Here is a 57,671-nt window from a genome sequence, read left to right as displayed (position 1 = left end):
ACCAAGTATTTTCTGTTGATAAATTATTGGTATATAAGTTATTGATATCTTCAGCTAAAAAAGATTGAATATTAGTAACTTTATTAGTTTCTAGATTTAATTGTTGTAGCCAATTCAGTAATCTTTCGTCTCTAGCGATTAATACATCTTTAGCTAACTGGATTTGTTGAGTTTTCAGTTCTTTTTCTCCCTGTCTTTGGACTTGAGATAATAAAGGACTAATTAAAGCCAATGGTAAAACATCAGCAGCTATTTCACATAACGATTCACGGACGTTATTAGCAACTTTGATTTTATCTTCTTTTTCTCTTTCTAATTGGCTACGTTCAGCGGCGATTTTACCACCTTCATTCACAAATCTATCTAAAGCTTCTTCATGAATTTTTTCTAATTCTGTAACTTCAATATTCAGATTTGCTAGTTTTATCTGATTATTTTCGTATTCTGACTGTTTTTCATGGAGTCGGGTTTCAATTTCTTCTAATTTAGCTAAATCTTTACTATCTGCAAATTCTCGTTTTTTGCGATTTACTAAAATCTCTAAATCAATTGCTAATTTATCTGCTAATTCTAAACCCAAAAGTCCGTTAATAGCATCAACAACTATGGGTGGTGGTATTTCTTGTTCTGCAAGTTCTTTAACTTGTTCACCGTCAAAGAGAAATAAATTAGAAATTCCTAAAGGTAAAATATTTTCTATATATTCATCCCAGATATTTGCTAATGAGTCAATCGGCCATGTTTCATCATCTCCTAAAATTCCTAAATGGTCTTTACCATCTTTTGGATTTTTTTCCCAAGTCCGAACAATACGATATCTGACAGGTTTATCATCTTCGATATGTTCAAAAACTAATTCAATTCTAGTTTTTTCTGTAGGGGTACTTTTACTATTCACACATTGGGTTAAAAAATCACTATAACTAAGATTTACTCTTGTTGAACATTGGGCGCGTTGTCCATATAATGCGAGGCGAATGGCATCCATAAGGGTGGTTTTTCCGCCGCCATTCATTCCCCCGAAAAGGATAATTGGGCGAGCGTTATCTTCATCAATTTTGGGATTGAGGTTAATGACTTGTTTACCAGCATAAGGACCGAAGTTTTGCAGGACTAATTCTAGGAATATCATGGTTTTTTGGGTTATTTTATTTGTATTTTTTTAACGAACCACAGAGACACAGAGGACACAGAGGACACAGAGAACGAGAGAAAGGAGATATTTATCTCGTTCCCTGTCTCTGACAGGGAATGCTTTCAAGAGGCTCTGCCTCTGTTATAATGATTTGAGGTAGAACCTCAAGACTGGCATTCCCAGCCAGAGGCTAGGAACGAGAATAAGGAGGATATTCTATTGGTCTTGACTATCATCTGGGTTCTTTTGTGCATATTTGAAGTTAGCCCAAGTTTGTGGTTTACTCTCTTCTTTTTCCGGGGCATCTCCTAAACTTAATTGCTTGAATTTTTCCCGAATTGTGGCGACATCACCATCTAAAGCTGCTTGTCGTAAATCCCGTTTTAAATGGGCATTTTTAATGGCTACTTCTGGAGAACGGGAACTTGTATCAAAGCATTTTTCTAGGCTTTCGTAGATACCCACACGGCGAGTTTTTTTCTTAAATTGCCGTTCTGTATCTAATAGTCTGGCCATTAATTCTAGGTGCATTCCGTCACCTTCACAGATTTCTTCTAATATTTCCCATTCATCGCTACCAAGTATGCTATGGTCAGCACCAGGACGAGGATCTTTAAATACTTCTCCTGTGACTTCTTCATATATTCGGGGTAAGCTATCATCAAATTCGTGTCTTTCTTCTAACCATATTCGGCGAATTTCACTCAATTCTTCTATAGTAAGTAGGGTGATGTCGCGCATATTTTCTGGTGCTGTTTGACGAATTTGTTTTTCAACTGTCAGCAGTTTTCTTAGCCAATCTTCCCGCGCTTCTTTAAGATATGGACCAGGAATAGGTTCAATAGATACTTCACCGTCTAAATTACGCTCATACAGTTGGATACCTCCACGTCTACGGCGAAAATCTCTCCGGTCACGATTTTCTTCTAAATCTAATTCTTTGCGAAAATCTAATAATGGTTGCATCCATTCTTTTTCTTCATCATTTTGAATCATTGCTGTTAATGATTTATCTTGACTAACAAGAGTACAAACCCAGCAACCAAAACGAGAACTTCCACAACTAGGAGTAGTTGTATCAACAACTAAAGGACATTCATTGTCAGCGGATGCACCTCGATAAATAGCAAATAATTCTTTATTACTGTATTTCCAAGGATTTTCCCATTGCATTAAATAAATCCATACATCATCATTTTGCCAATCTTCAATAGGACTATAAACCAAAGAGTTGGGTAAATTCATGTTAGGACTGAGGTGATCTCTTACTCTCTGGGATTCTAATTTTTTCATTCTATTGGCACGTTTTATGCTTTCTGCTTTGCGAGTTCCTAATACAACAATTGCTTCTCCATTGTTGCGAATAACATCACGAATAAAGCGATTAGAAGGATTAATTTTCAGACGTTCTGTACACCAACGGAATTTTCCTCTTGGGGCTGGATAACCTTTACCAATTAAACCTACCCAGAATGTTTCTTTAAAATCTGGTCTTAATAGATGGGGTTCAAATGGTAATCCTTGCGCTTGCGACTCAGATTTCATTTGTTCTAGAGAATTACGTACCCAAGCCGCAACAATGGGATTTTCTACCAGTGTGTCTGTAGTAATGACATATATTGTTTTCGTTCGCTTTTCAGGTGGGAGTTCAGCGATCGCATTCCATACAAGTTGTAAAGTAGCCGTGCTGTCTTTTCCACCCGAATAGCCTACAACCCAAGGTATTTGATCTAAACAATACAATTCTTGAATTTCTGTAGTCAGAGCTTGAATATCTTCAATTAACTCTGCTACAGTATGGTTTTGCTGATTTTTATTTTCTGGCTGTTGTGCTGTATTCATTAGTTTTTATTCCTTACTTAAACACACATTTTTATCAATTCATTTGTTACTCTATTTAATTAACAAGCGCCTTTGAGAACAAAATTCATCGGCACACAAACAGAGTCCGCATGGGCGGACTCTAATAGTTTTATTTGTATAATATATAACTATATACATAACCACGACCTACAGTTGGTTTTGGTTAGGTGATCAGTTTTTAAATATAACATTTTTTAAGACTTTTTAAAAAATGAATTAGTATACCGAATGTTTTAAACAAGATAAGCTATTTTATATACTTTAGTTTTCAAAAAATCACATGAATGATAGTACAAACACACTAAATGATCAACTCGCTAACGAGTATCTAGAACGGGAAAATAAGGATAAACAGGTATTAGCTTTACTGCTAGAGAGGTTTTTAGAGAAGAAAGACCAAATTCTTGTCCAAAAGACAGAAATGGGTGGTACTGAGGCTTATGTAGGTTCTGTAACATTGGAATGGTTCGCGGGACGGGTACATTTTGCGTCTGGTTTACCCCTGCTGCAAAAAAAGTACAACCCAGAAACAGAGAATATTGAAATTGATGCTGATAGTATTGATGAAATTCAACAACGTCCTGTTGATTGGTCGCGTCAAGCACCGTTAGTACAGTATTTAGCAGCGAGAAAAAATCATAAATTTCCGGCTGTGTTGGTGGTAATTAATCAACCTTGGGTGGATAACCCCAAAGCAGCGGAGTGGGATAGTCAAGGAAGGGCTAAAAAAGCGACTACTGATTTTATACCTTTAGATAAAGATGGTAAAGTTGGGTTACTGAATATTTCTGAAGAAAATGTGACAATTTATGCTTTAGATGGTCAGCATAGATTAATGGGTGTCCAAGGCTTAATGGAGTTAATTAAATCTGGTAAACTCCAACGTTATAAAAAAGATAAAACTGCTGATGAAAGTTTTATTACTTTGTCTGATTTGATAGATAAATATCAAGTAGAACCTGCTTATTTACAAAATTTACGTCAAGAAAAGATTGGGATTGAATTTATTTGTGCGGTGAATACTGGGGAAACTCACACAGAAGCAAAAAGACGTGTAAGATCAATTTTTGTTCATGTTAATTTGATGGCTGCACCTTTAACTAAAGGTCAGTTAGCACAATTAAATGAAGATGATGGTTTTGCTATTGTAGCGCGAAAAATTGCGGTTACACATCCACTTTTAGAACAAAAACCAAATCGAAATCCGCGTGTTAATTGGAATAGTGCCACAGTAGCTGCTAATTCTACGGTTTTGACGACGCTGCAAGCTTTACAAGATATGTCGGAAAGGTATTTGGGGCAAAAGTTCCCCCACTGGAAACCTTTAGAAAAAGGGTTAATTCCTATGCGTCCCGAAAATGAAGAAATTCAGGAAGGAATTGCCGATTTTAAGCTACTTTTTGATAATTTAGCTAATCTTCCCAGTTATAAAATATTGGAACACGAAGAGACAACTGTTTTGCGTCGCTTCTATTTTGAAAAAGATGGTGGTGAGGGAAATATGTTATTTCGTCCGGTTTCTCAAGTTGCTTTAGCGCAAGCTTTGGGAACTTTGGTATTTAAAAAAGGTTTTGCTTTGATGGATGTTTTTAAGAAGTTGGAGAAATTTGACCGTCAAGGGGGTTTTAGTGGTATGGAATATCCTCAATCTTTATGGTATGGGGTTCTCTATGACCCAAATAAAAAGCGGGTACAAGTAGCAGGAAAAGATTTAGCAGTGAAGTTATTAATTTACATTTTGGGGGGAATGAATGAAAAAATGGAAGTTACTGCTTTACGTAAAGCTTTAGCTAATGCTAGGACTATTGAAGAACAAACGATAGGTTTTGATGGAAAGTTAGTAAAACCGCAGGATGTGGGACTTCCATCTATACTGAGTTAGCAGATTTAGTGAGTAATATCACCTCGTGGTTTATACTGATGCTTAATACCACCATTGTTGTTTACTATGTTTATTGACATAGCTAAGTGTATCAGCATTTATATGACTGAATTTAACGAAGACAACAACGATATTACTCCTGAAGTAAAAGCTCAGTTTAGCTCATTTATAGAGCCATTCTTTTCTAAATACCATCGTGAACGCTGTTATCCAGGTTTGATTTTTCGACACGGTAAGCGAAAAATGCTACAAATTAATATACCACCTGGAGATTTTCCTGCGCTTTTAGTAATAAAACCTGCTACTGAGAATGATCCTGATTCAGGTAGACAACGCCCAGAAGTACCAGGCCATGCTGATGAGATTAAAAATTATATTATCGAACAAGCGCAAAAAGGAAAACCTTGGATTTTGGGGACATTGACAGCAAATGTAGCTCTGGGAAAAATAAATATTCTCGAATTTGGTAGAGGTATTTGTTTAGTTGTAATTCCTCGTGGAGTAAAGTTAGAGATTACAGATGGTCAACATCGTAAGAGTGCTATTCAAAAATTGATTGAAGGTGATACAAGTGACTTAATTAGTGATGATGATTTTCCAATTACGCTGGTTTTGGAAGAAGACCTTGAACAGTGTAAAAAAGATTTTCTAGATATGGCTCAAACGAAACAACTAGATAAAGCTTTGCTATTGTCATTTGGTGTATCTGAAGGTCGTATTGGTATTACTAAAAAATTGGTAGAACAAGTAGACATATTTCATAATAAAACAGATAAAGTTCATGATAATCCGCGTGTTACAAAGGGATTTATTTACACAAATAACTACATAGCCAGGGCTGTGAGTTGTGCTTTTACTAATAATCCTGAAGCTGAACTCAGCGACTATGATGTAGCTATATCGTCTAACTCCCTGGCTAATTGTCTCAATGAGTTTTTCTACGAATGTAGTAATACTAGATATATTTCTGTAAAAAAAGCAGAAGATTTGACTGTTGCTGAGATCAGGAAATTTAAGGATGAATGTTTATTAGGTGTGAGTGTTGGTCTGGAAGTTTTGGCTAGATTACTACATTTAACTTACAATAAAGACAGCAATTATTTTGATGAAACGAAAGTTTCCCAACTCGCAAAGATAGGTTGGACAAGAGATAATGAGATTTGGGAAAATACTTTAATTAGAATAGATCCTAATCCAAAAAATCCGAATAAGCGATATAAACTATCTACAGGTGCAAATGCAGTAACGGATGCAGTTAAAAAGATTAAATATGAATTAGGATGGACAGATAACTCTTCTTATTAAAGATACCCTAACTCAACTGAGGAATTTAGTTAAATCAAATTCCTCTTCTTCTTTTGGATTATTTGTTCTTTCATAACTGAGAAATAGTAAAATTCGTTCAGAATAATCTACCGCACCTCTTAACTCATTTTGTAATATTTCTAGTCCACCATTAGCGTATTCTTCAAAAATTCCATTGCGTTGTTTTTCATATTCTTCCTCATAAGGAGATAAAATTATAATATCCTGACTTTCTGTAATTCCCAATAATTTAATTAATATATCATGTCCCATTGTAGCAAAATATTCTAACCGAATTGGTGATGGTTCACGTTTAGAAATTTCCTCCAAAGGAACACGCTTTTTATACTTAGCACCTAAAGCAGCAGCAAAAACAATCACATCAGCGAAAGTCTGAAAAGGACCCGTTCCCCCATCAGAAGAAGTTAAACTTTTGACCAATTCAGCTTTATCCTTAGCAACCCTGATTCTACCAGTTTCCGCCATAATATAAATATCTACACCCTTAATATATCAAAACAAACCTCATTTACTAATACTACACTCTTGCACTCCTCTCTGTGCCTCTGCGTCTCTGCGTGAGAAAAAATTCTAAATTTATCCCTCAGTTTTCACAGTCAAAACCTGCGGAGGAGTAGAATCAGGAGGATATAAAAAATCAACCTGAACCTGTCTTTTTTCACCCCCCGCTAACCGCAACCTTACCAAAGTTTCCCCAGGTTGTCCCCGTCGCTGTACCAAATGCAGATAGCGCGTTTTTTCCCCACCATTATCATCTGTATAACGCACCCGCACAGTACCCCGGAAAAATATTTGTTCCACTTGTGGCTTCAAAAACAACAATCTATCAGTACCACCTTCATCCTTAACAGGCGTTTGAATTGATACAGCTACAGTTCGGGCTTGACTACTAGAATTATATAGAGGTAAAGTCAGATTATATTCTACACCGTAGTTACTATGGGCAAAATACGCCGTATCAGGATAGCGTTTGAGCATTGACGCACTCTGTATTTGTCCTGTGCTAAGTGTAATTAAATGAACTGTCCCCAAAGGATAAGAAACCGCTTTTCCCTGTTGAGGTAAAGTTAAATTAGCGACATTGGCATTATCTGTAATATTTGCTTCCCATTTTGTCCCTTGAGAAACACCAGCAACGCGACTAAATACCGTTGGTTCTCTGGGAGGGTCTAAAGGCGTAGGAATGGGGTCACGCTTTCCTGCTAAACTGCCTGTATCTAATAGCTGTAGCCATTCTGCTAGACTTGGAGAGCGATCGCTCCTCTTTGCTAAGTTTGCCATAAAAATCGGTTTATTGCTACTCAACCGCATCATCACCGTGCGACCATTAGAAGAAGGTGCTTGGACAGAAATAGGTAAACTAGCTAAAATTTGACTTTCACCCGGCTTTATCACCAGTTTTACAGGAAATATCTCTTGCTTAACCCCTCGCAGTACATCACTCATAGTCCGACTACCAGGGCCAGCATAAACCGTACCTTGGGCATTATCTACTATATCCGGCAGATTAATAAAAGGTGCTTCCCGTGAAAGATAACTAGCACCTTGTAAAACTTCCAAATTCACCGCTTCATTACCTGGATTATAAACAATAATTCCCTGATAAACAGTCCGGTTTTGAGAAGTAGTTTCTGCTCGAACAATGTGATGAGAAAACACATCAAATCTACCTTGAAAAGGATAATTTAAATGTGCTTCCTGGCTTTTTTTCCCTACAGGAGAAAAAGTAGAAAGTAAAATTCCATCCGTATCCACAAGTTCAGGACTATTACTATTAAAAGTAGGAATAGAATCAAGCTTTCCTGGTAAAGCGCGTACCTCTTGGGGTTGTACTTCCACACCAGCAATATATTGAGGAGGGACAGCGTAAATATTTAACGCTCGACACATTAACGCAGCGACTTCACCCCTCGTAGCAGTTTCTTGAGGTTTTAACTTTTTAACATCAGGATAATTAACAACAATACTATTAATAGTTCCCGCAGCTATAGCACTTTGAGCATAATTAGGAATTAAATTAGCATCTTCAAAATAACGTTGTAATATTTGCGCTGAATTAGAGACAGAACTATAATTTTTTCCCCCAGCGACAACACCAATAATTTGCGCTCTAGGAATTGCTTGATTAGGTTGAAAAATATTTCCTGGATAACCAGAGAAAAAGCCTTTTTGATAAGCAGTATTAATTGCTTTATATCCCCAATAATTAGGAGATACATCGTTAAATATAACCGAATCCCTTTTTATTGGTGCATTAGGAAAAGCATTCAACATTAAAACCGCTGCTTCTGCGCGGGTAACAATTGCATTAGGACGAAAACTACCATCAGGATAACCAGTAAGTAACTTCCTTTCTCCTAATTGTTGAATACAATCTTTCCCCCAATAGTTTTGAGTATCAGAAAAAGCCAAAACACGAGCAGGTAAAAAACTTAAAGCCAAAGTAATTATAAATAAATAATTTCTAACTAACATTCTTTGCACCCTATAATTGATAATTAACCGCTGATAAACATAGATAATATTATCACATACAAATTAACAAACATTGCTCCTTTTTGCCTCTCTGCGACTCTGCGTGAGACATATCAACTAAAAATTCCCAACAACCAACGATTTACCTCATCATCATCTTGAGTTAGACTACGTTGAATAGCTTCTTTAACAGTAGCTATTTGTAAACCCAGTAAAACCTTCGACTCCTCAATTCTCCTACTTCCACCATCAGATATTTCAAAAGCAATAATATCATTATTATTAGCATCCATCACCCAATATTCCTTTACACCCAATCTTTCATAAAGTAACCGCTTAAACCCTAAATCATCATTTACAGAAGAAGCAGCAATTTCTACTACTAAAGTCGGTGCTGCTAACTCATTAATATTGACAGGAGAATTATTTAAAGGTGGAAATGTTACCTTGTCCCCAATATAAAAAGCTAAATCAGGTTGACATTCTCCTTCACTTGTTCTGCGAAAACTGGTATTTACCCATCCTTTAATTTTAATGTTTTTCAATGTCGCATAAAAATTCACAACATTTGCAACAACATTATTATTGTTTCCATGAATTGAACCAACTGGTGAAATTTCTATCCTCATGTAATTTTGATAATAATAAAATCTTCCTTGCTGATAATCAGGATGTTCAGCAATTTCCAGAAATTCATCCCAATTTACGTTGAACCAGGTATCTGTAACGATATTTGGTAAATTAGCAATAACCATGAAACCTACCTCTCTCTTTCCACTTCAAGAATTTCAGTATATTCAAAACCATTTAAACTCTGTCTTACCAAAGAATACCTTTCTCTACCTAATTCAATGAAATCCTGTTCACAATTAGGCTTAGAAGAATAATAAACTAATACATATTCCCTACCAATCTTATCAGCAATTTCCTCCTCAACCTCCACCCTCCATTGCGTCTTAGTCACCAACACAACTAACTGATTTGCTAACTTAGGAATAGTTCTCGCAATGTGACGACGGGAATTAGCATCTAAACTCCCAAAAGGAGAATCCATGACAATGGGAAAAGTGCTACTATCAGGAACCATCATCATTTTCCGCTTCTCACTCCAGTCGCGCACCTTATCAATAATACTAGCGATAAAAGATAAACTGAGAATTTGATTTTCCCCAGTAGAAGCTGCAACTGGTGCTTCAATTCCCGTCGTATTTTCCACCAAACTCAATTCATACTTTTCACTAATTTTGGGAACGTAGGGAGTAAAAGAAATCTCTGAGAAAATTTCCTGTACGCGCTGTTCCAATTGCAGACGAAACTGGTGTTCTTGACGGTTTTTAACTTCCAATAACCGTTCAATAGCATCTTGAGTAGCATTAATTCGACGCTGTGCTAAAGATTGCTTTTCTTCATTTTGTTTTTGCTTAGATATTTGTTTTATCAAAGCATCGATATCTGTTTTTAGATGTAAAACTTCCTGTTGATTTGCACCCTGTTCTCGATTTAATTCATCAATTTTGGCTTCAATTTCATCAAGACGTTTTTGTAAACTGCTAATTTCCTCATTCGGATCTTTTCGCAGTTGTTCTTGAATACCAGCTAATTCCAGTTCAACTTGATTGAGATTTTCTCTTAGCTGTTTAATTCGTGCTTGTTCCCTATCCGCTTCTTCCCAAAAAGAAACTGCTTGTTTATCAATTTCATCAACTTGTGCGCTCATTCTAATTGCGGTTTCTTCCACTGTCGAAGAACCTGCTTTTTTCATCAAGTTCTTAACATGAAAATGAGTATGAGTTCCTTCCCTTAAATCTGCACCACAAATACAACGTCCAGAATTGAGTAAATCATTGACAAATTCCCGCGAAATTCCCGCAGTTAATTCACCTCTTTGTTTTAAATCTGTAAATATTTCCCGAAACTTAGCCGTAGTTTCTGATAACAGAACTGTATAACCCCGTGCGGAAATAACTTTTTTTAAATTTTCCCGTGTTTTCTTCAATTCTTCCCGTAAGCTATCCCTTTGCGATTCTAAATTTTGCTTTCTTTCCTGTAATTCCTTAACAGCACTCAATTCTCGTAATTTATTACTGACTTCTTTTTTAAATGTCTGTTGATGTTCTAATTCTTGATTTATTTCCGTTTGACGTTTATTGATGGTTTCAATTTCCAATTCTTGCTTTTCTTGCAGATTTAATAACTGTTTAGTTTCAGCGTCACCAATATTTTTTAAATCAGTTTCTAAACTCTTTTTAGCATCTTTCAGGTGTTTAATAGAAAGTTCAATTACTTCCACACCTAAAAACGTTCTAATTGCTTCTGCAATTTCTGCTTTATTATCAGAACGCACAATTTCTTCAATGCGTTCACCGTCAAAGAAAAAATATTGATGTAAACTTGCTGGTAAAATCTGAGTAATGATTTCCTCAGCTTGCTGAAGGGGAAAATACCATTTTCCGTCATCTCCAGCAACTTGAATTTTTAACTGAGTTTTACCAGCTTCAATAAAATCACTTTCATTTTTATAAACCCGACAACCACGAGTAGCGCGGTAACGGTTGCTTTCATGTTCCCAACCAACTTCTACCCAACATTCTACAGGTTCTCGTGGTTGAGATTCCGCAATTGCGCGTTTATTTACTAACTGTTCTGTTGACGCAAATGCAGCACTAAATTTTTCATATAATACCCAGGTAAAGGCATTCAAAATACTGGTTTTTCCTGCTCCATTACTACCATAAATCATCGTAGTATTGCGAACATCTCCACCAGCTAAAGTTATCTCTGGGGTTTTTCCATAAAAGGAACGAAAATTACATAATTTAATTGAAGTTAGCTTCATTGCACTGCTTCCTTCACTATTGTGAGAATATCATCATTAATATGACCTTTGCTCTTTCTATCTAATCTACTTTTTTCTAATTTACATACCTTATCAATAATTTGCTTGACTTCTGGTGGTGCGCTGGTAATTGGTTCTTGTACATCTTCAATGTTTGAGTGTTCTGGCATTTTTTTGTTTGTGTTTATAATTTATAAGAGTAATTGAACCGCGAAGGCGCGAAGAGCGCGTTCGTCGAAGACGTTCCGAAGGAAAGGAAGAAGGAAGAAGGAAGAAAAGAATTTAGGAAGAGAAAATGACTCGTTTTATTCCTTCTTTGAGGATGGGGACGTTAAAGTTGATGAGGAGTCCGAGACGGTTATTTGTCATTTTTAGATATGAAATAACTTGAGCTTCGTGAATAGGAGCTAATTTTTCTACAGCTTTCAATTCAACCACTAAAATATCACCAACTAAAAAATCTAATTCACCCTCACCAATAAGATTACCTTTATAATTTATAGCTACTAAATATTTAGGTTTACAAGGTATCCCCCGCAAACGCAATTCACAACACAAAGCTTCCTGATAAACCCTCTCCAAAAACCCTGCTCCCAACACCCGATGTACCTCAATAGCCGCACCAATCACCGCATACGCTAAACCCTCCACATCATCACCCAACTCCCTCATTCTTCCCTCTTCCTTCTTCATTCCCTCTTCCTTTCCTTCGGAACGTCTTCGACGAACGCGCCCTTCGCGCCTTCGCGGTTCATTTACTCTTACTCCCCTTCAAATATCCAACAAACCATACCTTTTTTGCAAAGCCAATAACTTCATCCTAGCTTCCCCAGCGTTATCTGCTAAATCAGCAAATTCCACAAAACGCCGTAATTCCTTCTTTAACAAATTCCGTTCCACCTCAATAGTTTCTCGATCTAAATCTGGCGGTAACACAATCATATCAAAAATCGTCGCCCTCTCCTTACCAGGGTGAGGACGCAAAACTCGTCCACGACGTTGGATAAATTGACGAGGATTTCCTGAACTTGATAAAATTACCGCAGTTTGAATAGCCGGAATATCCACACCTTCATCTAAACAGCGAATAGCAACTAAACCTTGTAATTCACCACTTTCAAATTGACAACGTAAAGTTTCCCGTTCTTCTAAAGAAGTTTGTGCGGTGTAAGTGCTGACTTTATAACCTAATTCTACCCCCAAAATTTTAGAAACAGCTTTGAGTTGACGCAAAGATGAACGTTGTCCGATGTCTTGAGAACCATCACTACAATAAAATAGAGTATGGTTTGTTTCTTTGCGAGTTTCCATTAATTCCCGTAAAGCTGTTAACTTATTTTCTGCTGTACCAATTAACCTAGCGCGTTGTATTAATAAGGATTTTATATCTTCGTTGTCTTCAAAATCGCCAACATCACCATTATCTCGTTCTCGATATAATAATGAGCGCCCGATTTTTTTTGTTAACTTAAGATAGGCAATACTTTCAGCCTCTGTCAATTCTACCAAAACGGGATAATAAAGATAATGTACCAAAGCTCCTTGGGCGATCGCATCCTGTAAACTAAACTCAGGCTGGAGAACAGAACCGAAATAATCTAATAAAGATTCTGTACCCCCATCATCAAAATACCTTTCTGGAGTCGCAGATAAAGCCAGTCGCAACCCCACATTCCGAGGTAAACTTTCCTCTAACCTAGGTGCGCCCAAATTATGGGCTTCATCACCAATAATTAAAGTTTTAGCTGGAAAATATTTAAGTTGCGACTGAAAACCATCACCAATTAAAGTCGAGTTAGTGGTAATTACCGTCACGAAACCTTGAGAACCAGAACGCAGATTATAAATTTGCGTTGATAGCTGACCTTGCCAAGTACGTAAATTCTCGAAAGCCAAAATCGGCTCCAAGTTAAATTTCTCACATTCTCTAGCCCATTGGCTAACAAGATGACGATAGGGACACACCACCAACAAGACTTGTAACCCAATCTGCTGATACAATTCACAAGCAATAGACAGTGCCGTAATAGTTTTTCCACTACCAGTAGCCATTTTTAAAGTCCCCCTGCCATTATTAGCAAACCAGCTAGTAATAGCTTGACGCTGATATCCCCGCAATTGCAGAGATAAAGGCATTTTTGGACATCCCGGTAATGGCTGCTTAACGTGATAACTGCCCTTTTTCTCCCCCACATAAGGTAACTTGAGAGAGAAAGAAGGCAATTTCTGCACTGGTTTTTGCGTCAGGTACATAAAGATTGGTAATTGGTGATTGGTGATTGGTCATAGGGAACAAGCAGGAGTACTTTTGAATTTAGAATTGATTTGTCCCCATCTCCCCAATCTTTAGTTATAATCCCGCCAAACACCAATTAAAGAACCTTGTACCTGTACTTGCATTGCTGGTACTTCAATGGGATTGTACTTAGGATTTGCCGGTTTGAGAGTCACAAGATCATCGTGACGATAAAAACGTTTTAATGTTGTACCGTGTCCGTCCACCCTCGCAGCTACAATAGTCCCATTTTTCAACTGATTCGGTTCTGCTACCGGACGCAAAAATACCACATCACCATCAGCAATCAAATCTTCAATCATGCTATCACCAGCAACCCGCAAAGCATAACTATGGGCAGGTAATGATAAATTAGCCAAGTCTAAATGTTCAACAGCATCCGTAAAAGGTTCAATTAATCCCCCAGCAGCAATAGTACCTAAAATCGGCACACCGAGCTTAACAGAACGCAGAACCCGAATCGTTCGCGCCTTACCTTCCTTCCATTCAATATATCCCTTATTGCGTAAATGCTCCAAACGGCTTTGAATCGGTGCTGGTGACTTCAGGTTCATACCTTGCATCATTTGGCGAATAGAAGGCGAATGCTGATTCATTCGGATATATTCTGTCAACCATTCGTATAATTCTTGTTGAGCTTCTGTTAGTCTTTCCATAATTTTTTCGGGAAGTAATTACAAATGTCTCTAGAACATTAGTACTACAAAAATCTTCCCTTAACAAGATAGAAGCAAAGATTAATCATAATTGGGGAGGAGGTAATTGGTAATAAATAATTGGTAATTGTTATTTCTCTTACCCATTACCTATTACCCATTACTGAGAAGGCTATTTAGCCCCTAAAATACTAGCCAGTAAAGCTTTTTGAGCGTGTAATCGGTTTTCTGCCTGATCCCAAACCTTTGATTGAGAACCTTCGATTACTTCCTCAGTAATTTCTTCACCGCGATGGGCTGGTAAACAGTGTAAAACAATTGCCGCAGGATCTGCAAGACTTAATAACTGCTCAGAAATTTGATAAGGTTGGAAAATAGGGAAACGGTTATCAGCTTCCGCCTCTTGTCCCATACTTGCCCAAACATCAGTGTAAAGTACAGATGCACCTTTAGCAGCTGCTTCTGGGTCATGAGTGAGAACAACTTCAGTTTTATTATTAGCTATTGTCCTCGCTTTTTCCACAATTTCTGCATCTGGTGCATATCCCGAAGGAAAAGCCACCCGCACATTCATTCCCACCAAAGCACAACCCAACATCAGAGAATTAGCGACATTATTTCCATCACCCACATAAGTCAAAGTTAAACCAGCCAAAGTCCCAAAACATTCTTGAATTGTCAATAAATCGGCTAAAATCTGGCAAGGATGTTCTAAATCTGTAAGTGCATTAATTACAGGACTTTCGGCATAGTTGGCAAAAGTTTCCAAATCCTGTTGGGCAAAAGTACGAATTGCAAAAATATCCAGATAACGATCTAACACCCTTGCAGTATCCTGAAGAGGCTCCCCACGACTCACCTGAGTCACATTAGGATTGAGATCGATTACCTGTCCACCCAGTTGGTACATCGCCACTGTAAAGCTCACTCTCGTGCGAGTTGAAGCTTTAGAGAATAACAAACCCAACACTTTATTACACTGCAACTTTAGCTGTTGCGACTTCAGCAGAGTTGCCAATTCCAGAAGTTCTTGCAGTTCTGTGGAACTAAGATCCGCCAGACCTAATAAATCTCGTCCGATCAATGCTGCCATGCTGATGATGTTTAAATAATAATGATCTGTGTCTGTGCCTTCACTCAGCCGCCTCAAAAGGGATACAGTCTTAAAACTGTACCAAATATTGTTACTTTGAGCTACAGAATTGGAGTCAGCTTTGGTGATGAATAATATTAGGACTCATAGCAAATTCCCCCTGTCTGCTTATGCGTTCCCGCATCCTTGTGCTTTTGCTCAGGAAGTAGCTAAAGTTGGGGGGAGAAATTTTTTATTTTAGACTCTAGACAAATTTAAAATTTATGATATGATTGTTAATCAGTGAGTGCTTAAAGCTTACTTCCCAAAACGCCAGCATAGCACAGTGGTAGTGCATCCGACTTGTAATCGGAAGGTCGCGAGTTCAAATCCCGCTGCTGGCTTTATGTATATTCGCAAATTAAACTGTCAATTGCCAGATTATTTGACCGTGTTGACAAACTTTATTGAGTAGAATTTGACAGCAAGAAAGCGATGTCTAACGCGTCTAAGCATCCCTGGATGAAGGTAATGCTGTGATTCCCGTGTGGTTAGATGTTATTTATCATATGCAACGCTTTCTTTTGCAAGAAAACACGAAAATTGCCAGAATATATAGTGATTTAACTCATAAGTTGCCTTCAATTCAATACAAAGTCTTTATAGGTTAACTTTAAATATGAGAGTAACAATTAACTAGGCTCATCTTTGGACGGATAAATTTCTACCTCACAGTTAGTAGCGAAAAATTTAGCAATTGATTTAGTCTTCTTTCCTAAAATTACAGCATGAGCATCATTACCATCAACAGGATCATGTTTTACCTCTAGACCTTTCTCTATAACTAATTCCGCAGGTATAGAAACTACTGCATTTTTACCTATTTTTTTGGCTCTATCAAAACTTTCTTCTATCGTTGTTAAACACAATATATCAACAGACATTTCATCATCTTTAAAAGCTGCTGATGTTGGTCTTTTTTCATCCCAATCAAATTGACCGGGGTGAAGCCATCTCAACAGCTTGTCAGAAGAGTTAACTTGATGAAGTTTAGCCATTTATCAGTATTCAAAATTAAATAGCCAATCTAGTATAGGATACAACTCATCTAAATTGAACTCTCCTTCAACTTCTGAATCACCTTCAGTCTTCAAAAATTCAAAAGGATGCTCTGCTGAAATAGGAACATAAAGTTCTAATTGCTTGTTTGGGAAGCGTTTACCTGACCATTCAAATAAAATCATACCATCCGAGCAAGGAGCAACAAATGGCTCAATCTTCGCAAAATCAATGTTTCTATCAATACAATAGCTGCGAAGGTGGGAGTACAGAGTCAGTGCTAAATGAACCTGCTCTTTAGAAAATTTAGGAGCATTATAACCATCCCATTTATCTTCTAAATCTGATAAATGAATAATTCTTTGATAGGCATTTCTATTCTGTTGCCAATCAAATTCTTCTTGTTTGCGTGAATCAATAAATAATGAAGCATCATTTATTGCATAAACGCCACTAAAGGATAAATATTTTAAAGCCGCTTTTACCAAAGGCGAACTCTGAGGAATTGCAGCATTTTTAGATGTAATGGAAATCTGTCTGCCAATGCTGCGGATGGAAGCAGTATCAGGCTGCTGTGTGTTTTTAATGTAGGTGTTGTCCCAAGTGCTTGTGTTCATAATTTTTCCTGGAAGTCAACTAAAAAATTTTCTTCAATGAAACAAATAAAATTATTTAAATCAGACTGATATAATTGTATAATTTTTTTGAGATGAGTAGTTTTTTCTTGAAGATTAATACCTATTAATTGTCGATGGAAATTAGCCGCGAAAGTCATAATTGGTATTTGCTCATTATCAGGTGGATTTTGCATTAAAGCTTCCTGAATAGCAATAGTTAAATTACTATCTTCAAATTGATAAACAAACTGAACAACTGTATTAGGCGATTTTCCTCGAAAGTTTTTCCATTTACCAGCAGCTATCAATTTAGTTAAAACAATATCTTGTTCTTTATCTTTTTGTTCGACCAAAATATGAGCATTAACATTAATGCCTATTGCTTGATAATTAAGATTAGGAACTACATCCACAAATTGACTACTAATTTCTGGTATTTTATAAATTTTTTCAGTATCAATAAACTCCCCAAATGAAATTTTATCTGGTTGAGCTACAATATTGACTCCATTTTTATAAACAACTTGAGACACAGGAGGAGTACAGATTGGCGGCATTGCTAACTCCCAGTCATCAGGTACAATATGGTTGTATTTCAAAAAGTCAGGATTTAAAATAGATGGGTTAGCGTTTTCTGCCACCAACACCATTGAAAAGTCTCGAACCTCCACATTTTTACTGAGCATTAGATAACCCAACCTCACTATAAGCCAAGAACGCTAAAGCAGAGCTAGAAAATACCATCATATTAAGCAGTTGCGCTAACACTACTCAACCAGAGGAACAAATCTCGGCTACTGCCTCAATGCTATATCTATATCATCCTAAGAATGCACCAATTTGCGGAAAAATTGCAACGAATTTTAAATACATATTAAACAAGGGCTTTATGCTCTGACAATTCCCCATAAGTTTGAAATGGCTGTAAGAATAGCCTTATAGACCTAATATTGCTAGTTTTTAATCTTAATCTAGCATATCAAAATTTCCATTTCTACAGGAGAGGGCAAGCGATATCGACGATGAGCTACGCTAACGCTTTCAATATCCTACATTTTCTTCTGAGGTTCTACCATCTCCCCAAATGGCGTAAAACACCGCTGACACCAACCATCAACCCACAACGCCGGAATCTTAAACCCAGCCCCACAACCTTAGCCAAAGCCTCCAAGCGTTGCTGAGTGTTGGCTGAGTGCGATCGCTCTGAAAACACTCACCTAAACAAACCTGGTCAACTCCCACAGTATTTTTCTTCTCAGGAAGTTGTGATATTGTACAGTCTCAGCTTAATTTAAGTTTTCTATCACCCTCTCTTAATCAGCGCAGCCGAGTATAGGATTCATAATTAAAAGTATTTTCCTTACAGTGGTGTTATTGTGACCAGACAGAGAAGATATCCTTTTATCCCCAAAATTCCAGGTCAAATCTATCTCTGGCTGGCAATTCTGATTTTTGGAGCCTCTAGTGCAGTTACCCGCAAACTAACGCAAATCGGCGCTCAACACTTCATCGATGGTCGAAATCCGATTTCTCTGTGTAATGTTTTATTCGTAGGTAATCTCTGCGCTTTAATAGTTTTTTTACTCATTTATGGACGACAGTGGAATAAAGCGACTTTGCAGCAGCTGTCAAAAAAAGATTGGTACTTACTAACAACGGTAGCTATTTTATCTGGAGCCATTATTCCCGGCTTAGTTTTTCAGGCATTAGCAATAACAAGAGTCAACAATATCATTTTGATTGGCCGCTTGGAACCACCGTTAACTATGGCTTTATCAGTGTGGTTACTGCGGGAACGGGTAAATCGTTGGGACGTTATGGGAGCCTTGGCTGCATTTGTTGGTGTCACCCTCACTATTCTCCTTCAACCACCAGGAGCAGCGATGATGAATATGGGAGGTTTAGGAGTGGGTATTGGCGAAATATTAGTAACATTCGCTGCCTTGATTTCTGTAGTTTCCACAATTATTGTCAAAGGATGGCTTGCCCATATCCCACTAGGAATCTTCAGTATCTTTCGTACTGCTCTAGGAACTGTAGTATTTTTCTTTATTGCTTTAATTCTCTATGGTAGCGACCATTTTAAAGATGTATTCTCACCTTTTCTGTGGCAGTGGATGCTTTTTTATGGTGCGGTAATTGTCGTGCTAGGTCAATCATTTTGGCTCAAAGGCTTGAGAGCTTCTACGGTGTCAGAGGCTTCCTTAGCAGGCTCTTTTACCCCCATTGTCGGTATTCTAGCAGCTTACTTGGTATTGGGAGAAGCCCCTACCGTAGCTCAATATATCGGTGGTAGCTTGATTTTGGTTGGCATATTTTTGAGCCAGATTGGTATCAGACTTCAGAGCGATCTGCTTGCAGCAGCGCTGAGTCCCAAGGGGACACGCTTACGCGAACGCTATCGCAAAACTGCACCTAAAAAGGTAAATTCTCTTCCAGCAGAACAAGAAGTAGAAACTGGGATGGGATTTAAAGGAATATAAAATTTATCTGGAAAGAAAACTTGTTCTCTACCGCTATTGTCGGATATATTGCCTTTAGTTATACGTTAGTTATATTGTGATAGATAACAACAACCTTTTATTACGTAATCTTTGGTACTATGCACTACCTAGTCATCTCCTGAAACCAGGTAAAATGGTTGCCCGGATTTTCTTAGGAGAACCAGTGCTACTAATTAGAAGCCTAGATGGTCAGGTTTCTGCTGTGCGAGATATTTGTCCTCATCGGGCTGTACCCTTAAGTTGTGGTCGATTCGATGGGCAAGAAGTAGAATGCTGTTACCACGGTTGGCGTTTTGACCCGGCTGGACATTGTGTCACAATTCCATCTTTATTGCCTGAACAAGATACGGATTTGAGTCGCTTCGATGTGCAATCATATCCTATCCATGAAACTCAAGGCAATATTTGGATATATATGTCCGATGGGGATAAATCTCAACCCCATGCTTCAGAAATGGAAGTTCCCATAGTTCCAGGTTTTCCTGAACAACAACCCCAACTAGTTGAGGTAATGCGGTTTCCTTGCTTTATTGATCATGCGGTGACAGGTTTAATGGACCCTGCTCATTCTCCCTATGTACATCGGGTATGGTGGTGGAGAAGCGGGAAATTACATGAAGAAGTCAAACAATTTGATCCTTCACCTTATGGGTTTACAGTCCGACGACATAAGTTATCAGAGAATATGGAGAATATGAGCCGATTATATTGGTTAGTCGGTGGTGGTATTCCAGAAGTAGAAATTTCTTTTCGTTTACCAGGTGTGAGAATAGAAGAAATTACCTTTGGTAAACATCGACTTTGTAATTTGACAGCGGTTACACCGATTTCTGATACAGAAACTGAGGTAACTTTTGTTCTTTATGGGATGCCTACTTGGTTAACTGTATTCAAACCTTTGATTCATGTATTAGCGCGGAAATTTCTAGATCAAGACCGAACAGTGGTAGAAAAGCAGCAAATTGGACTTAAATATGAGCCAGTGCTGCGATTAATTAAAGATTCGGATATGCAAGCCCAATGGTATTACCAGTTAAAACGTGAGTTTGCTCGCGCAACATCTGAAAAACGGGAATTTATCAATCCTGTTAAGAGTGTTTTACTACGATGGCTTGCTTGAAGAACTAGTTAACAACAGACAGAGTGTTGGTGATGGATCACCCAGAAAAACTGGGTGAAAACAATTAAATTATTTCTTGGTGCTGAAAATGGTAGTGAACATCATCAACATTCCACCTACCAAAATAGCGATCGCTAATCCCCCAGTCACCAAATCCAAAGTATTGCTATTATCCATAATTGCTCCTATTAGTTAAGTTAACTGCTAATTGTCAACGGACTAAGTAATAGTACCCTATTCACAAATTAAAACGAACCTCCAAATGAGGAGATTCGCTAATGCTTTGGGTCAGATATAGCGGTGGACAGGGTGGTTAGGACATCAATTGATAATGAAACTCCCACTACAAGAGGGTTTTACTCCTGACTCCTGACTCCTGACTCCTGACTCCTGCTATAGTATCAAAAACCTATTTTAGTTTTAAATTCATCAATCTTGAATCCACACCGAAACTGAGCCACCTTCACAAGGGAACTCTGCCCAACCCTCTTCATTCGTATAAACAGGTTCTTTAATCTGTTCAGTCAGATCGTAAAACTTACTATTAGGTTTACCAACTTCCATCCATTTACTACCACCAGATCCATTACTCATAACTACAGCCAGCCCTTTGGGGTGTTCTGTATCTCCTAGTCTTGTCCAGCCAATTACATTTTGGTCATCAAAATAGTCATATTGGGGACCATAGGCAAGATTCTGACGAGCATAGAGAAATTTGTCAATTAACCAACGATGAGAAGGAATAACAATCTTATAATCGTTACCATCTCTGCCCTTATCTTCATATTCTGCACCATAATAGTCAGCATAGAATACGCAAGGATAACCTTCGCCACGGAGGAGAATCAAAGCATAAGCCAAAGGTTTAAACCAAGGTTCAACAGGTGATTCTAAAGCTTGTAATGGTTGGGAGTCGTGGTTTTCAACAAAAGTGACAGCTTGGGTAGGTCGTTCCTGCATTAATGTCCCATCAAGAATGCGCCGCATATCATAGTCACCGCCTGATTTACTAGCACGGTGGAAATTGAAGTGGAGGGGAACATCAATTAAGGACATTTTGTTCTCAACAGTATCGAGATACCAGTGCAATGAGGTGATATCGTCATCCCAATATTCACCCACTGCAAATAAATCTTTACCCACATATTCCTTGAGTTGATCCAACCATTGAGGAAAGAACCAAGCGGAAATATGTTTAACGGCATCAATACGGAAACCATCGACTCCCGTAGTGTCAAGATACCATTCACCCCAACGAGTTATTTCTTCTCTGACTTCCTGGGATTGAAAGTCCACATCACATCCCATCAAATAGGCAAAGTTACCTTTTTCTAAAGCGACATAATCATCAAATTTTTTACCATCAAATAAATAGATAGTATTTTGTTCTTTGGAATAATCATCATAATCTACAGCATCAAAGTGCCACCAATGCCACTCAAAGTCAGAATGTTTCCCCTGACGAGCAGAAAAGTTGAAATGGGTATAAGCATTTATCTCTCGTTGCTCACCTTGAGGATGAAGCCGATTATGATTGGAGAATGGTGTCGCTTTGGCGACTTCGCTCTCGTCCCCTCCCAGTCTGTGATTGAGGACAGTATCTGCGTAGACTTGTAAACCCTGTTTTTGAAGTGCTTGAATAGCATCCAAATACTGTTGGCGATCGCCATATTTAGTGCGAATTGTGCCTTTTTGATCAAATTCGCCCAAGTCGTACATATCATATACGCCATATCCCACATCATAACCACCTGCCGTTCCTTTATACGCTGGTGGTAGCCACAAAGCCGTAAAACCTGCATCAGCTAATTCTTGAGCTTTGTTTTTTACATCATTCCACAGGATTAAATCGGGATCGATATACCAGTGGAAATACTGCATCATTGTGCTGTTGATTTGGGGCATTTAGCTGATTTCCTAAAATAGTTCACAACATAAGGGCGAAATATGAAAAGCTCATCCATGAATTTTTTGGATAGCCAGAGCTTTTTAATTACTCCAATAGTTACTTGGTGTTTTACGGGAAATCACTGTGTTTTTTAGAAAATTTCCTGATTGTACCAATTCCATAAAACAATCTAAAATATGCGTAGCGATCGCTACAGCTAACTAGCTTTTGTAATATCTTGTAGTACAATTGGTATCGGTTACATATTCTTGTTGCTGTTGACTTATGATTCGACTGACCATACCCGATGACACCAACGCCCTAATTACCATAGCCCAAGCTATCGGCTTTGAGCCAAAAGAACTTGAGTATTTGAGTAAAACGTTAGAGGATTACTTTAGTAGCAACAGCAAAACTGATAATTTCTGGATTACCGACGACGACAATGGTCCGGTTGGGGTTGGCTACTGTGAACCGGAACGGATGACTAATCAAACGTGGAACTTGCTATTAATCGCCATCCGACCTGAACTTCAGGGACAAGGACGTGGTGGGAAACTGCTGCGCTATGTTGAACAAACTTTGACGACACGCGGTGGCCATATGCTATTGGTGGAAACTTCAGGACTCCCAGAATTTGAGCGCACAAGGGCATTTTACAGCAAATATGGCTACCAGGAGGAAGCACGCATTCGTGACTTCTACGCAGCAGGCGATGATAAGATCGTGTTCCGCAAACTACTGTAAATGCAGAATAGGGCGATCGCTAATCTGGAATTTATGCACATTACGGAATAACTAACCACAGAGGCACAGAGAACACGGGTTGATTCCTGAATTATTAAATTAATTCATTCCTGTTTATGTCTTGTTTGCCAAGAGACATAGAAAAACAAAATAGCCAGTAAAATATAACCCACAGCCCAACTACTTCCTGTTCCCCAACCCAAATTAACAACCGTATCTGCGATCGTCCATTGATAACTGTGCATTAAACCGACCCAAGATAATACAGCACCTCCTAAAGACCAATAAGCAGCTTGACGAAAATCTCGTTCAATAATAAAAACAGTGATAGCGGCTAATATCATCGCTGAAAAAATAAACCCCTGCTCTAAAGCAAAAGCCCCATCAATATAGGTATCACTTAATTTAAATTGCTCAATTAAAGCAGGTGTAAATGGGTTATCAGGTGTACCCAAACCCGCCGCCCGCAAGGCATTTTTAGCCATTAACGCTCCCCACCCCGCAATTCCAGGTAACAAGCCCACAACCACCGCCGGCGCATGGTGAGAGGGGGTAGCAGTGAAGCTTTGGGCAACTATCACAATCCCAATCCAGAGGACAATAGCCATACCTGCTTCAATCGGGACAAAATAGGCAAACATGGCGACAGTGCCACTTAAACACAGGATGCCCATAATGATACCGTTAGCGATAGAATAACCCACTCTTGCACCTAAAGCCTTCCATCCAGGATGACCGATATAGATAGTGGTGGGGAAACAAGAACCGAAAACCGCAGCCACAATAGTACCAATCCCATTAGCAGCTAAGGATGGTACAGCCGGAAAAACATCTCCAGCAGCTTCAGCACTTTCTAAGTTTTGAATACTACCAACGAGGTTAAATAATCCCATTGGTAAGATGATGCTGAGGTATTCTACTAAAACTGTACGACTTTCCCAAAGTTGTCCTAAATATAAACTGGGGAAATAAAAACCGATAGGTGCAACAGCAGCAGTAAATTTAGCATTATCCCAACTCACTAAACCTGTTCCCCATGCGAGGGTAATTCCTAACAACACAGCTAATAATCCCCCTGGTATGGGAAAACGCACTTTACCAAAATAGGTAACAAGGATGACACCCAGGGGAACTAAACCGACGACTGGGTTAGCAAAGGTGCGAAATAAAAAGCCAATAGCAATAAAGGTGATAGCGATACCACTGAGGGTAGAAAGCATAGCTGCACGGGGCGCAATGCGTCGCAGTGGGTTAACGATAAAAGCCCCTAAAAGTTCAATTAAACCTGAGCCTAAACAAGCTACAATACCTGCTTGCCATGCTAGTTCGGATGCTTGTTCAGGAGATACACCTTTAGCTAGTGCTGCTAATTTTACGGGTAACATGACTAAGAAAATATAGGCAAACAGACTCACGGTGTTGATACCATAGGGAAGGGCGGTAATATCATCACGCTGTTCTTTTGTACCTTGTTCTTTTGCTAACCAAGCATAATAAAAGTTACCAACAATTAAACTAAAAGCTACACCGGGTAAAATGCGTCCATAGACTAGGGAAGGTGGGAAACCTAATACACCTTGACATAAACTGACAATTAATAATATTTGAATAAAGTTATCAAGTACGAGTCCAAATAAACCATCTATATCTCTGCGAACAAACCAACGTGGGGTTTTCGGTGTTGCGGTTTCCATGTTTTGTGAATTTTGCAATTTCTGGGTTTAAGGATATCAGGAAATGGTTAGTAGTAGTTTTCAACTCTAGAAATTTTGCAAGAAGTCTAATTGTTTACAGTACATATACTAGATAAAACAATGGAATTAGAGTTTTTGCTAATTTATTTATCGGTGAAGGATGTATGATGGCATTCGTCAGGGTTTGTGTTCAGTGCAAGGGAGTTTGTACATACATTAATAAATAATAATTAATCTACAAAAATGTATAGATGCAATTTTATAAAATTAAGTTGCGTCGCTAACGCTCAAATAATCGAGAATGATAGTTTTATAGATTCCAGAAGTGATACCGGATTTCTCAGGGGACGCTTTGCGACTTAGCTAACTGTATTCCTTGTAGGACAGCAGTAAATGTATCGCAGTTTTGGCAATTAATTTTATAACTTCTCTCTGCTAAATTTACTTACAGCAAATCTGATATTAATAATGTAAAATAAATACTATTAATTCCTAACCAGAATCATGACCACTATTAAAGAAAAACTCCTAGCCGCAATTGAAGCTGTTCCTGAATCAATACTAGAAGAAACCCTGGACTATCTCGAATATCTCAAAACCAGAAAAATTAAACCAGTAGATATTTCTCAAAAAGACGAAGAACCAATATTACGCGGTTCTAAAGCTAAAGATTTGCTACAATTTGCTGGTACTTGGCAAGGTGATGATTTTGAAGAATGTCTTCAACTTGTTTATGACACTCGTTCTCAGGCTGAATTTTAATGTATCTCCTAGACACTAATCATTGTAGTCGGATTATCTTTGGTGAACCTCATCTTATTCAACAACTACAATTTCATGGCGACAAAGGCGTTGCTACTAGCGTTATTGTCCGTGGAGAACTGCTTTATATGGCAGTCAAATCTGAACAAAGAGATGCAAATTTGCAAAGGGTTCAATCTTTTCTAAATACGATAGACCTTTATCCTATTAATTTATCAATCTCAAATATTTACGGTGATCTTAAAGGTAAACTTGTTAATACATTTGGATTTAAAGAAAAAAGTGAACGGCGGAAATTTAACATTCAAACTCTCGGCTTTGGGGATAATGATCTTTGGATAGCGGCTACAGCAATTCACTACAGCCTTACTGTAGTCTCAACAGACAATGATTTCCAACGTATCCAGCAAGTCTATAACTTTGCTTTAGAATCTTGGGTTTGAATTAATAGTTTATGTAGGTTGAGTTGAGGTGATCGATACCGAGGCAGAAGTTTTACCAATAATCTGTATTTTTGAGGGATACCCAGATGAGTGAAGCAACACTTTCTATATCAATCACTGAATTAATTCCCATGCTGACTGCTATAGCGGAACGCAATTGGGAAAAATTTAAAGAAATTGAGAAACAATTTGTCTCACGACACGGTATAGAGGCATGGGAAGAATTTTTCGCTTTCCGTCTCAAGCCTGCACTAGATAAAGATTCTGACCGATGGCTATTAGTTCAGTGGTGCAGCGCAGGAATTATTTCAGTCAAGAATGTGGCTTGATTTTGTATAATTAGCGCGATCGCTTTAAGTTCAATGATGAACGGCGTGATAAGCCTTGTATTCAAGTTGCTCGTCGTTTTTGGGTGGAAGCAGGTTGGCATCCATCCACCACTATCAGATCCACGTCAAGAATAAAAATCTATATCCTAATTAATTTTGGCACAATAGAAATACCGTGAACAGACAATAAATTAAATTTTCCAGGAATAGTAAAATGTATCAAACAGATCCGCCTCGTTCACCACAAGAAGTATTACCAACGATGTATGATCTCAAAAGTGAAGATCCAGAGGAAAAAGGTTTGCCTGATCAATTTCATTTATTGCAACCACGTTTATTAGACGAAACTTTTAATTCTCCCACCTATCCTAGCAACAAAATATTTACCGCTAGTGATATGAATTTATATTATGACCCCAATCATCCAACATGGTATAAAAGACCAGATTGGTTTGTATCTGTGGGAGTTTCTCCTCTATATAAAAATGGTGATTTACGTTTAAGTTATGTAATTTGGCAAGAGGGAATTACTCCTTTTATTATAGTTGAATTACTATCACCAGGAACAGAAAAGGAAGATTTAGGACAGACTTTACGAGATGTGGAAAAACCGCCAACGAAATGGGAAGTTTACGAGCAGATTTTAAGGATTCCCTATTATGCTATTTTTGACCGTTATACATATACATTTAGAATGTTTAAATTAGATGGAGGTCGTTATGCGGAAATCAATTTATCAGATTCTCGTTTTTGGATACCGGAAATAGAATTAGGTTTGGGTGTTTGGGAAGGAACATATAATAATATTCAGCAGCCTTGGTTACGATGGTATGATGTTTCTGGTAATTGGGTTTTAACTCCGACGGAACAAAAGGAAAGATTGATAGAACAGTTAAGAAAGCTGGGTGTTGAACCTGATATTTAATTTGTCAGAATCAGGATGTCCAGGATTTAAGGATTTTCAGGATTTTTGTTTTATTTAGACAATTGGTAGCATTTCAGCTACTACAATTTCTAAATCAGGAAAATCTAAAGGAGATATTTTTTGCTGTTCTGTGATAATTTCTTGATTTTGATAACCTTCTGTTGTGGGATTTCTAAATACAATTAATTCGCGTTTCACTACATCTAACACCCAATAATCTTTAATTCCTGCTTGAGAATAAGCCTTGGCTTTGATTTCTGTATCTAGTTTTAAACTACTATCTGCAATTTCGATAATTAAATAAATTTCTGCTGGTGTAGGATGATGATCTGCATAGTCTAGTGGATCTATTTTCACTACAGCAATATCTGGTTCTGGTTCAGACCTTTCATTTAATTTTACAGGGTCTTGAACAGCTATCCAAGCCTGATTTCCTAAACGATTTTGTAATAATTTATTTGTTCTTCCTACTGCTGAACTGTGGGCTGTTCCTTTCGCAACCATCCAAATTATTTTCCCCTCTAATAATTCTACCCGTTCACTTGGCTCAAATATTCCTGCTTCAGCTATTCTGTGGTATTCATCAACAGTCCACAGCCGCAATTGTAAGGGTGATTCTGTGGTTTGCATAGTTAATTAAGCTAGAATAATTCAGATACTATTTTATCATATTTGTAGTTGGATTTATATCAAATTTTGAACCCTTTTTCAGAAATTGAACTGGATTCTGATACCTATTTAATCTATCTTTACTAGTTGAGCGATAGTTGGATCAATTATCTTTTGACATGCTTTATTGAACTTAATTGCTAAAGATACTTTATTTTGTGATCCAAAAACATGAGTTATTTCACCAGTACCAAATCTTTTGTGAATTACATGATCACCTACATTCCAGAGTTGCTGTAATTGTTTCTGCGATTTATTATCCTCTTGCAGTTCAAGTTCTCTAATTCTATCCAGTGCTTCTTGGTAAAACTCTTGATCTCCTTGTTTATAAAATAAATCAGCAGCTTGTTTAAAATCTGCGTTTGCACTTTGGTTATCTCCTAAAACACAGTGAAAAATTCCTCGTCTATAGTAGGCTATGGCAAGGTTCGGATTAATTTTGATAGCTTTGGTGTAATCATCAATAGCACTTTGTTTGTCTCCTAAAAAATACCGAGCTAGTCCCCGTTTTTTGTAAATAAGAGAATCATTAGGTCTTAGTTGTAAGGCTTGATTATAATGGAAAGCAGCACCTTCATAATCTTTTTTATCAAGACATTCATCACCTAAACTGATATATTTGTCAGCATCATAAGATGTTAAACTCTCTAAGTACCCACGTAAACTACCAGGATAAAGTAATTCATCTATTCTGACTAAAGTTTTATCACCACTTGATTTAATTATATTGGTTGGTAAAAACCCAGCTATAATCAGACGATACTCTTTTTCATTTTCACTAAATTCTTCTTGACATAAAATACATACTAAAACAGAATTTTTTTCAATTTCTTCTCTATAAATTGTCCATTGAACTTGATCACAATTCCCATAACGGGTTTTCACCTGAATACCAATTGATGAATCAGAAGTTAAAGTAAAATCAACCTTCCCATCTCCACCAATGCGTTTTTCATAATCAACCTCAGTTACCAAATCACCCAAACGACTTTTAAAAACTTCCTCACCCAGCTTTCCCTTCATATTATTGAAGAAGATGTTCTTAACGTCGTTTTGTTGCTTAAATTTATTAGCCATCTCCCAGCAAAAATCCCGTAATTGCTTTAACCTCTCTTCAGAGATAACCGTCAACTCACTATGTCGGCCTTCCTTCTCACAATGGAATAAGTCACCAGATTTCAGTCTTTCAATAAAATCAGTCTGCTGTGCTTTAAGTATTGTTGTCCAGTCCATTCGTCAAAATTCGCCTTTATCTGACAAGGAGTATTTATTCTAGTATTCCCTATCAAGCAGCAAAAAGCATTAATCTAGATCACATTGTAGTGTTTTGAGCCTAACCGAAAAGTATTGAATCCTTAAGCCCTAAAAACACAACTCAAACAAACATCCTGTAAATCCTTAAATCCTGGATATCCTGATTCAGACAATTAAATTACTGAATTTAATTTTATAATCCTAATATTGTGCATAGTCAGTTGTCAGTTGTTAATTGACTACTGACTACCAACTATTGACTAATGACCAATTTAAAAATCAACCCCCCGCTTCAGTTCCACACCTTGATTAGCATAATGTTTATGACAATAAACCTCCGAATGAATACTGGCTAAATCAAAATATGCAGGCTGATTTTGACAACGACCAGTAATGATAACCTCGGTGTCTCTTGGTTTACGCAATAAAGCTTGCACAATGGGATCAACAGGAAGTAATTCTAAATCAACAGTAGGATTGAGTTCATCAAGAATGATGGTTTTATAGATTCCAGATGCGATCGCAGTTTTGGCAATTTCCCAACCTCTCTCAGCTTCTATATAGTCTAATTCTTGCCGAGAATTGCGCCAAACAATCGCATCTCTACCACAGCGTAAATGATCCACCACTTCTGGATAGGACTGCTGCAAAGCTGCGATCGCTGCATCTTCAGTATAACCACTACCACCCTTCAACCACTGCATAATTAATACACGAGTAGAACCAGGGTGATTAATTCCCCTCCCAATCGCTTGTAAAGCCTTACCTAAAGCACTTGTAGATTTACCCTTACCCGCACCTGTATAAATTTCAATTCCCTCAATTAACAGCGCTGCTGCTGTTGGGTGGTGGTGAGGTTTCATTTCCGAATGCAAATCCGCAATATCTAGTAACTGTTGCGGTGCTGCGCGTCCGGTGGCGATGATTTCCAATTCTTGGGGTTTAGATTTTAAAGTGTTTACCACTTCATCCACCGATAGCAAACCCAAATCTAAAACCGGGTTAATTTCATCTAAAACCACAACCGAGTATAACCCTGATGCGATCGCACCCTTGGCCACATCCCAACCCCGTGCAGCTTCTGTTCTGTCAAAGGGAGTAATCTCATCATGTCCAAAAAACTCGGCTCTCCCCGTGCGAACCTGATCAATCAAATGGGGAAAACCACGCTGTAAAGCTGCGATCGCTCCATCCTCATCATAATCCCGTTCTGGGCCTTTGAGAAACCGCAGCAGTAGAACGCGATTTGAATCACTCGGTGCATTGATTCCCAAACCAATCGAGCGCAAAACCACCCCTAAAGCCGCTTGGGACTTACCTTTGCCAATACCATCATAGACGTGAATTTGGCCAATGAGCCGTTCAGAACGCACTTGTGCTGTGCGAATACCGATGCCATTTCTTGTCATTTCTGGAAAAGCTGTAACGTCGCAGTCTCCTATTTTACCTAAACTAGCACTGCTTCGCGGAATTACAGCAGAATTCAGGAGTCAGGAGTCAGGAGTCAGGAGTAAAACTGGCTTGGTGTATAGGTTTCAATTTTGATTCTGTACCTCATTGATCTGCCATCTGCTGTAAAGATTAAAAATTAAAAATTAAAAAAGCTTATTGGGAATACTTTTCAGAAATTTTGTAGCTGGCTTCTCCGTAAGTGCTTAGTCGCTTTGTTGACAGTATTTTGTCCTAGTGTGTAGATAAAACTATTGCCTGTTCCCTATTCCCTTCTTTGATGAGATAATTGCCACCAACATCCGTATCATCTCAGTTATACTCTACATTTAACCCAGACTCTTGACAAATGCTACATTTTAGATTTACGTTGCTCAGTTAATCCTTTAAGCCTGATCAGCGAAACAAATCTTTAATTCAACATCTCTAAATTCTCATCCTTTCGTGGGTGGCTTCAATCCCAAATCCCAAATTTATTGAACTTATTGAACTTTATGCCTGAAGAATTATCACTTCCCCGAATTTTACCCATTGGTGCAATTGTATTTGAAACTTTGTTCTTATTAATGGCCATTCCCATAGAAGGGTACATTCTCCATCTCTGGCTAAAATTTGACAAAAAAACTAGCATCTTTTATGCCATTGCCATGAATGTTTTTTCCAGTGTCATTGGCTGGAATATATTTTTTCTGGTAGAGCCAATATTACCTGTACCAATTAAGTCAGAATTAATTAGTTATGTGTTTTTTAATAATTTCAAAAATCTCAGCACTCAAAGCTATCTAGTCATCGCTGGTTTTATTATATTTTTTAGTACTTTTTTAATTAAGTTTTTTTTATTAAAAACCTTAATTGTTTCTTTGGGTGAATTTACCAATACCAAAAATGAAGACAATACACTACTCTCTCAACGCCAAAGATTAAAATTAACTAACAAAGCCAAATTACGAAACACCAATTTAATTACTACTACTTTAATAGCAAATTCTCTTAGCTATAGTGCGATCACTATAGTTATATTGATTCGCACCTACTCTGGAGGATTTAAGTAATTAAAAAGTTACAAAAAACATTAAAAATTTTAGATTTAGAAATTAGAGGTAAAACATGAATTCATCATTGTTTAAAGAAGTAATTATTCTCTTTAAATTTGTTCAAGACTTATTCTTAGGAATTCAAAAACTTTTAATGCCTCCCAAGGCTTTTTCTTGGCAAACACTAATCTATTTAAGTGTTTTTTCTTGGGTAATGTCATATTTTTCTCTAGGCTATATAAGAGATCTCATTGCATTTTCAGGTTGGGTCTTCTTAATGGCAGGTACAGCCTGGTATACCACCGACGACCCCTTAAGAGTTCCCGGAACTTTTATGCCAGTGGGAGCATTGATAACTGGATTCTTAGTCAGTGTATTTGCTTTTAGACAAGATCTGAATTTAGTTACTCCTAAAACCATCGTTTTTTGGCCAACAATTTCTGCAATCATTACCGCAATACCAGAATTTTTTGTAGGCACAGGTACAAAATCAAAAGCTACCCTTCCTAAACAGCAAGACCGCCAAAAAATAATCATTTTGATTGCTTGGTCAATGCTAATAAGTTGTTGGCTTCAGTTTTACTTTGTCATAGATAAATGGTTAAAAGAATATCCCACTTTACTAGTAGATAATTTTCAACGTAGCACCTTTGTAATTAAACTAGAGCCAAAAGCCAAAACGCCCCAGAATGGAGCTATGATTTTGAATAAAATTCAGCCTTTAATAGAAGAACAAATAGTGACGCGACCTTGGTCAGAAGTAGAGAGATGGCTATTAGAAGCAAACCAGCAAGTAGGAAACTTGGGTAAAAGAATGATCGACAAAAACCTGGTAAAATATGAAGAACAAGAACTATGGCGGGTTGAACCCCGTGTAGTCAATGTCGATTCGGGATATAGATTAGATATCCTCAGTATTTGGACAGGGCCTAGTGCAAATGCACGGGGTTTTTATCTCCAAAAATCCTGTCGTATCCAACCAATTGCAGCCGTCAAGCAACCAGAGAATAAAAACGCAGTTGCAGGAATTGAATGCGATCGCACCAGCAAATTTTTCCTCGGCGCACCACCACCACAGCAGTAGGAAGATAGACGCGGTGATGGGGAGATGGGGAGACGCGGTGATGGGGAGACGCGGTGATGGGGGGACACGGGGACACGGGGACACGGAGAAAATGAAGAATAACTTAATGACCAATGACCAATGACCAATGACCAATGACCAATGACCATGAATATAACTAGAACCTTTGTGATGTCAAAAAATGTGTTTCAGGAAGTGATACGCGATCGCATCCTGTACATCATTGGTTTTTATGCACTCATCCTCGCTGTCGCTAATCGGGCAATTTTTGAATTTGCAGCCGCAACCAAAGACAAAATATTTTTAGACTTTGGTTTAGCAACAATGAACGTAATCGGTTTAATTGTTGTTGTTTTTATAGGTACAGGACTAGTTAATAAAGAAATTGAAAAGCGCACTATTTTAATGTTAATTGCCAAACCCATAAGTCGTAGTGAATTTATCACTAGTAAATACTTAGGTTTATCCGCAGTTCTAGCTGTAATAGTTGCCGCTATGACAGCTATTTATCTGGGATTTTTACAATTTGGTAAAATGTCTTATCCAATTTCCAGTATTCTGATTGCTGCATTTTTCTTGTTTTTGCAGTTAACCTTAATTACCGCAGTAGCTATCACATTAGGAGTTTTTACCAGTTCTCTCATAGCCACAGCTTTAACATTTGCTGTCTATTTAATGGGCAATATTACCCAAGATTTGGTCGCACTTGGTCGTCTGAGTCAAAACCCTGGTGTAGAACGCTTCACACAAGGTTTATATCTTATACTCCCAGATTTATCTCGTTTAGATTTGAAAAATGATGCTGTCTATGGATTGCAAGCAATACCTGACACAATGACATTAATTGGTAATGCAGGCTATGGCTTGATGTACAGTTTTATGCTATTAGCAATTGCCATCTTAATCTTCTTACGACGAGAGTTTTAACTAATTCGTAATCCGTAATTCGTAATCCGTAATTCGTAATTCGTAATTCGTAATTCGTAATTCGTAATTCGTAATTCCTCCCCATCTCCCCATCTCCGCGTCTCCCCATCTCCCCATCCCCGCGTCTCCGTTTCCCCGCATCTCCCCATCCCCGCGTCAGCCCCAATTATAAGTCTTTCGGCGAAGACAATATTACTCATCTCTCCAAGTTCTTAACTGCAAGTAAACTAGTAACAAAGTAACAATTAACAACACCGTGGCTACAGCTGCGGCATAACCAAAATCAAATTGACCAAAAGCTTCTTGGTAAGTGTAATAAACCAGCAAATTAGTAGAATTTAAAGGGCCACCACCCGTAATCACATAAACAGGCTCAAAACTTCGCAATGTAAAAATAGCAGTCGTAACAGTAGCAAAGATTAAAGTCGGTCGTAGTCCGGGTAAAGTAATATGCCAAAATTGTTGCCAAGCATTAGCTCCATCTAATTCTGCTGCTTCATAACGACTAACAGGAATTGCTTGCAACCCAGCCAAAAAAACCACCATATTGAAACCTATTTGTTTCCAAATACTAAATAAAATGATGACTGGCATTGCCCAAAAAGTATCTCCTAACCAAGATATTTCGGGAATATCAAATATCTTTAAAAGCTCATTTACAGGCCCCGTATTTTGAAACAACCAGCGAAATCCCAAACCAGCCGCTACAAGAGAGGTAATTGAAGGTAGAAAATAAGCACTTCGCAAAATTGAGAGCCAAGCGAATGAGCGATTTAATAACACTGCTAGTCCCAATGGAATTACCAAACTGGGAACAAGGCTACCAAGAGTAAAATAAACTGTGTTAAAAATAACTTGCCAAAAGTCAGAGTTTAGTAACAAACGCCAATAGTTTTTGAAGCCAACCCAATGAATGCCGTTAGAGGTGAAAATACCCGCAGTAAAACTCAGATAAAACAAATAAGCAATTGGCCAAATTATAAACACTCCTAACAAAATCAGTGCGGGTGTTAGAAAAACCCAAGCAGCAACTGTATCATTATCTAGTAGTTGCAAACGGGAAGAACGGAATGTTTTCATGGCAATATTGGTGATTAAATGTTTATCTATGTGATTTTATCTACATTTTATGAGTCAAGATTCTCCCATTGATGCTGCTAGTCTGATTTCTCCTGATATTTCTAGCCAACAAATACAACTAGGCATTCCCTTGAAACTGGGAATTATGGCTTCTGGAAATGGCAGCAATTTTGAAATAGTTGCCCAAGCTATCGAGGAAGGAAAATTAAACGCCCAAATTCCAGTTTTAATTTACAATAATCCCGACGCTAAGGCAGCAGCAAGGGCAGCAAATCTAGGTGTGGAATCTGTACTTTTAAATCACCGGGACTACAAAAACCGCAAAGACTTGGACAGGAAAATTGTGCAGACATTGCGGCAGTATGATGTAGATTTGGTAATTATGGCAGGCTGGATGCGTCTGGTGACAGAAGTATTAATTGATGCTTTTCCTAACAAAATTATCAATATTCATCCCAGCTTATTACCTAGTTTTAAGGGGGTTCGGGCTGTAGAACAAGCTTTAGAAGCTAGGGTAAAAATTACTGGTTGTACTGTGCATCTCCTGTGTTTAGAAATGGACAGTGGCCCAATTTTGATGCAAGCAGCAGTACCTGTACTCCCAGATGATACAGCAGAAACACTTCACGCTAGAATTCAAGTTCAGGAACATCGAATTTTACCATTAGCGATAGCTCTAGCCGCTCAAACTCATTTGTAATTAACATCCTAATTACGTAATACCTTGTATAAATGCTAAAATCCTCAGTTAGAAATTTAGGATATCTCCATGCCAGTTTTAACTAATCCAATCAAGTTTGGTACAGATGGCTGGCGAGGCGTAATTGGCGAAGAATTTACCTTTGAACGCCTAGCCTTAGTAGCAACTGTTGCCGCCAAAGTGTTACATAACACTTATTTTTCTACCGTGGGTAGTCGTACAATCATTGTCGGTTACGATCGCCGCTTTATGGCTGAAGAATTCGCCCGTGTGGTTGTTGATTCTGTCACGGCTGCTGGCTTTGATGTACTATTTAGCGAAACTTATGCCCCAACTCCAGCATTTAGTTGGGCTGCTAAAGAACTCAATGCTTTAGGGGCGCTAGTGATTACAGCCAGTCATAATCCTGGTACATATTTAGGACTAAAAGTTAAAAGTGCTTTTGGCGGTTCCGTACCACCGGAAGTTACCAAGGAAATAGAAGGGCTGTTAACTGTGGATGTTCCACTTGCAGCTACCCCAGGGAAGGAAGAGAAGTTTGATCCCTGGCCAAGTTATTGTCGAGCATTAGAAGGTAAAGTTGATATTGACAAAATTAGGCAAGCAATAAAATCTGACAAATTAACATTATTTGTTGATGTCATGCACGGCGCAGCGGCTGGGGGGCTAGCAAGACTATTAGGTGAACAAGTAAAAGAAATCAACAGCAACCGTGATCCCCTATTTGAAGGTGGTGCGCCCGAACCTTTACCTAAATACCTTTCTCGGTTATTGACAGTGATTAAAAATCATGGGGAAACCCATAAATCAGGTTTAACCGTGGGGTTGGTATTTGATGGGGATTGCGATCGCATTGCAGCAGTAGACAAAGACGCTAATTTCCTCAGTTCCCAAATATTAATCCCCATATTAATTGACCACCTCACCCGCAGGCGTAACTTTACCGGCGAAATTGTCAAAACAGTTAGCGGTTCTGACTTAATTCCCCTTGTAGCTGCATCACTAAACTTGTCTGTATTTGAAACCGCAGTTGGTTATAAATACATTGCTGACAGAATGTTAGCTACAGAGGTATTACTAGGTGGTGAAGAGTCTGGTGGGATCGGCTACGGTAGCCATATTCCTGAACGAGATGCCCTCCTATCAGCATTGTATGTGTTAGAGGCTGTTGTAGAATCCGGTTTGGATTTAGGTGAATATTATCGCCTCTTACAACAACAAACTAATTTCAGTTCAACCTATGATCGCATAGATTTACCCTTAGCCAATATGGAAGTGCGAGGACGGTTATTGCAACAATTGCAAAGCCAACCTTTAACAGAAATTGCTGGTAAAGCAGTGATTGATTGCAAAACAATTGACGGTTATAAATTCCGCCTCGCTGATCAAAGTTGGTTAATGATTCGCTTTAGTGGAACTGAACCAGTTTTACGTCTTTATTGCGAAGCACCCACATTAGAACAAGTCCATCAAACCCTCGCTTGGGCGAAAACTTGGGCTGAATCTAATTAACAGGTAATGGGTAATGGGTAATGGAATCAACAAACAATTACCCCTTACTAATGACTAATGACTAATGACTAATAACTAATAACTAATGACTAATGAAAAAATTACTCGTAGTAGCTACAGGAAATCCCGGTAAGTTAAAAGAAATGCAAGCTTATTTAGCTGATTCGGGTTGGGAATTAACTCTCAAACCCGAAGATTTGGACGTTGAAGAAACAGGGGATACTTTTGCAGCAAATGCTTGTCTCAAAGCCTCTGAGGTTGCTATAGCTACCGGAAATTGGGCGATCGCAGATGATTCTGGTTTAAAGGTAGATGCCCTCAATGGTTCACCGGGTGTATACTCGGCTCGTTATGGCAATACCGATGCAGAACGCATTTCTAGGTTATTAGGAGAATTAGGAAATACAGAAAATCGTCAAGCCCAATTTGTCTGTGCAGTAGCAGTTGCAAATCCTGCGGGGGAAATAGTTCTGCAATCTGAAGGTATTTGTCGCGGTGAAATTCTTTATTCAACCCGTGGTGAGGGTGGTTTTGGTTATGATCCTATTTTTTATGTCCCAGAAAAGCAATTGACTTTTGCCGAAATGTCCCCAGAATTGAAAAAGTCAATTAGTCATCGTGGTAATGCTTTGAAAAGTTTAGTTCCGCAGTTGGTGAAGGTGTGGGGGTGAGGGGTTTTTGGGGTTATTCGTTTTTTTGAGGGAATGATTTTAACGAACCACGAAGGAGCGAAGGAAGCGAAGGGAAGAGGAAGAATAATAAAACTAATTTTACGCTACAACTTGCATATTCGTAGTTGATAAACGAGGAGAAACGGTTGCTTTAATTTCTTTACCAATCTTTTGTTCAGCCAGTCTGAGTTCATAATTTTTCTGCAAATTCATCCAAAATTCAGCACTAGTACCAAACCATTGTCCTAGCCGTAATGCAGTATCAGCAGTAATTGATCTTTTACCATTAATTATTTCAGTAATTCGATTTTTTGGGACATGAAGCAAACGAGCTAATTCACTTGCACTTATTCCTAATTCATGCAGTTCATCAGCTAGAATTTCTCCAGGATGAATAGGTGGACGCGCCATATTATTTTCCTTTAGTGATAATCTGTAATTTCTATGTTGAAAGGTTTTGGTTCATCATCTGGCCAATTAAAACAAATTCGCCATTTTTCATTAATGCGGATGCTGTATTGACCGTTTCTATCACCTTCTAAAGACTCAAAATGATTACTTGGTAGTAACATTAGATCCTTTTTGCTAGTAGCTGCTTCTAATATCTCAAGTCTTTTGTATGCTTGTCTAGCAAAAGCTTGAAACTCTTTTACCCTCTCACCTAAAGCGAATTCCTCCGTCCTTTTATCTCGATATTTTGGATATTTTTCTGACGGAGACATATCTTAAACAATGGTAGATGTTATGCGTTACGTAATCCATAACTTTTTCAGTTTAACACAATCAAACCACAAAAGGCGCTGCTGATGTTAGAGATGAAGAAAAATCTTGACGATACCTCATCCCCTAATTCAACAACGCCGATTCTCTAGAGATTCAACACTTACACCGCTTCTGTATTCTTTTCCCCAGTGCGAATCCGTACAACTTGCTCAACAGGGGAGATAAAAATCTTACCATCACCGATTTCACCAGTCCGGGCTGCGGCGATAATTTTATCAACCACCATATCTACTTGGTGATCTTCCACGACGATTTCCACCTTCAGTTTTTGCAGAAACTCAACCGTGTATTCCGAACCGCGATAGCGTTCAGTTTGACCTTTTTGTCGTCCAAAACCACGGACTTCAGAAATAGTCATCCCCACGATTCCCGCATTAACTAGGGCAATTTTCACCTCATCCAGCTTAAATGGGCGGATAATAGCTTCTACTTTTCTCATTTTTTCAATTCCTAACTTTTAAGAACGTCGTTTATATATCTAACCAGATTAGTTGTCTAAAGCTGTAACTATAGAGCTACTTGTTTAACTTGAGTTTGATGTATTTTATTTCACCACTGCTCAGGTGTCTAGACTCACTGACTCTGTTCTTGAAGGAGCGATCGCCAATCTGTAATAGCTTGTTCTGTCCACAGCCAATTCTGAGCCAATTTATCGATCGTAAAGTTGACTGGTTCGTTCTCAATCACAGTTTGACGCAGCTTAATGGCTTCTTTAATATATTGCCCTTGTTTGGCAGCAGATTGATTATTTGCAGATTTATACAAACCTAAGGCTAACCCCGCATAGGAAGTTAAAGCCTCCTGTGGCATAACTAGATTGGGAGATGGTGTTGCTGTCGAAATTGGATTCTGGGACTTGAGGGCTAAATTCAAAGCCTTGAACCAAGCATCATTAGCCCGATTGAGATTTCCCTCAGCATAATAAGCAAATCCCAAAGCATTATTATACAAAACAGAATCTGGCTGATCCCGCACGGCAATTTCCCAGTAACGACGGGCATCATCAATGCTATATTTTTTATCCGTTGTTTGAGCAAATTGCCAAGCTAATCGACCACGTAAAAAGTTGACAGATGGCTCATCAATTTGTTTAGCGGGAATCAGCGCCAAAGCAGTTTCTGCTGAAGCTAAAGCGCCACGATTCAGTAGTTCATCTACAGCATCCAGCCCAGGTTGTAAATTCCCTTGACTCAATTGTTCTGTAGCCGTAGCTGTGACAATTCCCGTAGGTGACTTTGTTAAGTCAATGGGTACTTGTTTACCCTTAACAAAAGTCTGAGTAGGAATAGGTGGAATTTCCGAAACTACCGACCTGCGATGATACCACCACCAATTTAAACCAATAATCAGTGCGATCGCACTTGCACCCACAATGCCCAAAATTGGCCACAACCGACGTTGACGGCGACGTAGTTGCTGCATTGGTGGTAATGTGGGTGGTAGCTGAGAATTTCCTTGATTTCCTACCACAATTGGAGCATTTGGCACAATTTCACTAGGCTTATCTACTAGCCATGCCTCTAAATCCTCATTCACCTGTGAAGGCGGGCTGGCAGGGCTATGATTGTCCCGTATTGGTGGCTCTAGTTCCTCAGTTATGGAAGTTTCTTCAGTTGGGGCTTGGGGATTACCTATCTGACGAAACAAATCAGCAACAATTGCCGAATCCTCATCATAACCGGGGTTATCATACTCAATCTCATCCAAAAGATCCCCCCACGTATCATCCCCTAGCCAATCTAACTCCGAAGCATCCCGTCCTAAACCAGAGGGCATGATATCCTCCATAGCTAAAGGCATTTGGGGATCATCTGTCACCCCCGAATACATCGAATTAGCAGATGTTCCCAGGGATGACTGATATTCATTGAGTACCTCAGAACTGGCAAACAAACCAATTTGCGGGGTGAGAAAGCCTTCAAATTCCCGCTGGAGATACAACATCGGTAAAGCCCAGTACATCTGGTGAGAACCATAGGCAGAAATTAAGCCCTGACGCACCCTACTCACACACAAATCCAAGGGATAGCCTTGGCTTAAATTGCGGTAAAACAATTGTGTTAAAGTCAGCGCCACTTCATCAGGAATCCGTTCTGACATGGCCAAAACGCTCCTCAGACCTCTTTTCACCAAGCTTTCAGTTAGGTTGCGTTCTCCCGTCTCCCCAGAGGTATCAGACTTAGCTCTGTATGCTCCCAAGCAGGAGTTAAACACTGCCATTTGGATATTATTATTCACCAGCAAGCCGGCTAAATCATCACCGCTGAGGGTTTCTGTTAAGCCAGTTCTGCGACTGACTAGATAAATTTCCCCCCCATTCGCCCCCAAGTTACTATGACCAGAGTAGTGCAGAACATGATATCGTCCCTGTTCTAGGGCTTGGGTTAACTCTTCTCTTCCTGGTTGATCGAGGATAGTCAGTTCAATTTCTGGGACATAATTGCCATTTTCAGTCCGGGAGCTTTGGCGATGAAGTTCTGCTTGCAGGTCAATCGCTTCTTGCTTGAGCAAATCAAGACGCACTTGATCAGTGGGGGAAGAAATGATCATCAACACCTTCACTCCACTTTCTTCCTGTGGGGTGGGAAGGTTGCGTGTTGGGAGTCGTGATGTGGAGTGAATTCCGCTTTGATAACGCGAAAAAGTGATATAAGGCCCAGTAGCTAAAGGACGATCACCTGCGTGCATCACTTCCCAAGGTAAACGCGCTAACCTAGTATCTTTGAGTCCCAAACGCAAACGCAGTACCTGTTGCTGATTCTGGGCAATTCCTTGGGCAGTAATCCAACTATCTCTAAGAGTTCCTTGAAATAGTGCATTATACAATTGCTGACCCAGCGCCACCAAGTTCACAGAGTTCCTAGCAATGACATCACCCTGTAACACTAGCTGTAATGGGTCATTCATCAAATGTCCTGCTGCCGCTAACCACTCAGCGACCGGCCAAGTCACCAGTTCTTCTGCCAATGGCACCCCAGGCGCGACTTGTTCCGTCCGCACCAAGTAGTCATTTTGCCCTACTGGAGTTACGGAAATGTGAAATTCCTGGGTCACAACTTCTCCTGTTTGCCTCCTAAATCCACTTTAAACTACGAAAGTCTTTAGTCTGGGTTTTCCGCTTGCTGATAATCTAGATGCTTATTGTCACGGAATGTTTCTGATTCGGCGTGGTTTCGCTTGTTTTGCTGATAGAACTTTATCCGGATGGGATTACTTCAGACTAGAACACTTTATTGGTAGATGCACCTTGATCTTCAACTCCCCTGGTAGGCTAACACCCGCCTAGGGGTTTTTTTAATTTTGGCAAAAAAAAGTAATCTCTGACCCAAGAATTTCTTCTCACACAATAGTAATTTCAAATCCTGATAACTAACTCCCCTAACCAGCTAACAACGACAGGAATTTTTTCCGTAAGTGCCATACAGCGACATTTGGGCAAATTCATCCGGAGCATAGTGGTTCAACTCAGAACGTTTAATTGGTAGATGCACCCTGATAACTAATCTCCCCTAGCTGGCTAACACCTCTGGGGGTTTTTTTTGAGTTCACAAACAACAAATAACGAAGATACAACCCAATTGATCCGGAGCATGATATTAAACTCAGAACATTTAATTAGTAGATGCACCCTGATAACTAATCTCCCCTAGCTGGCTAACACCTCTGGGGGTTTTTTCTTGAGTTCACACACAACAATAACGAAGATGCAACTCAATTTTTCCGGAGCATGACATTAAACTCAGAACATTTAATTAGTAGATGCACCCTGATAACTAATCTCCCCTAGCTGGCTAACACCTCTGGGGGTTTTTTCTTGAGTTCACACACAACACCCATGATGCACTTTAATTGTTCCGGAGCATGACATTAAATCCAGAACATTTAATTGGTAGATGCACCCTGATAACTAACCTCCCCTAGCTGGCTAATACCACTAGGGGTTTTTTGTGGTTCAGATCAATCATACTACCGCTCAATAAAATCTAGATTAATCTCCAAATTATTGTTTATACTTGGTCTAGCACTACAGAAATCAACGGTAATTGATCAGGATTGAAAATCCAGAATCCAGGATAAATAAGACTTTATCTATACTTGATCTGAAGTAATTGCACCTTAAAGCCAGTAAGCCAAGCTAGATTTGTATAAATTTAGAGGTAGCTTTTTCACACCTTAATTCTCAAAACTTTATCCGGATATTGTCAGTTAAACCAAGAACATTGAATTGGTAGATGCACCCTGATTACTAACTCCCCTAGCTGGCTAAGACTAACTGGGGGTTTTTTCTTAAGAAATAAAAACCAACTGACTGGGGAAAAATTATCCGGAGGATTGTGCCACACCTGAGAACATTGAATTGGTAGATGCACCCTGATAACTAAGCTCCCCTAGATGGCTAACACCTACTGGGGGTTTTTTCTGGATAAAAGCTGGTTTTGGATACCATCTGATTCACACTGGGCTGTAGCAATATTATTTTTTTAGTTGCTACTTGCTCTCTTGCCACCAGTCTAACCCTGTTTGGTGCTAAAGGTAAAGCCCCGTTTCTTTCCTGCTTTCATTCTATTTTGATCCGAAGCTATGACTCCAGAATGATCGCCGCGATATATAATAGGACTCTTAATTATTTTTATAGAATTAATGTCTTTGTGCAGTCTCTTGCCATCTGTTATTATTTTATGACATTACAAGAAATTTTTACAAGAAAGCTAGAGATTCTACAGCGATATGAGTTTATCTGTGATTAAGTTCTCCTCAGAAGACTGCGGCATCTGCCACAAGATGTCTTTTTATGACAAAAAGGTGGTTGAGGAACTGGGTTTGCTATTTATCGATGTGAAAATGCAGGATACGGCGACTTATCGCCAATACCGCCAGATTTTGTTACGCCAGTATCCTGATAAATCACAAATGGGATGGCCTACCTATATTATCTGTGATTCACCTGAAGCCGAATTTCAGATTATCGGTGAGGTTAAAGGGGGACATCCCAAAGGGGAATTCAGAAGTCGGATTCAAGAACTGTTAGATTCTACTGCTGCTAATCAGAACTAATTAGCTCAAAGGATTTTACCTCTAAAACAGGACCAATCATGGCAATTGTCATGACATCTTCCCGTACCTTTCCTGTAACTTTGGCTTTTTGTCCTGATTTGAGTAAGCTTTTATCAGCACCTTTGAGTATTTCGTAGGTAACGCCTTCGTCTGTAAATAACGCCCATGCGCCCATACCAATATTACGACGTTCAATAGTACCTGTAACTGTAATAGTCATAAATTTGTTAGTTGTTAGGGAATAGGGAATAGGGAATAGGGAATAGGGAATAGGGAATAGGGAATAGGGAATAGGGAATAGGGAATAGGCAAGAGTAAGTAATTATCCCTCTTTTGTCACTTTCCGAGTTTTCCTATTAATAAAAAGTTTTCAAGAGACGCAATATCAATTAATTGAGGTTTTTGTAGTTGAAATTTCTTGATTTGGTCATCTTGTGGAATTTCTATTAAGAAATAACTGAGCTAACACCTGCCAGACAACAGTTACAGTATTTTGAAATTGTAGGACTTTTCGGAGAGTGACAGAACAGGGTTATAGCCGTGGACAGGGTGGTTAGGACATCAATTGATAATGAAACTCCCACTACAAGAGGGTTTTACTCCTGACTCCTGACTCCTGACTCCTGACTCCTGCTATACCACTTACCCATTACCCATTACTTATTATTTAAGCTGTTTGTTTCTCATCTTTTAATGCTAAACGTACCAGCCCGTAACAAAGTAGGGCATTAACGATGAGGAAAATACGGGCTAAGTTACCATCTCCTAATCCCCAAACTGCGGGATCATAAATGGCACTGACTGTTAAACAGGCGGCTATTCCCAAACTTGAACCAATAGCAAACCATTTCCAATTGGGATGTCCTAACAGTAATACTATCAACGTCAGGGGAATTAGCACAGAAGCAAAGATGGGATTTAAAGCACCTGTTCCTTGTATGCTATTGCCTAGTTCGGGAATGGAACTACCCAAAACCCGGAAAGGCCATTGAGGAAGATCAAAGATATAAATTCCTTTGAGGAAGAATAACCCAGAACTACCAAAAATTAACCCACTGGATAAAGACCAACTCCAAGTGAAGGGGAAGTAAACCCGTAAGAACCAAGCGAGGAGATAAGAACCTACTACCATGAATATTTTAGGTAATAGTGCGATCGCTCCGCCATCTATCCAAAAGCCAGGGTTGATATAGCCGTTATCCCGTAACCACCGGAAGAAATCGGGAAAACTGATTTGTCCTTGGGTTGCCAGTTTAACTGCGGCTTCGGCGTTAAGTTGTCCAGCGCCATAATAGTTCAAACCGTCATCTTGAATAACTCTGGCTGATTGTTGGAGAACTTTTAAAATTTCATCTGTGTCTGTAACTCCCGCAGCTTTAATTAATGCTGCCACACCAGCAACGTGGGGGGAAGCCATGCTGGTTCCTTGGAGTCCTAAAAATACACCTTCGCCATTTTCGTCAATAGTTTCTTGGAGAATTCCCCCGGTTTCACTCCCCCCAGGGGCTGATATATCTACACCAGCACCATAGTTGGAATATTCTGCTTTTTCTCCATCTGGGCCAAAGGCGGAAACGCCAATTACATGGGGGTAACGGGCTGGATAACTAGCCCCATTAGTACTTTCATTTCCGGCAGCGGCAATGATGACTACACCTTTTCTGTGGGCATATTCGATGGCTTCTTTCATCAGTTGGCTTTCACCACCACCACCTAGACTCATGTTAATCACGTCTGCGCCTTTATCGGCGGCAAATTTGATGGCTTCGGCAATATCAGCAACTGTTCCTGAACCATAGGCATTTAGCACTTTTAAGGGCATGAGGCTGGCTTCATAGGCGACTCCAGCTACACCATAGTTGTTATTGGTGGCTTGGGCGACTGTACCAGCAACATGGGTTCCATGTCCGTTGTCGTCGTTGGCTGCTTCGGTATCGTTAACAAAGTCGTAGCCTTTAACGAATTTTGTCTCGGCTAAGTCGCGGACTTGGGTAATGCCTGTGTCAATTACAGCGACTTTAATACCGCTACCTTTACTCAAATTCCACGCGCCTTCTATGCCGATTTTGTGCAGGTTCCACTGTTTGCTGTAATATTGGTCGTTGGGGCCAATTAATGAAGGATTGACTGGTTCGTTTGCTGATGCTGTGGCTTTACCTTCGGGAACTGTTTTATAAATGTAATTTGGCTCGATGAATTCTGTGGCTTTGGCAAAGGGAGATTTTCTGAGGTTTTGCAGCCGTTGGCGATCGCCTTTGATAATATACACATGATCAACTGCTGAAAATTGATTATCCAGTTGAGGTGTGACATTATACTGTTGAGCGATCGCTTGCAAATCCTTTTGAATGACGGTTTCTCCAATATCTTCCCGAAAATCTAGCAGAATTGTCTCAAAGTCACCTTTAGCTGCCAGTCCCTGAAAATTCAGAAACCCAAACACAGCAGCAGTCAGTCCGATGACAAACAAGCACAATAATATAAGTTTTTTCATCACCGCTTCTTGTCAGTTTGCTCACTACGATAACTCATAATAGAGAGTATGAGGTATCGTCGCTGCCATCAAAATGAAGCCGCTTGCTCATATAGTGTAGCCAGTGCTTGCATGAGGTTAAGACACTGCTGTGAAGTCATGGTGTGTGGTTGTAAGGTAGTAGATGCAGAATACTTTAAAATCAAATTTCTCACTTCCTGAGAGTTTAAATTGCTAATGTTTACTGCTTTCATAGACCAGATCCCAAAAAGACGACTTTCGATGGGGATACATTCAATCAATTCCGGTGTATGATGTCGCGTGTCAAGGGCAATGCGATGGTAAGTTTTACTAACTATTGTGCGATCGCCTTCCAATATCTGCAAAAATACCGAATCACCATAACAGAGTAGTCCTGTAATCCCTTCAGATTGGTTATTTTTCTCGGATTTCTCCATGATATCTTTGAGATCGTGATACCCCAGATCAGATTTTGCATAACTACTGTAAACAAGACGGTATAAATTCATCGTTGCTCCTAATCGTTTGGTATAATAGCTTTATTGCCTATTAAGTTGGAATTACAGCCATCTCAACACCAATATTCCTGATCAAATTTTGAGTTGTGAGTTACTTGTAATTACTGAATTTGCTAGTATCTAATACATTAGATTTGTTAGCTATATTAATATTGCATATAGCGGTGTGCAATTGAGTGAAATCAGAAATAATTCTGGAACTCATTTTCCACTCAGGACTTTGGTGTTCTGATCTAATCAAGAACCGTTATAATTTCAAAGGATTGGTCTATTTATGCCAAACTATATTTTTCAATGGGTGTTTGGCAGATTTTAGAGTCTGAGTATTGATGGGGAAGATGGGAGAGATGACGATAAACTCTACCCTTTTGCCTGTTTTCTAATTAGAAATTACGTTAGCGAAGCTCCTCTGAAAGAGGCATTACGAATTATTATGGAACGTGGTCTTTTATGGTTGCCTTTATTAGTAATATTTTTCTGGTTAGCGTGGCAAGGTTCACAGGAATATCAGAAACTTGAAGCTTATCGAATTTGGGCAGAACAATTTGAACGCTCTAAATATGATATTTATGCAGTATTAGCTCAAAAAGGTAATGATATCACTTGGGGAAAACCTACAACTAAAGGCCCAATTGCATTAGAAACTTTTTCTTTATTGGATGTTGAAGAAATTCATTTTTTGGTAAATGGTAATGCAGTAGATATAGAAAATCCACCCGAAAAAGGTCGTCAAATTGAATTAGAGTTTTTATTGAATACTGCTAAATCAATTCGTGTTCCATTTACAGAAGTTCCCTTAGCAGCAGAATGGGGTAAATTTTTGCACAAGTCTTTAGCAAAGCCGAGTTAAAGATTAAAATCCGGCAATTCAGAAACTTTGAATTATGGCAGTTAGTAGGGTAATAAGAAACATTAGTTTATCAATTTCAAAGTCAAACGGTATGAATATTTAGAATTTAGACAGACTTGTTTTGATGAAGGGGAATCAAAATTATAAACTCCGTTCCTTGTCCAAGAGATGAAATAAAGTTTAATGTTCCCCCATGTCGTTCCGTAATAATCTGATAGCTGATAGATAAACCTAAGCCAGTACCTTTACCTATCTCTTTGGTCGTGTAAAAAGGGTCAAACAACCTTTGCTTAACTTTTTCTGATATACCCACACCATTATCAGCAATTCGGATAATTACTTGTAGAGGATTTGGCATTTCCGTGGAAATGCGAATCTGAGGAATGTCTGGAGTATGTTTTGATCCTTCTGTGGTTTTCGTATTGACTATTGAATCTTCTAATGCATCAATAGCATTAGCTAAGATATTCATAAATACTTGGTTGAGTTGTCCAGGGTAGCACTCTACTAAAGGCAGATTTCCATATTCTTTAGTCACCATGATTTTTGGTAAATTAGCTTTAGCTTTGAGGCGATGTTTTAATATCATTAATGTACTGTCAATACCCTGATGGATATTAGTAAGCTTTAATTCAGCTTCATCAAGACGGGAGAAGGTGCGTAGGGAAGTAATTATTTCACGGATACGTTCTGCACCAACTTTCATAGAAGAGATCAGATTTGGTAGGTCTTCCATCAAAAAGTCAAGGTCAATATGTTCTATTTGTGCTTGAATTTTTGAGATAGGATCAGGGTAGTGGATTTTATAAAGCTTGATTAACTTCAACAATTCTTGGGTATATTCATGAGCATGGACGATGTTACCATAAATAAAGTTAACTGGGTTATTGATTTCATGAGCAACTCCAGCTACTAATTGACCCAAAGAAGACATCTTTTCACTCTGGATAAGTTGGGTTTGGGTGTGTTTAAGTTCTTGCAGCGTTTGCTCTAATGCTAATTTTTGCTGTCTGAGTAGAGCTTGTGATTGCTGTTGAGCTTCTTCTGCGAGCTTACGTTCGGTTATGTCTCTTGTAATACCTTGCAATTCTACAACTTCACCATCAGCATTAAGTATAGGTGAGCTATTGGAGAGAATCCATTTGTAACTACCATCCTTGCATTTGGTTCGTAGCTCAAGTCCAGCTTGCTTTTTACCTGTTTGCACAATTCGGTCAAAAAAGGCTGAACAGACTTCTAGATCATCAGGATGAATTATGGGTGCGAAGGGATTACCAATGAATTCTGAGACTTCATGCCCGAAAATATCCGTGAAGTTGGGGGAAAGATATGTTAGTGTTCCATCTGGTAAAAATGAGTAAATCACATCATTAGCATTTTCTACCATACTCCGGAACTTAGCCTCACTTTTTGCTAAGGCAGTTTCCGCTTCTTGATAAGGGGTAACATCTTCAACCATTGACAGCACACCAGTCAGCTTACCATTGGAGTCAGTTAAAGGAGTGTTGTACCACTTACAGGTAATAATTTTGCCTTCTTTGGTGATATTTCTATTGGTAGAGCGAATTCCCCCCTGTTGCTGTAATAGGTCTGATAAAATTTGATTTACTAATTCTCTGGAACTTTCAGGTACTATCAGTTCTATAGCATTGCAATTGAGTGCCTCTTGTTGAGTATAACCAAAGATAGCTTCAGCCGCAGGATTCCACCGGGTTACTTCAAAAGCTGTATTCCAGTAAATCACTCCCAATGGATTACGCTCAACTAAAATAGATAATTCTTCTTGTGATTCTTTGAGTTCTGCTTTAGTGCGCTGAAAGTGAACCCAGAGCTTATACTGCTGTTTGATGGAACGACTGGAAAGGGAGAGGGCTGTTTCTAGTCGCTCAACATAATTACGTAAGTTAGTTAATTCTTCTTGCAGTACTTGTGTAGACATACTGAATTATTCATTCCTATTAATATTTTAAGATGGTCATTTAACTAATTCAGGGGGTTTAAGTAAAGAACTTCTATAAGCGGCAAGTATGTTAGGCTGAGTCTCTCTTACAAAGTTCAGATCGCCGGTTTCCGGCGCTCCGACTTGGCGCTAAATCTCCGTTACAATACTTAATTACGAATTATTTTAAACCTTGTTTTTATTTTTGTAGTCAAGCTATTTTTTTCAAAACATCGGTAAATTTTGAAAATACCCAGATAATTAGAGAATACAACAATTAATTTCTAAATTTCACTAATAGACCTGTCCGAAAAAGCGGAAAATTTTTATGAATACAGTCAAAATCTTAACAGTACCCGTTGCTTTAACTATTGCCGGTTCTGATAGTGGTGGGGGTGCGGGAATTCAAACCGATTTAAGAACTTTTGCTTTTCACTGTGTTCACGGTACGAGTGCTATTACTTGTATTACAGCCCAAAATACCGTAGGTGTGAAGCGAGTTGATGCGATCGCTTCTGAGGCAGTTGTAGCGCAAATTCAGGCGGTGGTAGAAGATATTGGTGTGCAAGCTGCAAAAACGGGAATGTTGCTGAACCAGGAAATTATTTCGGCTGTAGCCCAGCAAGTAGCAGCTTACAAAATTAATAATTTAGTAGTTGATCCTGTGATGGTATCACGGACAGGAGCGCAATTAATTGATGATGATGCGGTGCAAACCCTGCGGAATACTCTAATTCCCCAAGCAGCTATTATTACACCAAACCGCTATGAAGCGCAGATTTTAAGCGGTTTAGAAATTGCTTCATTAGAAGATATGCAAGCAGCAGCAGAAATTATGCACAGGGAATTAGGAGTAAAGGCTGTTTTAGTCAAAGGTGGGGGAATGTCTGGGAATTTGCGGGGGGTAGATGTGTGGTTTGATGGGGAAAGGTGGGAAACTTTAACAACCAAGCAAGTAGAGACAAAAAATACTCATGGTACTGGTTGTACTCTATCAGCTGCTATCGCTGCTAATTTAGCTTTAGGAAAAGACCTGTGGACAGCAGTGCAACAAGCGAAAGACTATGTAACCACTGCACTCACTTACTCCCTCAATATTGGCAAAGGCCAGGGACCTGTAGGACACTTTTTCCCGTTGTTGCAAATTCATGGTATCTAGTACAAGGAAGCAGATTGGATGTGTAACAACTTATTCTTGGGTATAGTCTCCGGGATAACTTTACTCTGATAGTATATTTTGTTAATCTAAAGACCTTATTTTGATACTAATATTGAGATGCGAACAACTACAGGTCATGTTCACAGTCAACCACCTACCCCCAGCTACTCCACCTCTGTACCCCTTTATGTGTACCGGGAATTAGCAACCGAGTTACAAACAGTACAGAACAAATTAGATGTAGTCACCACTCATAATCAGAAATTAGCCCAAGAAAATCAAATCCTACGGCAAGAAATTCATAAAGTCGTTCAGTCTTGTTTAGAATTGCAAAAGTTGGTGGCATCTTCTGCTACATCTGCTTCTCAACCAGCCCCCCAGAAGACAGAAGTAAAATCTACACCCAATTCTCAACCAGTAAGCCGTACTAATACAGAGAAAAAATCTGCACCTAAGCCCCCAGTTGCAGCCGCACCTCCACGTCAGCCCGTTTCTCGTCCAGCTAAAAAAAGCCGACGTGAGGTTTTCTCTGTACCTATGATGGATATGAATTTCCCAGTATCAGAAGCAGTATTTATAGAAGAACAGGAAGTACGCTATTATGCCACTCCAGAGTCACAGTTAAAGGGACTGAGTGGCTGGTGGTTAGTGATGACTATTGTTTTAATTATGGTGACTGGTTTTGGTGCTGGGTATTTAGTTGTGCGTCCTTTGTTGCAAAACCAGAATCAGACTCGTTAGCTATAGCAGGAGGCAGAGGGCAGGAGGCAGGAGGGAAAGCCTTATTATATCTAAGTTTCAAGGATTAATAATGTCCTAATTATCCTGGCTACAGCTATATCTGAAATATTGGCAATATGATTAAAGCTGTTGTTGGGTAGCGCGATCGCTTAACCCAACCTACGATGTTGCTAAATGAAAAAAGACTTTTAAAACATCCTTTGAACACAATCAGGTTTAATTTACATTAAAACGCTCCGGCTATTTGTCTATTTCTCCTTCAACGCCTGGGGCAGTTTTTTTCAGAATTGGTTTTTGAGGAGGATTGCTAGTAGGCTCCTGTCGGTTATCCTGTTTAGATACTGGCATTACTGTAGGTCTATCCTTTCTGGATGCTTGTAATGCTGTAGCTTTATCCTTTTTAGACGCTTTGAGAAATTTGGGTGCAGTTTCTTGGGGTAAAGCTAACAGCGCCACAAAACCGAAGACATTTCGTTGGGGTAAAAATTTGGCCTTCAGGGAGACAAAAACTGGTCTTCCTTGGTCTTGACTTTTATCTGCTTTAGGATTAAATCTAAACGGCCGGACTGGTGCATCTTTCCACAACAAAGGCAGATGGCTGGATTTCATAAATTTCACCTTTTTGGCTGGTTCTGCCTGTTTGATATATTCCAGCCTTTCACGAGTAAAGTTACGGAAAACAGAGATACACGGAGTAGGACAGACAGGAATAAACTGCCATAGTCCTGAGAATTTGAACTCTAGGTCTTCCAACTCCCCAGAAATTGTGTGTTCTTCTTTACCTGTATCAAAGCCAACCAGTTGAAAAGCGATGCTGTGGGGTTGCTCCTTTTTGGGGAAATGAATTACCTTGGGATAAACAACCAATCTGTAAGTATGGTTGCCAGTATTTTCTATTTCTTTGGTAAGAGCATCGAATACTCTCCGTTTTTGGGGAATATAGAAAAGTTGGTATTCGGAGCGACCGATGGTAATTGTGTTTTTGCCATCAGCATTTAAGTTGACTTCCCCAACAATTATCCCAATAGCTTGAAATATCGCTCCCGAATCTTCAATATCTTGCTGTTGATCGGTGTCAAGGTTGACTGGTTCCTGGTCAGATGGGGCTTGAAGTTCAGGAACAGGAAGGGTAGGCTCATTAGGTTCAGGGTTGTTAGATGCCATAATTTTTATTCTTTTGACAGAGGGAGAATTCTTTGAGCCGTAAGTATTTGACACGCTGATCTGAATTCTACAGGCGCGATCTTATCACACTCCAAATTTGGAAGCACTGCAACAAGCATTTAACAACTCACCTTCAACCGCTTGAACATAGCTAACCGTCCTTGCATCGCCAAGGTATCATCTAAGGGTGTAAGTTGAATTTCTTGTTGATACTTTAACCGCAGGGCTGTTTGAATTAACCAATCGGCAACAAAGGGATTCTTGGGCAACAAAGGTCCGTGGGAATAGGTAGCAATGGCATTTTGATAAAATGCGCCTTCTGTTCCATCTTCACCATTATTACCCAAACCGTAGACTACACGCCCCAAAGCTTCCACTTTCCCTAGTTTAGTGCGTCCACCGTGATTTTCAAAACCGACTAAATAGGGTTTGGTTCCAGTCATTGCTTCCAGTTCTTGTGCGAGACGAGAGGCTGTAACTTCTATAACTAAGTTACCAATACAACGTTTGCTATTTTCTCCAGGATGAATAGAAACTAAATCTAATATTCCTAAACCTTCAATTCTCTGTCCAAACCCCGGTTCGTAATAATGTCCTAGAAGTTGGGGAGAACCACAGGTAAAGACTCCTGGTGTGCCATTTTCGATTTTTTCCCGCATTGCATCAGCTTTTGCCCCTTGTAAGTCGCGCATGACGATTTCTTGCTGACGGTCTTGTGCGCCTCCACCGACGATCACATCTACTGATCTTATATCTTCTGCGGTGGAGTTTTGGTCTAGGGGTAAAACGGTGACGTTGTATCCCCGCCATTGGGCGCGGCGTTCTATAGTGATCACATTTCCGCGATCGCCATAGGTACTCATTAATTTGGGATATAGCCAACCAATAATAATTTCCATCTGTGCAGAATTCATAAAATTAATGTGGGTTCAATGTTACCTTATTTTTTCTATTTCCTCTGTCTTTTAGCTATTTTGTATTGTATGCAACAGTTTTTTTGTTACTTTGTCCTGATAATGTCTAAGGGGTTCAGCAGAAAGTCGCGCTGTTTCTGTTGAGATTACAGAAAACATCAGATTTATTCAACAACCAAATAAATTAATTAATCAACTAATAAATATATGGATTGTAAAACCGCTACTTTAGTTTATCAAACGGAAAATCATCTCGAAAAAATTAGGGAGATTTTTCCTGAAGCTTGGCAATTTTTAGAAGAACAAGCTTTTGCTTATGTGCAAGGTAAAGCACACGATTTTGATTCCGCAGTCAAAGCTTTAGTTGGGAAAACCAATTTTAAGTTTAGAATGGTTCACCGCGATGATCAAGACCAATTAACAAAAGATTTGGGTGAGTTATTGGGTGATATCACTTCTCGCTTATTACTCGAAAAGCATTTTTCGGAAGTTGTTGGTCAGAGAGTTTTCTTTAGTACAATTTGCTGTAGTAGTCATCTTACTACCGACCATGAATTAAGTTTGGAGGAAGTTTTACCTCTCCAACGTGCCGCAGTAAAACTGCAATAAACCCATTAAGATGCAGCTGTATAGAATAAAATTTTCAGCACAATCGCCACAGATGAAATAATTAGTTTAATTCTATATTACTGTGGCAAAATTTGGACTTTACTACCAACTTGCAAAGTTTTTCCAACTTCTGATGTAGGTACTTTAGTATTCACACTCAATCTGTAAAAATGATTAAATCGGGATGCAGCTACCCACGGGGGCATAGTTGCTTGACGTTTTTGCACAAATATTTTTTGAAAGTTGGGGTAAACTGCTCCTAAGTAAGAATTGCGAGTGGGGACTATACAACGTTGACAAGAGTTTACCCCAAAAAAAAGTACATCTCCCACTTGAAAAGAGACGGTTTCTCCCTCAGCAGTAAACAACCTATCTTCCCAAAACGCAGGTACACCATCAATTTCTATATTGGCACGCATCCGGCGACGCATTTCATCTACACTCACACCAGGGAACCAAGAAGCTACTTCGATCAAGGTTGCTGTACTAATCACAGTTGCACCTGGTGACTCTGTGTCATCGGGAAAACCCATATTGGTGTTTTGCTTCAATGTGACAGCAAACCCGAAGAAATTGCTTAAAGTTGCTTCTATTCTTTCCTGTTCTTCATCAAGATGAAAAACTTGTGGTGAATTGCTACTGGGGATTTGTAGGTGAACAAATCTGTCTTCTAAAGAAAATTCTGCCCGTAATGAATGGATTTTAGCATGACGCTTGCCATTGACAAACCTGTTTTGTTCGTCAAAGATGGCAAACTCGCGGTCATACTGAAGTGCGCCACTAGGTAGAACCGTCGCTGCTTCTACTTCCACACCATCCAATGACTTAATTGGATACAGTAAAATCTTAGCTAAGTGTGACATTAAAATAATTCGTAATAGTGCCTACGGCAGGCTACCGCCAACGTAATAGTGCTTCCAGTCCCGCTAGGGATACGTAATTAAGTTTTGTAACGTAGATTTAGCGCCAAATCGGAGCGCCAGAAATCGGTAAAAATTATCACATTTACCGCCATAGTAGAAGGCTATGGCGGAAGTATCTATAATTTAAGGATTTGCAGAAGGGTATAAGGGCGACTTATCCAGAGTTCCAATATGATTCAGAGGCCAGAAACGAACTATGGCACGACCAATAATATTTTTCTGAGGAACCAGACCCCAACAACGTCCATCATAACTACTCGCACGGTTATCACCTAAGACCAAGTATGCATCAGGTGGAATAGTTTGGGGTGTAGCTAAGTAAGGCGGTTGCTGACCTGATGTGCAAACATCAGTCACTGTAGCCTGAGAAGAGGATAGGTAATTATTTTCCTGGAGAGCTTTATTGTTAATATAGACTTTGCCATCTCTGATTTCTATTTTTTCTCCAGGTAAGCCGATGATACGTTTAATGAAGGCATCCTGGTATTGTTCTTTTTGTAGTTCCTCCGTTGGAGAAAATACTACTATATCTCCTCGTTCTGGCTTAGTAAATTTATACTTCACCTTATCGACAATAATCTTGTCGGCTTCCCACTGGTTTGGTGTACCATGCAGTGTTGGTTCCATTGAACCAGAAGGAATCCAACGTGCTTCGGCAACAAAGGTACGAATTCCCAAGGCGAGAAAGACACTCAAGATAATCGTTTTACCTAGCTCTACGATCCAGGAATTATCGGGTTGTTGGCTAGAGTTGTTATCAGACACTTGATTTTGCATGAAATTACTTAAGTTTAAAGGTAACAGGCAATTACTTAACTCATCGAGGGAGACTTTATTTATTAATCTTAACGAGAGAAGCTTGTTTTCCTAACAAGATGACATGGAGACAAAATGATTCATAAATATGAAAATAAACTTTTTTTCACCGGTAGTGCAAATTGACTATTGCCTGGGCAACTGAGTTTACCTTAAAAAGAAAGTTATCTATCATCAATAAAGCTCTCTACTTAACGCTGGTAAATCCATGTCATCTCCAAAAAGTTTACTAATTCGCCAAGCACGCTTGATTCTACCCAATGGTGAGTCGATGATTGGGGATGTGCTGACTCAGGGGCGGCAAATAGTCGAGGTAGCTTCAAAAATAGCTCCTACGATACCTACCCAAGAGATTGACGCACAGGGGTTAACTTTGTTGCCAGGGGTAATTGATCCGCAGGTGCATTTCCGGGAACCGGGACTTGAATACAAGGAAGATTTGTTTACTGCTAGTTGTGCTTGCGCGAAAGGAGGTGTTACTTCCTTTTTAGAAATGCCCAATACAAGACCTTTGACCATTACACAGCAAGCTTTAGATGACAAACTAGAACGTGCCTCAAATAAGTGCTTGGTTAATTATGGCTTTTTTATTGGCGCTACGGCTGAGAATTTACCAGATTTACTTTTGGCAAAGCCGACACCGGGAATTAAAATTTTTATGGGGTCGATGCATGGTGACTTGCTGCTGGACGAAGAGGAGGCACTGGAAGCGATTTTTGCCCAAGGCAAGCGCTTGATTGCTGTTCATGCTGAAGATCAACAGAGAATCAAGCAACGTCGTCAAGAATTTGCTGGGATTGATAATCCTGCGGTGCATTCTCAAATTCAAGATAATCAGGCTGCACTATTAGCAACGCAATTGGCCTTAAAACTTTCTAAAAAATACCAACGTCGATTACATATTCTGCATATGTCTACGGCAGAAGAAGCCGAGTTATTGCGTCAAGATAAACCAAGTTGGGTAACGGCGGAAGTAACGCCACAACATTTGTTGTTGAATACCAGTGCTTATGAAAAGATTGGGACTTTCGCGCAGATGAATCCACCATTGCGATCGCTCCACGATAATGAAATACTCTGGCAAGCTTTAAAAGATGGGGTAATTGATTTTATTGCCACTGACCATGCACCACATACCTTAGAAGAAAAGGCGCAAACCTACCCTAACACCCCTTCCGGAATGCCGGGGGTAGAAACGTCCCTGCCTTTAATGTTAACGGAGGCCATGGCAGGACGGTGTACTGTTGCCCAAGTGACTAATTGGATGTCTAAGGCTGTAGCTGTAGCTTATGGTATTCCTAATAAGGGAGAAATTACCCCTGGTTACGATGCTGATTTAGTGCTGGTAGATTTAAACACTTACCGCCCAGTTAAGCGAGAAGAACTTTTAAGCAAGTGTGGTTGGAGTCCTTTTGAGGGGTGGAACCTGACTGGCTGGCCTGTTACCACTATTGTCGGCGGTGAAATTGTCTATGACAAAGGCCAAGTAAATACGCAAATTCGCGGACAGGCTTTAACATTCTCATAAAAAACCTCACGGGAGCTTGGAAACTCAGTGGCTTTAGCCCTGGGAGGAAAAGCGACTCGGCAGGCTTTAGCCTGCTGTGTCCCTGTATTGATTAAATCAAGCTTTCGCTGTAAAGTATCAACTGTAGCGAAAACTTGACTATGTACCTGACGCAAAAGAATCAAATCAG

55 protein-coding genes and 1 tRNA gene (1 of these 56 running past the window's edge) are annotated in these 57,671 nt (G+C 39.1%); 22 read left to right on the top strand and 34 right to left on the bottom strand.

Going from position 1 to position 57,671, the window contains the following annotated elements:
- Both dndD and dndC read right to left on the bottom strand, forming a co-directional pair.
- Nucleotides 1-1,132, bottom strand: partial view of a DNA sulfur modification protein DndD gene (gene dndD / locus H6G68_RS12305; RefSeq protein WP_190906911.1) — the 5' portion only. Its footprint begins 857 nt before the window's first position; only the first 1,132 of its 1,989 coding nucleotides appear in the window; its start codon is at nt 1,130-1,132; the stop codon falls past the left edge of the window.
- Between the two features lie 219 nt (nt 1,133-1,351).
- On the bottom strand, nt 1,352-2,977 hold the full coding sequence (gene dndC, locus H6G68_RS12300) for a DNA phosphorothioation system sulfurtransferase DndC (protein WP_190906910.1): 1,626 nt from the start codon (nt 2,975-2,977) through the stop codon (nt 1,352-1,354).
- A gap of 301 nt (nt 2,978-3,278) precedes the next feature.
- On the opposite strand from dndC, the gene H6G68_RS12295 reads away from it, so the two are divergent.
- Nucleotides 3,279-4,880 carry a DGQHR domain-containing protein gene (locus tag H6G68_RS12295; protein ID WP_190906909.1) on the top strand — a complete coding sequence of 534 codons (1,602 nt, stop codon included), beginning with the start codon at nt 3,279-3,281 and terminating at the stop codon, nt 4,878-4,880.
- A gap of 66 nt (nt 4,881-4,946) precedes the next feature.
- The gene (locus H6G68_RS12290) at nt 4,947-6,185 is read left to right on the top strand and encodes a DNA sulfur modification protein DndB (protein WP_242045243.1); all 1,239 of its coding nucleotides are present in this window, start codon (nt 4,947-4,949) and stop codon (nt 6,183-6,185) included.
- A gap of 12 nt (nt 6,186-6,197) precedes the next feature.
- Here H6G68_RS12290 and H6G68_RS12285 read toward each other — a convergent pair whose 3' ends face one another.
- From H6G68_RS12285 to argF, 10 genes are all read right to left on the bottom strand, one after another.
- Nucleotides 6,198-6,671: a DNA phosphorothioation-associated protein 4 gene (locus H6G68_RS12285; RefSeq protein ID WP_190906907.1), complete on the bottom strand. Its 474-nt coding sequence runs from the start codon at nt 6,669-6,671 to the stop codon at nt 6,198-6,200.
- 111 nt (nt 6,672-6,782) lie between these two features.
- Nucleotides 6,783-8,681 (bottom strand): DUF3370 family protein, encoded by a 1,899-nt coding sequence (locus tag H6G68_RS12280; protein WP_190906906.1) that lies wholly within the window; start codon nt 8,679-8,681, stop codon nt 6,783-6,785.
- Nucleotides 8,682-8,794: 113 nt separating this feature from the next.
- A complete protein-coding gene (locus tag H6G68_RS12275; protein ID WP_190906905.1) occupies nt 8,795-9,436 on the bottom strand; it encodes a Uma2 family endonuclease in 642 nt (213 codons plus the stop codon).
- A 5-nt stretch (nt 9,437-9,441) separates the two neighbouring features.
- Complete coding sequence (locus tag H6G68_RS12270) at nt 9,442-11,517, bottom strand: AAA family ATPase (RefSeq protein ID WP_190906904.1); 2,076 nt, start codon at nt 11,515-11,517, stop codon at nt 9,442-9,444.
- Nucleotides 11,514-11,687, bottom strand: coding sequence for a hypothetical protein (locus tag H6G68_RS12265; RefSeq protein WP_190906903.1), 174 nt, complete (start codon nt 11,685-11,687; stop codon nt 11,514-11,516). The genes H6G68_RS12270 and H6G68_RS12265 overlap by 4 nt, the downstream gene beginning before the upstream one ends.
- A 112-nt stretch (nt 11,688-11,799) precedes the next feature.
- Nucleotides 11,800-12,210 carry a GxxExxY protein gene (locus tag H6G68_RS12260; RefSeq protein WP_190906902.1) on the bottom strand — a complete coding sequence of 137 codons (411 nt, stop codon included), beginning with the start codon at nt 12,208-12,210 and terminating at the stop codon, nt 11,800-11,802.
- 78 nt (nt 12,211-12,288) lie between these two features.
- Nucleotides 12,289-13,653: a DNA phosphorothioation system restriction enzyme gene (locus H6G68_RS12255; protein WP_242045242.1), complete on the bottom strand. Its 1,365-nt coding sequence runs from the start codon at nt 13,651-13,653 to the stop codon at nt 12,289-12,291.
- A gap of 25 nt (nt 13,654-13,678) precedes the next feature.
- The gene (locus H6G68_RS27605) at nt 13,679-13,804 is read right to left on the bottom strand and encodes a hypothetical protein (protein WP_277925501.1); all 126 of its coding nucleotides are present in this window, start codon (nt 13,802-13,804) and stop codon (nt 13,679-13,681) included.
- A 59-nt stretch (nt 13,805-13,863) separates the two neighbouring features.
- Nucleotides 13,864-14,469: a transcriptional repressor LexA gene (gene lexA, locus H6G68_RS12250; protein WP_190906900.1), complete on the bottom strand. Its 606-nt coding sequence runs from the start codon at nt 14,467-14,469 to the stop codon at nt 13,864-13,866.
- 172 nt (nt 14,470-14,641) lie between these two features.
- On the bottom strand, nt 14,642-15,562 hold the full coding sequence (argF, locus tag H6G68_RS12245; protein WP_190711462.1) for an ornithine carbamoyltransferase: 921 nt from the start codon (nt 15,560-15,562) through the stop codon (nt 14,642-14,644).
- A gap of 311 nt (nt 15,563-15,873) precedes the next feature.
- Here argF and H6G68_RS12240 point away from each other — a divergent pair.
- Nucleotides 15,874-15,945, top strand: a tRNA-Thr gene (locus H6G68_RS12240).
- A 288-nt stretch (nt 15,946-16,233) separates the two neighbouring features.
- On the opposite strand, the gene H6G68_RS12235 is transcribed toward H6G68_RS12240, so the two are convergent.
- From H6G68_RS12235 to H6G68_RS12225, 3 genes are read right to left on the bottom strand one after another with little or no spacing between them, the layout of a single operon-like run.
- A complete protein-coding gene (locus H6G68_RS12235) occupies nt 16,234-16,599 on the bottom strand; it encodes a hypothetical protein (protein WP_190906899.1) in 366 nt (121 codons plus the stop codon).
- Nucleotides 16,600-16,602: 3 nt separating this feature from the next.
- Nucleotides 16,603-17,217: a hypothetical protein gene (locus tag H6G68_RS12230; protein WP_190906898.1), complete on the bottom strand. Its 615-nt coding sequence runs from the start codon at nt 17,215-17,217 to the stop codon at nt 16,603-16,605.
- Nucleotides 17,214-17,903 carry a hypothetical protein gene (locus H6G68_RS12225; protein ID WP_190906897.1) on the bottom strand — a complete coding sequence of 230 codons (690 nt, stop codon included), beginning with the start codon at nt 17,901-17,903 and terminating at the stop codon, nt 17,214-17,216. The genes H6G68_RS12230 and H6G68_RS12225 overlap by 4 nt, the downstream gene beginning before the upstream one ends.
- A 690-nt stretch (nt 17,904-18,593) precedes the next feature.
- Between H6G68_RS12225 and H6G68_RS12215 the strand changes: the two genes are divergently transcribed.
- Nucleotides 18,594-19,700, top strand: coding sequence for an EamA family transporter (locus H6G68_RS12215; protein WP_190906895.1), 1,107 nt, complete (start codon nt 18,594-18,596; stop codon nt 19,698-19,700).
- Between the two features lie 76 nt (nt 19,701-19,776).
- A complete protein-coding gene (locus H6G68_RS12210; RefSeq protein WP_190906894.1) occupies nt 19,777-20,841 on the top strand; it encodes a Rieske 2Fe-2S domain-containing protein in 1,065 nt (354 codons plus the stop codon).
- Between the two features lie 429 nt (nt 20,842-21,270).
- Here the strand turns inward: H6G68_RS12210 and H6G68_RS12205 are convergent, their stop codons facing one another.
- Nucleotides 21,271-22,746 carry an alpha-amylase gene (locus H6G68_RS12205; protein ID WP_190906893.1) on the bottom strand — a complete coding sequence of 492 codons (1,476 nt, stop codon included), beginning with the start codon at nt 22,744-22,746 and terminating at the stop codon, nt 21,271-21,273.
- 268 nt (nt 22,747-23,014) lie between these two features.
- Between H6G68_RS12205 and H6G68_RS12200 the strand changes: the two genes are divergently transcribed.
- Nucleotides 23,015-23,476, top strand: coding sequence for a GNAT family N-acetyltransferase (locus H6G68_RS12200; RefSeq protein WP_190906892.1), 462 nt, complete (start codon nt 23,015-23,017; stop codon nt 23,474-23,476).
- A gap of 104 nt (nt 23,477-23,580) precedes the next feature.
- Here the strand turns inward: H6G68_RS12200 and H6G68_RS12195 are convergent, their stop codons facing one another.
- Complete coding sequence (locus H6G68_RS12195; RefSeq protein WP_190906891.1) at nt 23,581-25,170, bottom strand: NCS2 family permease; 1,590 nt, start codon at nt 25,168-25,170, stop codon at nt 23,581-23,583.
- 504 nt (nt 25,171-25,674) lie between these two features.
- Between H6G68_RS12195 and H6G68_RS12190 the strand changes: the two genes are divergently transcribed.
- The 4 genes from H6G68_RS12190 to H6G68_RS12175 all read left to right on the top strand — a co-directional run bounded on the left by H6G68_RS12190 (nt 25,675) and on the right by H6G68_RS12175 (nt 27,629).
- On the top strand, nt 25,675-25,932 hold the full coding sequence (locus H6G68_RS12190; RefSeq protein WP_190906890.1) for a hypothetical protein: 258 nt from the start codon (nt 25,675-25,677) through the stop codon (nt 25,930-25,932).
- A complete protein-coding gene (locus H6G68_RS12185; protein ID WP_190906889.1) occupies nt 25,932-26,375 on the top strand; it encodes a type II toxin-antitoxin system VapC family toxin in 444 nt (147 codons plus the stop codon). Before H6G68_RS12190 ends, H6G68_RS12185 begins: the two co-directional genes overlap by 1 nt.
- A gap of 86 nt (nt 26,376-26,461) precedes the next feature.
- A complete protein-coding gene (locus tag H6G68_RS12180; RefSeq protein WP_190906888.1) occupies nt 26,462-26,704 on the top strand; it encodes a hypothetical protein in 243 nt (80 codons plus the stop codon).
- Between the two features lie 214 nt (nt 26,705-26,918).
- Entirely contained in the window at nt 26,919-27,629 is a 711-nt protein-coding gene (locus H6G68_RS12175) for a Uma2 family endonuclease (RefSeq protein ID WP_190906887.1), read from the top strand.
- Nucleotides 27,630-27,683: 54 nt separating this feature from the next.
- Here H6G68_RS12175 and H6G68_RS12170 read toward each other — a convergent pair whose 3' ends face one another.
- The 3 genes from H6G68_RS12170 to H6G68_RS12160 form a co-directional block, all read right to left on the bottom strand.
- The gene (locus H6G68_RS12170) at nt 27,684-28,259 is read right to left on the bottom strand and encodes a Uma2 family endonuclease (RefSeq protein ID WP_190906886.1); all 576 of its coding nucleotides are present in this window, start codon (nt 28,257-28,259) and stop codon (nt 27,684-27,686) included.
- 108 nt (nt 28,260-28,367) lie between these two features.
- Nucleotides 28,368-29,531, bottom strand: a complete 1,164-nt coding sequence (locus tag H6G68_RS12165; protein ID WP_190906885.1) for a tetratricopeptide repeat protein — start codon at nt 29,529-29,531, stop codon at nt 28,368-28,370.
- Between the two features lie 293 nt (nt 29,532-29,824).
- Nucleotides 29,825-30,961, bottom strand: a complete 1,137-nt coding sequence (locus H6G68_RS12160) for a cob(I)yrinic acid a,c-diamide adenosyltransferase (RefSeq protein WP_190906884.1) — start codon at nt 30,959-30,961, stop codon at nt 29,825-29,827.
- A 534-nt stretch (nt 30,962-31,495) separates the two neighbouring features.
- On the opposite strand from H6G68_RS12160, the gene fraC reads away from it, so the two are divergent.
- From fraC to H6G68_RS12145, 3 genes are all read left to right on the top strand, one after another.
- Nucleotides 31,496-32,053, top strand: coding sequence for a filament integrity protein FraC (gene fraC / locus H6G68_RS12155; protein WP_190906883.1), 558 nt, complete (start codon nt 31,496-31,498; stop codon nt 32,051-32,053).
- Nucleotides 32,054-32,108: 55 nt separating this feature from the next.
- Nucleotides 32,109-33,119 (top strand): septal junction protein FraD, encoded by a 1,011-nt coding sequence (gene fraD, locus H6G68_RS12150; protein ID WP_127052968.1) that lies wholly within the window; start codon nt 32,109-32,111, stop codon nt 33,117-33,119.
- 147 nt (nt 33,120-33,266) lie between these two features.
- Nucleotides 33,267-34,046, top strand: coding sequence for an ABC transporter permease (locus tag H6G68_RS12145; protein WP_190906956.1), 780 nt, complete (start codon nt 33,267-33,269; stop codon nt 34,044-34,046).
- 192 nt (nt 34,047-34,238) lie between these two features.
- On the opposite strand, the gene H6G68_RS12140 is transcribed toward H6G68_RS12145, so the two are convergent.
- Nucleotides 34,239-35,126, bottom strand: a complete 888-nt coding sequence (locus tag H6G68_RS12140) for a carbohydrate ABC transporter permease (protein WP_190906882.1) — start codon at nt 35,124-35,126, stop codon at nt 34,239-34,241.
- 49 nt (nt 35,127-35,175) lie between these two features.
- On the opposite strand from H6G68_RS12140, the gene purN reads away from it, so the two are divergent.
- From purN to rdgB, 3 genes are all read left to right on the top strand, one after another.
- Nucleotides 35,176-35,826, top strand: coding sequence for a phosphoribosylglycinamide formyltransferase (gene purN / locus H6G68_RS12135; protein ID WP_190906881.1), 651 nt, complete (start codon nt 35,176-35,178; stop codon nt 35,824-35,826).
- 69 nt (nt 35,827-35,895) lie between these two features.
- Entirely contained in the window at nt 35,896-37,338 is a 1,443-nt protein-coding gene (locus H6G68_RS12130) for a phosphoglucomutase/phosphomannomutase family protein (protein WP_190906880.1), read from the top strand.
- A gap of 92 nt (nt 37,339-37,430) precedes the next feature.
- Nucleotides 37,431-38,009 carry an RdgB/HAM1 family non-canonical purine NTP pyrophosphatase gene (gene rdgB, locus H6G68_RS12125; protein ID WP_190906879.1) on the top strand — a complete coding sequence of 193 codons (579 nt, stop codon included), beginning with the start codon at nt 37,431-37,433 and terminating at the stop codon, nt 38,007-38,009.
- A gap of 99 nt (nt 38,010-38,108) precedes the next feature.
- On the opposite strand, the gene H6G68_RS12120 is transcribed toward rdgB, so the two are convergent.
- The 4 genes from H6G68_RS12120 to hetF form a co-directional block, all read right to left on the bottom strand.
- Nucleotides 38,109-38,420: a HigA family addiction module antitoxin gene (locus H6G68_RS12120; protein WP_190906878.1), complete on the bottom strand. Its 312-nt coding sequence runs from the start codon at nt 38,418-38,420 to the stop codon at nt 38,109-38,111.
- 11 nt (nt 38,421-38,431) lie between these two features.
- A complete protein-coding gene (locus H6G68_RS12115) occupies nt 38,432-38,731 on the bottom strand; it encodes a type II toxin-antitoxin system RelE/ParE family toxin (protein WP_127052952.1) in 300 nt (99 codons plus the stop codon).
- A gap of 161 nt (nt 38,732-38,892) precedes the next feature.
- The gene (locus H6G68_RS12110; protein ID WP_016953382.1) at nt 38,893-39,231 is read right to left on the bottom strand and encodes a P-II family nitrogen regulator; all 339 of its coding nucleotides are present in this window, start codon (nt 39,229-39,231) and stop codon (nt 38,893-38,895) included.
- 134 nt (nt 39,232-39,365) lie between these two features.
- Nucleotides 39,366-41,846, bottom strand: a complete 2,481-nt coding sequence (gene hetF, locus H6G68_RS12105) for a cell division protein HetF (protein ID WP_190906877.1) — start codon at nt 41,844-41,846, stop codon at nt 39,366-39,368.
- 1,674 nt (nt 41,847-43,520) lie between these two features.
- Between hetF and H6G68_RS12100 the strand changes: the two genes are divergently transcribed.
- Nucleotides 43,521-43,847, top strand: coding sequence for a thioredoxin domain-containing protein (locus H6G68_RS12100; RefSeq protein WP_190906876.1), 327 nt, complete (start codon nt 43,521-43,523; stop codon nt 43,845-43,847).
- Here H6G68_RS12100 and H6G68_RS12095 read toward each other — a convergent pair.
- The 3 genes from H6G68_RS12095 to H6G68_RS12085 all read right to left on the bottom strand — a co-directional run bounded on the left by H6G68_RS12095 (nt 43,834) and on the right by H6G68_RS12085 (nt 46,850).
- A complete protein-coding gene (locus H6G68_RS12095; RefSeq protein ID WP_190906875.1) occupies nt 43,834-44,067 on the bottom strand; it encodes a hypothetical protein in 234 nt (77 codons plus the stop codon). The two genes, H6G68_RS12100 and H6G68_RS12095, sit on opposite strands and share 14 nt — an antisense overlap.
- A gap of 447 nt (nt 44,068-44,514) precedes the next feature.
- Nucleotides 44,515-46,341, bottom strand: a complete 1,827-nt coding sequence (locus tag H6G68_RS12090; RefSeq protein ID WP_190906874.1) for a S8 family peptidase — start codon at nt 46,339-46,341, stop codon at nt 44,515-44,517.
- Nucleotides 46,342-46,409: 68 nt separating this feature from the next.
- Complete coding sequence (locus H6G68_RS12085) at nt 46,410-46,850, bottom strand: BLUF domain-containing protein (RefSeq protein WP_190906873.1); 441 nt, start codon at nt 46,848-46,850, stop codon at nt 46,410-46,412.
- A 442-nt stretch (nt 46,851-47,292) separates the two neighbouring features.
- Here H6G68_RS12085 and H6G68_RS12080 point away from each other — a divergent pair, with 442 nt between their 5' ends.
- Nucleotides 47,293-47,709 carry a hypothetical protein gene (locus H6G68_RS12080; protein ID WP_190906872.1) on the top strand — a complete coding sequence of 139 codons (417 nt, stop codon included), beginning with the start codon at nt 47,293-47,295 and terminating at the stop codon, nt 47,707-47,709.
- A gap of 106 nt (nt 47,710-47,815) precedes the next feature.
- On the opposite strand, the gene H6G68_RS12075 is transcribed toward H6G68_RS12080, so the two are convergent.
- Nucleotides 47,816-49,648, bottom strand: coding sequence for a PAS domain-containing sensor histidine kinase (locus H6G68_RS12075; protein ID WP_190906871.1), 1,833 nt, complete (start codon nt 49,646-49,648; stop codon nt 47,816-47,818).
- 328 nt (nt 49,649-49,976) lie between these two features.
- On the opposite strand from H6G68_RS12075, the gene thiD reads away from it, so the two are divergent.
- Nucleotides 49,977-50,807: a bifunctional hydroxymethylpyrimidine kinase/phosphomethylpyrimidine kinase gene (gene thiD / locus H6G68_RS12070; RefSeq protein WP_190906870.1), complete on the top strand. Its 831-nt coding sequence runs from the start codon at nt 49,977-49,979 to the stop codon at nt 50,805-50,807.
- Nucleotides 50,808-50,924: 117 nt separating this feature from the next.
- The gene (locus tag H6G68_RS12065) at nt 50,925-51,548 is read left to right on the top strand and encodes a hypothetical protein (RefSeq protein ID WP_190906869.1); all 624 of its coding nucleotides are present in this window, start codon (nt 50,925-50,927) and stop codon (nt 51,546-51,548) included.
- Nucleotides 51,549-51,788: 240 nt separating this feature from the next.
- Here H6G68_RS12065 and H6G68_RS12060 read toward each other — a convergent pair whose 3' ends face one another.
- Nucleotides 51,789-52,712 carry a hypothetical protein gene (locus tag H6G68_RS12060; RefSeq protein WP_190906868.1) on the bottom strand — a complete coding sequence of 308 codons (924 nt, stop codon included), beginning with the start codon at nt 52,710-52,712 and terminating at the stop codon, nt 51,789-51,791.
- Nucleotides 52,713-52,831: 119 nt separating this feature from the next.
- Nucleotides 52,832-53,626 (bottom strand): type 1 glutamine amidotransferase, encoded by a 795-nt coding sequence (locus H6G68_RS12055; RefSeq protein WP_190906867.1) that lies wholly within the window; start codon nt 53,624-53,626, stop codon nt 52,832-52,834.
- 207 nt (nt 53,627-53,833) lie between these two features.
- Between H6G68_RS12055 and H6G68_RS12050 the strand changes: the two genes are divergently transcribed.
- Nucleotides 53,834-54,235 carry a hypothetical protein gene (locus tag H6G68_RS12050; protein WP_127052933.1) on the top strand — a complete coding sequence of 134 codons (402 nt, stop codon included), beginning with the start codon at nt 53,834-53,836 and terminating at the stop codon, nt 54,233-54,235.
- A gap of 77 nt (nt 54,236-54,312) precedes the next feature.
- On the opposite strand, the gene H6G68_RS12045 is transcribed toward H6G68_RS12050, so the two are convergent.
- Nucleotides 54,313-55,098, bottom strand: a complete 786-nt coding sequence (locus tag H6G68_RS12045; RefSeq protein ID WP_190906866.1) for an MOSC domain-containing protein — start codon at nt 55,096-55,098, stop codon at nt 54,313-54,315.
- Between the two features lie 183 nt (nt 55,099-55,281).
- Nucleotides 55,282-55,935 carry a signal peptidase I gene (gene lepB / locus H6G68_RS12040; RefSeq protein ID WP_190906865.1) on the bottom strand — a complete coding sequence of 218 codons (654 nt, stop codon included), beginning with the start codon at nt 55,933-55,935 and terminating at the stop codon, nt 55,282-55,284.
- Between the two features lie 247 nt (nt 55,936-56,182).
- On the opposite strand from lepB, the gene H6G68_RS12035 reads away from it, so the two are divergent.
- Complete coding sequence (locus tag H6G68_RS12035; RefSeq protein WP_190906864.1) at nt 56,183-57,502, top strand: dihydroorotase; 1,320 nt, start codon at nt 56,183-56,185, stop codon at nt 57,500-57,502.
- On the opposite strand, the gene H6G68_RS26945 is transcribed toward H6G68_RS12035, so the two are convergent.
- On the bottom strand, nt 57,445-57,671 hold a 227-nt coding region (locus H6G68_RS26945), incomplete at its 5' end, for a hypothetical protein (RefSeq protein ID WP_206757405.1). The genes H6G68_RS12035 and H6G68_RS26945 overlap by 58 nt on opposite strands.

The sequence above is a fragment of the Anabaena catenula FACHB-362 genome (assembly GCF_014698735.1).
Lineage (GTDB): Bacteria > Cyanobacteriota > Cyanobacteriia > Cyanobacteriales > Nostocaceae > Anabaena > Anabaena variabilis_A.
The sequence above is the reverse complement of the archived record's forward strand: the minus strand, read 5'-3'. Positions and strand labels throughout refer to the sequence as shown.

Bases quoted from the DNA above. Each gene is read 5' to 3' on its own strand.
- dndC (WP_190906910.1), bottom strand. From the start codon at position 2,977: ATGAATACAGCACAACAGCCAGAAAATAAAAATCAGCAAAACCATACT.
- H6G68_RS12295 (WP_190906909.1), top strand. From the start codon at position 3,279: ATGAATGATAGTACAAACACACTAAATGATCAACTCGCTAACGAGTAT.
- H6G68_RS12290 (WP_242045243.1), top strand. From the start codon at position 4,947: ATGTTTATTGACATAGCTAAGTGTATCAGCATTTATATGACTGAATTT.
- H6G68_RS12285 (WP_190906907.1), bottom strand. From the start codon at position 6,671: ATGGCGGAAACTGGTAGAATCAGGGTTGCTAAGGATAAAGCTGAATTG.
- H6G68_RS12280 (WP_190906906.1), bottom strand. From the start codon at position 8,681: ATGTTAGTTAGAAATTATTTATTTATAATTACTTTGGCTTTAAGTTTT.
- H6G68_RS12275 (WP_190906905.1), bottom strand. From the start codon at position 9,436: ATGGTTATTGCTAATTTACCAAATATCGTTACAGATACCTGGTTCAAC.
- H6G68_RS12270 (WP_190906904.1), bottom strand. From the start codon at position 11,517: ATGAAGCTAACTTCAATTAAATTATGTAATTTTCGTTCCTTTTATGGA.
- H6G68_RS12265 (WP_190906903.1), bottom strand. From the start codon at position 11,687: ATGCCAGAACACTCAAACATTGAAGATGTACAAGAACCAATTACCAGC.
- H6G68_RS12260 (WP_190906902.1), bottom strand. From the start codon at position 12,210: ATGAAGAAGGAAGAGGGAAGAATGAGGGAGTTGGGTGATGATGTGGAG.
- H6G68_RS12255 (WP_242045242.1), bottom strand. From the start codon at position 13,653: ATGCCTTTATCTCTGCAATTGCGGGGATATCAGCGTCAAGCTATTACT.
- H6G68_RS27605 (WP_277925501.1), bottom strand. From the start codon at position 13,804: ATGACCAATCACCAATCACCAATTACCAATCTTTATGTACCTGACGCA.
- lexA (WP_190906900.1), bottom strand. From the start codon at position 14,469: ATGGAAAGACTAACAGAAGCTCAACAAGAATTATACGAATGGTTGACA.
- argF (WP_190711462.1), bottom strand. From the start codon at position 15,562: ATGGCAGCATTGATCGGACGAGATTTATTAGGTCTGGCGGATCTTAGT.
- H6G68_RS12235 (WP_190906899.1), bottom strand. From the start codon at position 16,599: ATGGCTAAACTTCATCAAGTTAACTCTTCTGACAAGCTGTTGAGATGG.
- H6G68_RS12230 (WP_190906898.1), bottom strand. From the start codon at position 17,217: ATGAACACAAGCACTTGGGACAACACCTACATTAAAAACACACAGCAG.
- H6G68_RS12225 (WP_190906897.1), bottom strand. From the start codon at position 17,903: ATGCTCAGTAAAAATGTGGAGGTTCGAGACTTTTCAATGGTGTTGGTG.
- H6G68_RS12205 (WP_190906893.1), bottom strand. From the start codon at position 22,746: ATGCCCCAAATCAACAGCACAATGATGCAGTATTTCCACTGGTATATC.
- H6G68_RS12200 (WP_190906892.1), top strand. From the start codon at position 23,015: ATGATTCGACTGACCATACCCGATGACACCAACGCCCTAATTACCATA.
- H6G68_RS12195 (WP_190906891.1), bottom strand. From the start codon at position 25,170: ATGGAAACCGCAACACCGAAAACCCCACGTTGGTTTGTTCGCAGAGAT.
- H6G68_RS12190 (WP_190906890.1), top strand. From the start codon at position 25,675: ATGACCACTATTAAAGAAAAACTCCTAGCCGCAATTGAAGCTGTTCCT.
- H6G68_RS12185 (WP_190906889.1), top strand. From the start codon at position 25,932: ATGTATCTCCTAGACACTAATCATTGTAGTCGGATTATCTTTGGTGAA.
- H6G68_RS12180 (WP_190906888.1), top strand. From the start codon at position 26,462: ATGAGTGAAGCAACACTTTCTATATCAATCACTGAATTAATTCCCATG.
- H6G68_RS12175 (WP_190906887.1), top strand. From the start codon at position 26,919: ATGTATCAAACAGATCCGCCTCGTTCACCACAAGAAGTATTACCAACG.
- H6G68_RS12170 (WP_190906886.1), bottom strand. From the start codon at position 28,259: ATGCAAACCACAGAATCACCCTTACAATTGCGGCTGTGGACTGTTGAT.
- H6G68_RS12165 (WP_190906885.1), bottom strand. From the start codon at position 29,531: ATGGACTGGACAACAATACTTAAAGCACAGCAGACTGATTTTATTGAA.
- H6G68_RS12160 (WP_190906884.1), bottom strand. From the start codon at position 30,961: ATGACAAGAAATGGCATCGGTATTCGCACAGCACAAGTGCGTTCTGAA.
- fraC (WP_190906883.1), top strand. From the start codon at position 31,496: ATGCCTGAAGAATTATCACTTCCCCGAATTTTACCCATTGGTGCAATT.
- fraD (WP_127052968.1), top strand. From the start codon at position 32,109: ATGAATTCATCATTGTTTAAAGAAGTAATTATTCTCTTTAAATTTGTT.
- H6G68_RS12145 (WP_190906956.1), top strand. From the start codon at position 33,267: ATGAATATAACTAGAACCTTTGTGATGTCAAAAAATGTGTTTCAGGAA.
- H6G68_RS12140 (WP_190906882.1), bottom strand. From the start codon at position 35,126: ATGAAAACATTCCGTTCTTCCCGTTTGCAACTACTAGATAATGATACA.
- purN (WP_190906881.1), top strand. From the start codon at position 35,176: ATGAGTCAAGATTCTCCCATTGATGCTGCTAGTCTGATTTCTCCTGAT.
- H6G68_RS12130 (WP_190906880.1), top strand. From the start codon at position 35,896: ATGCCAGTTTTAACTAATCCAATCAAGTTTGGTACAGATGGCTGGCGA.
- rdgB (WP_190906879.1), top strand. From the start codon at position 37,431: ATGAAAAAATTACTCGTAGTAGCTACAGGAAATCCCGGTAAGTTAAAA.
- H6G68_RS12120 (WP_190906878.1), bottom strand. From the start codon at position 38,420: ATGGCGCGTCCACCTATTCATCCTGGAGAAATTCTAGCTGATGAACTG.
- H6G68_RS12115 (WP_127052952.1), bottom strand. From the start codon at position 38,731: ATGTCTCCGTCAGAAAAATATCCAAAATATCGAGATAAAAGGACGGAG.
- H6G68_RS12110 (WP_016953382.1), bottom strand. From the start codon at position 39,231: ATGAGAAAAGTAGAAGCTATTATCCGCCCATTTAAGCTGGATGAGGTG.
- H6G68_RS12100 (WP_190906876.1), top strand. From the start codon at position 43,521: ATGAGTTTATCTGTGATTAAGTTCTCCTCAGAAGACTGCGGCATCTGC.
- H6G68_RS12095 (WP_190906875.1), bottom strand. From the start codon at position 44,067: ATGACTATTACAGTTACAGGTACTATTGAACGTCGTAATATTGGTATG.
- H6G68_RS12090 (WP_190906874.1), bottom strand. From the start codon at position 46,341: ATGAAAAAACTTATATTATTGTGCTTGTTTGTCATCGGACTGACTGCT.
- H6G68_RS12085 (WP_190906873.1), bottom strand. From the start codon at position 46,850: ATGAATTTATACCGTCTTGTTTACAGTAGTTATGCAAAATCTGATCTG.
- H6G68_RS12080 (WP_190906872.1), top strand. From the start codon at position 47,293: ATGGAACGTGGTCTTTTATGGTTGCCTTTATTAGTAATATTTTTCTGG.
- H6G68_RS12075 (WP_190906871.1), bottom strand. From the start codon at position 49,648: ATGTCTACACAAGTACTGCAAGAAGAATTAACTAACTTACGTAATTAT.
- thiD (WP_190906870.1), top strand. From the start codon at position 49,977: ATGAATACAGTCAAAATCTTAACAGTACCCGTTGCTTTAACTATTGCC.
- H6G68_RS12065 (WP_190906869.1), top strand. From the start codon at position 50,925: ATGCGAACAACTACAGGTCATGTTCACAGTCAACCACCTACCCCCAGC.
- H6G68_RS12060 (WP_190906868.1), bottom strand. From the start codon at position 52,712: ATGGCATCTAACAACCCTGAACCTAATGAGCCTACCCTTCCTGTTCCT.
- H6G68_RS12055 (WP_190906867.1), bottom strand. From the start codon at position 53,626: ATGAATTCTGCACAGATGGAAATTATTATTGGTTGGCTATATCCCAAA.
- H6G68_RS12050 (WP_127052933.1), top strand. From the start codon at position 53,834: ATGGATTGTAAAACCGCTACTTTAGTTTATCAAACGGAAAATCATCTC.
- H6G68_RS12045 (WP_190906866.1), bottom strand. From the start codon at position 55,098: ATGTCACACTTAGCTAAGATTTTACTGTATCCAATTAAGTCATTGGAT.
- lepB (WP_190906865.1), bottom strand. From the start codon at position 55,935: ATGCAAAATCAAGTGTCTGATAACAACTCTAGCCAACAACCCGATAAT.
- H6G68_RS12035 (WP_190906864.1), top strand. From the start codon at position 56,183: ATGTCATCTCCAAAAAGTTTACTAATTCGCCAAGCACGCTTGATTCTA.